This is a genomic window from Streptomyces sp. 71268, from assembly GCF_029392895.1.
GTDB lineage: Bacteria > Actinomycetota > Actinomycetes > Streptomycetales > Streptomycetaceae > Streptomyces.
Genome location: NZ_CP114200.1, coordinates 5632510 through 5689194, shown reverse-complemented (window position 1 = coordinate 5689194; position 56685 = coordinate 5632510). Strand labels below are relative to the sequence as shown.

Below are 56685 nucleotides of genomic sequence, written 5' to 3'. Positions count from 1 at the left end.
CTGGTGGACCGCGAGGCGGCCGCCCTGACGCCGGCGTCGATACCGCCGGAGGTGTACGGGGCGGCGGCGCTGCTGCGGCAGGCGGCCCTGGAGCCGGCGGCGGAGCCGGGCGCGTGGACCGACCCGTTCTCGGTGCCCACCGGCTGGCGGCTGGGCGGGCGCGAGGCGCCGACGGCGCACCCGCTGCGCGTGCCGGGCCACGACCCGGTGACCGTGCGGGTGCGCGGCCGGGCGCACGACGCCGAGGTCACGGTGGGCGACGCGGAGCCGGTCGCGGCCCGGCTGCTCCCGACGGGCGCGACCACCGGTGAGCTGCCCGGCGCGTCCCGGGTGCTCGTGGAGTGGGCGGGCGTGACGTACGCGTTCACGCACGCCGCCGAGGCCGGCGCGGCCGGCTCCTGGCTGGCCCGCGAGGGTGACGCCTGGCGGGTCGCCGACCACGACCCGGTGGAGGCCGCGCTGCGCGGCGGCGTCGCGGGCGCCGGGGCCGGCGCCCTGACCGCGCCGATGCCGGGCACCGTCACCGTGGTCAAGGCCGCCGTCGGCGACCAGGTGAGCGCCGGGCAGGGGCTGCTGGTGGTGGAGGCGATGAAGATGGAGCACGTCATCGCCGCCGCCCACGACGGCACGGTCACCGAGTTGGACGTGACGCCGGGCAGCACGGTCGCCATGGACCAGGTGCTGGCCGTGGTCACCCCGCACGAGGCGGCCGAGGCCGAGTCGACCGGGCCGGGCGCCGCCGCCCCCGCGAAGAGCTGAGGAGGGCACGCGATGATCGACGGACTGCCGATGGGCGTCCCCGCCGCGGGGCTGCCGCGGCGGGTGCGCATCCACGAGGTGGGCGCGCGCGACGGGCTGCAGAACGAGAAGGCGATCGTGCCGGTCGAGGTCAAGGCGGAGTTCGTCCGCCGCCTGGCCGCCGCCGGCCTGACCACCGTCGAGGCCACCAGCTTCGTGCACCCCAAGTGGGTGCCCCAACTGGCCGACGCCGAGCGGTTGATGCCGCTGCTGGCCGGGCTCGGCGACCCGCCCGAGACCGGCGGCGCGGGCCTGCGGCTGCCGGTGCTGGTGCCCAACGAGCGCGGCCTCGACCGCGCGCTGGCGCTCGGCGTGCGGGAGGTCGCCGTCTTCGGCAGCGCCACCGAGTCGTTCGCCAGAGCCAACCTGAACCGCACCGTGGACGAGGCGCTGGCCATGTTCGCGCCGGTGGTCGCCAAGGCGGCGGACGCCGGGGTGCACGTGCGCGGCTACCTGTCCATGTGCTTCGGCGACCCCTGGGAGGGCCCGGTGCCCATCGCGCGGGTCGCGGACGTCAGCCGCCGCCTGCTCGACCTGGGCTGCGACGAACTGAGCCTCGGCGACACCATCGGGGTGGCCACGCCCGGGCACGTCACGGCGCTGCTGACGGCGCTGAACGAGGCCGGCGTGCCGACCGAGCGGATCGGCGTGCACTTCCACGACACGTACGGCCAGGCCCTGGCCAACACCCTCGCCGCGCTCCAGCACGGCGTCACCACCGTCGACGCCTCCGCGGGCGGGCTCGGCGGCTGCCCCTACGCCAAGAGCGCCACCGGCAACCTCGCCACCGAAGACCTCGTGTGGATGTTGCACGGCCTCGGCATCGAGACCGGGGTCGACCTCGGCCAACTCACCGACACCAGCGTGTGGATGGCCGACCAGTTGGGCCGCCCGAGCCCCTCCCGCACCGTTCGTGCCCTCTCCCACAAGGAGTCGTAGCCATGTCCCTCGACCACCGCCTGTCCGCCGAGCACGAGGAGCTGCGCAAGACCGTCGAGGCGTTCGCGCACGACGTCGTCGCACCCAAGATCGGCGAGTACTGGGAGAACCACCAGTTCCCGTACGAGATCATCCGCGAGATGGGCCGCATGGGCCTGTTCGGGCTGCCCTACCCCGAGGAGTACGGCGGCATGGGCGGCGACTTCCTCGCCCTGTGCCTGGCCATCGAGGAGCTGGCCCGGGTCGACTCCTCCGTAGCGGTCACGCTGGAGGCCGGCGTCTCGCTCGGCTCCATGCCGATCTTCCGCTTCGGCACCGAGGAGCAGAAGCGCGCCTGGCTGCCCGACCTGTGCTCGGGCGCCGCGCTCGGCGCCTTCGGGCTGACCGAGCCGGGCGGCGGCTCGGACGCGGGCGGCACCCGCACCACGGCCCGCCTTGACGAGGAGAGCGGCGAGTGGGTGATCAACGGCACCAAGTGCTTCATCACCAACTCCGGCACCGACATCACCTCGCTGATCACCGTCACCGCCGTCACCGGCCACAAGCCCGACGGCCGCCCGCTGATCTCCTCGATCATCGTCCCGGCCGGCACCCCCGGCCTCACCGTTGCCGCCCCGTACTCCAAGGTCGGCTGGAACGCCTCGGACACCCGCGAGCTGTCCTTCGACGACTGCCGGGTGCCGGCCGCCAACCTGCTCGGCGAGCGGGGGCGCGGGTACGCGCAGTTCCTGCGCATCCTGGACGAGGGCCGCATCGCCATCTCCGCGCTGGCCACCGGCCTCGCGCAGGGCTGCGTGGACGAGTCGGTGTCGTACGCCAAGACCCGCGAGGCGTTCGGCAAGCCGATCGGCGCCAACCAGGCCATCCAGTTCAAGCTCGCCGACATGGAGATGCGCGCCCACACGGCCCGCGTCGCCTGGCGGGACGCGGCCTCGCGGATGGCGCAGGGCGAGCCGTTCAAGAAGGAGGCGTCGCTGGCCAAGCTGTACAGCTGCGACGTGGCGGTCACCAACGCGCGCGAGGCCACCCAGGTGCACGGCGGGTACGGCTTCATGAACGAGTACCCGGTGGCCCGCATGTGGCGCGACTCCAAGATCCTGGAGATCGGCGAGGGCACCAGCGAGGTCCAGCGCATGCTGATCGCCCGCGAACTCGGCCTGGAGGACTGACCGGCCTCCCACACCGAGACCACCACCCGGCGGCCCGCCGACCACCGGCGGGCCGCATGGAAGAATCCGGGCCATGGCGGAGATCACCCAAAAGGACGGCACCTGGACCTTCGACGGGGAGGCCGTACGGATCGTGCCGGGTCGGGACAAGAGCGTCGGCCTGGCCCGAGTGGCCCTCGGCGAACTGGTGGTGCCCCTGACGGCGCTGAGCGGGATCGCCTTCGAGGCGGGGCGCAGGTCCGGACGGCTGCGACTGCGGCTGCGCGAGGGCTCGGACCCGCTGCTGCAGGCCGTCGGCGGGCAACTGCCGGACGCCGCCGACCCGTACCAGCTCTCGGTGGAGGCGGACCGCTCGGGCGTCGCCGAGTACTTCGTGGACGAGGTGCGCAACGCCCTGCTGCTCGAACAGGTGCCCAGCACGCCGTGCGACCGCTACCTGCTGCCGGGCCCGGCGGTCCCGCTGTCGGCCTCGGCGGGCGACGCCACGGCCTCCTTCGACGGCGAGACCATCCGCCTGGAGTGGAACTGGAAGACGGAGGAGTCCAAGAAGTCCGCCGGCACCCAGGTGTTCTCCGTCGCCGACGTGGACGCCGTGGAGTGGCTGTGGCCGGGCGGCCTGGAGAACGGCTACCTGCGCTTCGTCATCGCCAGGGTCCCCACCAAGGCGCCGCCGAAGTACGACCCGCGCGCGGTGGAGATCTACGGCTTCAAGAAGGACCCGCTGATGGCGCTGGTCGCGGCGGCGGTGACCGCCCGCATGCCGCACCCGGCCGCGACCGCCCCGGCCGCCCTCGCGCCCCCGGCCCAGCCGGCGACCGCTATCCCGGCCCCCGACGCCGCCGCGCTGCCGGGCCCCGCCACGCCGGCCGCCGCCGGTGACGGCAGCGGCAACGGCGGCGGCGGCAACGGCGGCGGCAACGATCATGACGCGCTGCTGCGCCGGCTGCGCGAGCTGGGCGAGCTGCACCGGGACGGGATACTCACCGACGAGGAGTTCAGCACGGCGAAGCAGGCCCTCCTGCGCCACTTCTAGACCCTCCCGGGCCCGCTCCCGCACCAGTTCCGCGCACCCGTCGCACACTTTCGCCCCTCCCCTGCCCGATATCGGGCAGATTTCTTGCGAAACCGGCCGTTGCCGCGCAGTATCAACGGGTGCTCGATCGCCGTAACCGAAGTACCGACGCCAGCCCGACCACCCACGACGACCTCGTTGACCACCTCGTGCGCAGCTCACCGCTGGGCCGTGGCGAGGCGGCCCGGGTGGTGCTCGACGTGCTGGCGTACTTCGACGAGAGCGCGGAGGAGTTCGTCCGCCGCCGCCACCGCGAACTGCAGTCGGCCGGCCTGAGGAACCCGGACATCTTCGAGCGCATCGGGGCCGAACTGCCGCACCGCGCGGTGGCCCCGCCCGAGCTGTCCGCGCGCCAGCTCCGCCGCATCGTCTACGGCTGAGCGACCGACGCCGCGCCACGGCGCGACCCGAGCACCCCCCGCCCCGCGCACCGCGGGGCACCCGGCGCCCGCACACCGGCGGAGCGCCGACCCGAGCACCACAGCACCGCGAACGACACGGAGAGCGGGACCGCGACCCCACGCGACCCGCCTCACCCCGGTCGCCGGCGACGGACAACGGCCGGCGGGGCAGCGCCGACACCGGCGCCACTGCCACCCCGCCCGACCCACGGCCGGCGGCCACGTACGGCACCCTCACCAGACGGAAGGAACCGCCCATGTGCGGCATCGTCGGATATATCGGCAAGCGCGACGTGGCACCCCTGCTCCTTGAGGGGCTCCAGCGCCTTGAGTACCGCGGCTACGACTCCGCGGGCATCGCCATCCACGCCGGCGGCAAGGCCACCGGTCTGAAGATGGTCAAGGCCAAGGGCCGCGTCCGCGACCTGGAGGCGAGGGTCCCCGCCCGCTTCAAGGGCTCCACCGGCATCGCCCACACCCGCTGGGCCACGCACGGCGCCCCCTCCGACGAGAACGCCCACCCGCACATGTCGGGCGACGACAAGGTCGCCGTCGTCCACAACGGCATCATCGACAACGCTTCCGAGCTGCGCGCCAAACTGAGCGCCGACGGCGTCGAGTTCCTCTCCGAGACGGACACCGAGGTCCTCACCCACCTCGTCGCCCGGGCCCAGGCCGACACCCTGGAGGAGAAGGTCCGCGAGGCCCTGCGCCACGTCGAGGGCACGTACGGCATCGCCGTCCTGCACGCCGACTTCGACGACCGCATCGTCGTGGCCCGCAACGGCTCCCCCGTCGTCCTCGGCATCGGCGAGAAGGAGATGTTCGTCGCCTCGGACGTCGCCGCGCTCGTCTCGCACACCCGCCAGGTCGTCACCCTCGACGACGGCGAGATGGCCACCATCAAGGCCGACGACTACCGCACGTACACGACCGAGGGCTCGCGCACGACGGCCTCGCCGACCACCGTGGAGTGGGAGGCCGAGTCGTACGACATGGGCGGCCACGACACGTACATGCACAAGGAGATCTTCGAGCAGCCCGACGCGGTGGACCGCGTCCTGCGCGGCCGCATCGACGACCGCTTCTCCACCGTGCACCTCGGCGGCCTGAACCTCGACGCGCACGACGCCCGCAAGGTGCGCCGCGTCAAGATCCTCGGCTGCGGCACCTCGTACCACGCGGGCATGATCGGCGCCCAGATGATCGAGGAGCTGGCCCGCATCCCCGCCGACGCCGAGCCGGCGTCCGAGTTCCGCTACCGCAACCCCGTCGTGGACCCCGACACCCTCTACATCGCGGTCTCCCAGTCCGGCGAGACCTACGACGTGCTGGCCGCCGTCCAGGAGCTGAAGCGCAAGGGCGCCCGCGTCCTCGGCGTCGTGAACGTCGTCGGCTCCGCGATCGCCCGCGAGGCCGACGCGGGCGTGTACGTCCACGCGGGCCCGGAGGTCTGCGTCGTCTCCACCAAGTGCTTCACCAACACCACGGTCGCCTTCGGCCTGCTCGCCCTGCACCTGGGCCGCATCCGCGACCTGTCGGTCTCCGACGGCAAGCGGATCATCGAGGGGCTGCGCAGGCTCCCCGGCCAGATCTCGGAGATCCTCAAGCAGGAGGACGAGATCAAGAAGATCGCGAAGGAGTACGCACAGGCCCACTCGATGCTCTTCATCGGACGCGTACGCGGCTACCCCGTCGCCCGCGAGGCCTCCCTCAAGCTCAAGGAGGTCTCGTACATCCACGCCGAGGCGTACCCGGCCTCCGAGCTCAAGCACGGCCCGCTCGCGCTCGTCGAGCCCGCGCTCCCCACGGTCGCGATCGTCCCCGACGACGACCTCCTGGAGAAGAACCGCGCCGCCCTGGAGGAGATCAAGGCCCGCAGCGGCAAGATCCTCGCCGTCGCGCACCAGGAGCAGGAGAAGGCCGACCAGACGATCGTCGTCCCGAAGAACGAGGACGAGCTGGACCCGATCCTCATGGGCATCCCGCTCCAACTGCTCGCCTACCACACGGCGTTGGCGCTCGGCCGGGACATCGACAAGCCGCGCAACCTCGCCAAGTCCGTGACGGTGGAGTAGCCACTCCCGCGGCCGGCGCTGGAGGAGGGTGGCTTCCCGCGCGTGCCACCACGCGCGCGGGAAGCCACCCTCCGGTGCCGACGCCGCCCACGCGCCGGCAGGCAGCCGCCCCGGCCGGGACCGTCACTCCCGAACGGGCGGCACGCCGCTCCCCCGCGTGTGGGGGGTGTACCCGTCACCGACGCGCGATCCACCTCCGCGTCGCGGCCAACTCACGCGCCGTCAGGGGGTCTGCCGGGCAGGCCTGTTGAGGCCCGGAGGAATCACCCGAAGGAGTGGGCCGCCAAAGCGTCGAGCGCCGACCACACCCGTCCGCGCCGCCCGTCGTCGCGACCGCAACCGTTCACGCCCGCGCGAACCGCCCCGCCCCGCACCTCGCCCCCGCGCCCCGAACCGCCGCTGCCGCGCCCCCGCCGCCGGGCGCCGGGACCCCGGTCGCGGCCCCGCCCGACGGCCTGCGGGCGGACCGCCGGGCGGGCCGGAAAGACGGCGTGCGAGCACCTTGCGGCGGGGAACCACGCGAGGCCACGCCAGGAACCACGCGGCCCGCGCGGGTGTCCGGAATCCGGCCCACGACCCGCCCCGCGACACCGCCGCCGGGCGGCCCGGGCACTACGGGATCTACGGATCTACGGGATGACAACGCGCTACGGGATGACGACGACCGGGCGCTGCGCGCGGCGCGCGAGCCGCCCGGCGACGGAGCCGAAGATGCGCCCCACCAGGCCGTGCGTGGAGCCCACGACGATGGCGTCGGCCGCGTACTCCCGACCGACCTCCTCCAGCTCGTGGCAGATGTCGCCGCCGCGCTCGACGAGGATCCACGGCACCTCGGAGAGGTGGTCAGCGCAGGCCAGTTCGAGGCCGAGGACCTCGGTGCGGTGGTCGGGGACGTCCACGAAGACGGGGGGCTCACAGCCCGCCCAGACGGTCGTGGGCAGGCGGTTGGCGACGTGCACGATGATCAGCCCGGAGCCGGAGCGGCGGGCCATGCCGATCGCGTAGGCGAGCGCGCGCTCGCTGGAGGTGGAGCCGTCGAAGCCGACCACCACGCCGTGCTGGAACGCCGGGTCGCAGGGATGGCGCGTCTCTTCCGCCGCTTCGGGGTGCGCCGTCGAGTCGGCGACCCGCTTGCGGTCCGCGGGTTCGGGGATTTCGTAACCGGCCATCTGTTGTCTCGGCGAAGAAAGTCCTGTTGCGGAGGGGTTCTGCGGGGGGCTACTTGCGAGGAAAGGCGGATTGTGGGAACGGACCGGCGGGCCCGGAGGGAAATCGTCCGGGATTCACCTTTCCAAGCCCACACCCCCAAGGGTACGGCGCCGCTCGCCCCCTGCCCAGGGACCACCTCGGGAGGGGCCGGCCGAGGCGAGCTTCATCGGAGCATGCCGGAGGGCCGCGCAGAGCGCAATGCCCCAAGTGGCCCCCCGGCGTACGCCGTGCAGTGACCCGACGGCAAACAAGACGTTGTAGTACCCGCTAGCCGCCCCCGGAGGGACTTCCGCCCCAGGAGGGAAGATTTCGTGCCCCAACTCAGCGAGTACACCCCCACCGCCCCCTCCGCCGCACCCCTCGACGCGCTACGCCGCGCAACTGGGGCATCGCGTTCCGCCTCCGCCACCCCCGCGCTCCCGACCGCCCCCCGCGCACGCCACCACGCCAACCGGCCCACCCGCCACACCAGCCGCCCCCTCCCCCACGACGCACTCCACCCCCACCGCGCCCCGGGCCCCCGAAGCCCGCACGAACACCGCGCGACCCGCCCGCGCCGGGGCCGTCGCGGGGCCGGGGGCGACGCGCGCGCGGCTGTTCGTCGCGCCTCGGGTCGCCACCACGGGCCCGCGCTCCGCGCCGCGCGTCACCCCGCGCGCGCCGGGCCTCGCGCCGACCGGGCTCGCGTGCCGGGGAGCGCACCCCGCGCGGGGCGCCGCACGGCCGGCTTCCGCCGCCACGGGCGACCGGGGCGGCTGGGGCGTCTTCGGCTGGGCACTGGTGCCGGTCGCCCTCCTGCTGTGCGGGGCCTCGTTCGGCGGCGCGGCGGGCATCGCGCTCGGGCTCGCCGCGGTCACCGCGACCTGCCGTGCGCTGCTGCGACGGGGCGAGCGGCGGGCGGCCGCGGTTGACCGATGAGCGTCGGCGCGGGGGGTGCCGTGGAAGGGTCCGTACGGCACCCGCTGGGCCTGTTGTTGACGCCCCGTCCGAAGCGCATACGCCCGTCGACTGACGCGATCGTACGTTTGCGGCCAACTGTTTTCGGCCAACTTCGGAACAAGTTGTCCCTGTTGCCGAAGACCCCGCCAAACCCGCGTCTGACCAGCTAGGAAAGGGGTGTTGGGGGTCCGTACTCCCTACGGGGAGTGGGCATCGGCGAAAGGCGCACTTCCCTACAGGCGCTCCGAGTGCAACGCTTCGTGATCGAATGCTTTACGCCAAGTTGTCATGTCGACTTACGGGCGAGTGGTGAACTGGTCACGGTGACCACACGCGACACAGTAGATTCGATCTTGGCCATGACCGGCGGGGGAACCGTTCAGGACCGAGGGGAAACGTGCAGGACCGAGAGGACGCGACCACCCAGGGGGGCTTAGTTCCATGAGCCAGGACTCCACAACCGTACCGGAGGCCGCCCGAAAGCTCTCCGGACGCCGCCGCCGGGAGATCGTCGCAGTGCTGCTCTTCAGCGGCGGCCCCATCTTCGAGAGCTCCATACCGCTCTCCGTCTTCGGCATCGACCGGCAGGACGCCGGCGTCCCCCGCTACCGATTGCTGGTGTGCGCGGGCGAAGACGTACCGCTTCGCACCACGGGCGGGCTCGAACTGACCGCGCCGTACGGCTTGGAGGCCCTCTCGCGGGCGGGCACCGTCGTCGTACCGGCATGGCGGTCGATCACCCAGTCGCCACCCGCCGCCGCGCTCGACGCACTGCGCCGCGCGCACGAGGAGGGCGCTCGCATCGTCGGGCTGTGCACGGGTGCCTTCGTACTCGCGGCGGCCGGGCTGCTCGACGGGAGGCCGGCGACGACGCACTGGATGTACGCGCCGACGCTCGCCAAGCGCTATCCGTCGGTCCACGTGGACCCGCGGGAGCTGTTCGTCGACGACGGGGACGTACTGACGTCGGCGGGCACCGCCGCCGGCATCGACCTGTGCCTGCACGTCGTACGCACCGACCACGGCGCGGACGCGGCCGGGGCGCTGGCCCGCCGGCTCGTCGTACCGCCGCGCCGCTCGGGCGGCCAGGAGCGCTACCTGGACCGGTCGCTGCCGGAGGAGATCGGCGCCGACCCGCTGGCCGAGGTCGTGGCCTGGGCGCTGGAACACCTCCACGAGCAGTTCGATGTCGAAGCGCTCGCGGCCCGCGCCTACATGAGCCGACGGACCTTCGACCGGCGGTTCCGCTCGCTCACTGGGAGCGCTCCACTCCAGTGGCTGATCACCCAGCGGGTGCTCCAGGCCCAACGGCTCCTGGAGACCTCCGACTACTCCGTGGACGAGGTCGCCGGGCGCTGTGGGTTCCGCTCCCCGGTGGCGCTGCGCGGGCACTTCCGGCGGCAGCTCGGCTCGTCGCCGGCGGCGTACCGGGCGGCGTACCGGGCCCGCAGGCCACAGGGCGGACCCGGCGACCGACCGGAGCGGCACGAGCGGGCCGAGCGGCCGGACCTGATCGAACAGCGCTCCGGCGAGGCGGTGCCGGTCCGGCGCGCGTCCATGGCCACGGCGGGCGCGCACGGCGGCCCCACCGGCGCCACGGCGCTCGCGCACGGCGGCATGAACCACGGCGGCGTGAGCCACGGCGGGCCGGCGCACGGTGACCGGGACCCCGGCAAGCCCGACTCGGACGCCTACGCGCCGCGGCTACCCGAACAGTCGAGCCGCGCACCCGGCCGCGCCAGCCTGCCCGGCCAGCGGGAACGCCCCGTAGGGTGACGGCATGAACGATCGCATGGTGTGGATCGACTGCGAGATGACCGGCCTCTCGCTGTCCGACGACGCGCTCATTGAGGTGGCCGCGCTGGTCACCGATTCCGAACTGAACATCATCGGCGACGGTGTGGACATCGTGATCCGTCCACCCGCCGAGGCGCTGACCACCATGCCGGACGTGGTGCGCGAGATGCACACCGCGTCCGGGCTGCTCGACGAGCTGGACGGCGGCACCACGCTCGCCGACGCCGAGCAGCAGGTCCTGGCCTACGTGAAGGCCCACGTGGCGGAGCCCGGCAAGGCTCCGCTGTGTGGGAACTCGGTGAGCACGGACCGGGGCTTCCTGCTGCGCGACATGCCCACGCTGGAAGGCCACCTGCACTACCGGATCGTGGACGTGTCCTCGATCAAGGAGCTGGCCCGCCGCTGGTACCCGCGGGCGTACTTCAACAGCCCCGAGAAGAACGGCAACCACCGGGCCCTCGCCGACATCAGGGAGAGCATCGCGGAGTTGCGGTACTACCGCGAGGCGGTCTTCGTGCCCCAGCCGGGCCCGGACTCGGACACGGCGAAGGCGATCGCGAGCAAGCACGTCCTGCCCGCGCGGCAAGCGTGAGGCGGCTCGCTCCCGGCTCTCCACAGGCCGGGAGCGAGCACCCCTTCGGACCCTGTACACTTTTTCTCGGCCGGCAAGGAAAGCGCCGGTCATGGTGGGTATAGCTCAGATGGTAGAGCACCTGGTTGTGGTCCAGGATGTCGCGGGTTCGAGTCCCGTTACTCACCCTGAACGATCGGAAGCCCCCGGTCCGCGCAAGCGGCCGGGGGCTTCGTCGTGTCTCGCGTGCCTTGTTTGAATTCCTCGTTGGGTTCCTCGTTGGGCACCGCAGGTCTCGTCGGGCCTCGTACGATCCCGTCGGGTCGCCCCGGGTACGTGGTGCTCGCGCGGTACGGGTCGGGGTGCCGTGTCAGTCGGTGGGGGCGGGCCAGTGGTCCATGTCACCGCCCCGCCACTCGATCTGGTCGGGGTTGTCCAGCGTCAGGTCGTCCGGGTCCTCGATGCCGGCCCGGCGCAGGAACTCGGCGACGTCCCCCCGGCCGTGGGCCAGGCCGACGATGACGCCGCGGATCGTGACGCGGCGCCCACCCGACGCGGTGGGCGGGTGGACGATCACGGGCGGGTGCTCAGCCATGCCTCCAGCGTGCGCCCGGGGGCGCGCGGTCGCACATCGGGCCCCGGTTCGCGTTCCGCGTCCGGGCCGGGGGGGTTCGGCGGCGGGGCGGGTGGGCTGCTGGGGCGGGGGGACTTCCGCGGCGGGCGGGCTCGGTCAGGAGGAGTCGCGGGGGACGAGTTCGGCGGGCAGCACCAGGTGGGGGCGGGCGCCCGGGACCGTGGCCCGGGTCTCGCGGGTCGCCATCTGCTCCAGCAGGACCCGTACCATCGCGCGCCCCATCTCCTCCGTGGCCTGCCGGACACTGGTCAGCGGCGGGTCCATGTGGCGGGCCACGGGCGAGTCGTCGTAGCCGACCAGGGCGACGTCGTCGGGCACCTTGCGGCCGTGCTGGCGCAGCACGCGGCGGGCGCCGGCGGCCATGACGTCGGAGGCCGCGAAGACCGCGTCCAGGTCGGGGCGGCGGGCCAGCAGCGCGGCCATCGCCCGCCGGCCGCCCTCCTCGGTGAAGTCGGCCCGCTCGACGAGGTCGGGGTCCCGGGGCAGGTCGGCGGCGTCCAGCGCCTCACGGTAGCCGTCGAGGCGGCACTGGGCCGTGTACATGTCGAGCGATCCGGTGATGGTGGCGATCGTCCGCCGGCCCCGCTCGGCGAGGTGGATCACCGCCGACCGCGCGCCGCCGAGGTTGTCCGAGTCGACGTGGGCGACGGTCTCGCGGGCCGAGCGCCGGCCGCCGAGCACGGCCGGTATGTCGATCCGCTCCAGCACGTCGGGCAGCGGGTCGGCCGCGTGCGCCGAGATCATCAGGACGCCGTCCGCGCGGTGCGCGGCCAGGTAGTCGGCCAGCCGCTGGCGCTCCTTGGCGGTACGGACGAGGGTGAGCAGCAGTTGCAGGTCGGTGTCGGCGAGTTCGCAGGCCACTCCGCGGATGATGTCCGAGAAGTACGGCTCGGCGAACAGTCTGGTCTCCGGCTCGGGGATGACCAGCGCGACGGCGTCGGCCCGGTTGGCGGCCAGCGCGCGGGCCGCGCGGTTGGGCACGTACCCCAGGTCGGCGATGGCCTGCTCGACCGCGGCCCGGGTCCGGTCGCTGACCCGGGGCGAGCCGTTGATCACCCGGGAGGCCGTACCGCGACCCACGCCCGCGCGTGCGGCGACCTCCTCCAGGGTGGGCCTGCCCCGCCCGGCACCGCGCCGCCTGGCCGCCGCCATCCCCGTCTCCCCCCTCATGCGTCGGACCCCTCCGCCGTGCCGACGATCGCTGGACATTCAACAACAGCCAGATGTCGGCGGCCGCGCCCCACATCGCCCCACGCGGCCCTGATCTGCGCCAATGCTTCAACTCCTCACAGCAAGGGGCCGCTTGGACGCTGGAGTGTGTTCACAAGCCACCACCACGCCCCATTCGTCCGCTCCTGCTCAGCGGTCCCACCCGTACGCGAGTTCTCCCCTCTTCGCGGCCGGTCACGCGCGACGTAACCGGGCAGTAACGTGTCCGCTCCACTCGTCACCGGCCCGGGGCGCACGCGGGCGCACAACCGGGCGCCACCCGAGGGCCCCGGCGGGCTGACCGACGGCTGGCGGCCCGCCGGGCCAGCGGCCGGGCGGGGTGCGGGAGTTGAGCGAGCCTGGGGCGCGCGGGCTGGGCCGGGAGGAGGCCGGCGCGGCTGGCGGCGCGTCCCCGCGCGTGGGCGGGGCGTGGGGAGGGGAAACGTCCGCCCCGCGACCCGACCGGTGGAGCGGGCCTGGGGTGCGGGGCGGGGTAGCCAGAGTCGGTGCCGGCGGTCAGGGTTGGTGGGGGCCGGCGAAGGCGTCCAGGGACTCGGGGAGGGTCTGGCCGCCGTCGACGGTGAGCGTCTGGCCGGTGACGAAGGCGGCTTCGTCGGAGGCGAGGAAGAGGACGGCGTGGGCGATGTCGACGGTCTCGCCGAGCCGGCCGAGGGGGATGGACTCCGTCATCTGGCGCAGGTAGTCCGGCCCGAGCCCGGCCAGGCCGTCGGTGCGGACGTTGCCCGGCAGGACGGCGTTGACGGTGATGCGGTGCGGCGCGAGTTCGAGGGCGGCGGAGCGTACGAACCCCAGTTGGCCAGCCTTGCTGGCGCCGTAGTGGGACCACCCGGCGTACCCGGTCGTGGGGCCGGTGATGGAGGAGGTCACGACGATCCGGCCACGGCCGGCCCGCTCCATGGCGGGCAGGCAGGCGCGTACGGACAGGATGGAGCCGCGCAGGTTGACCTCCAGGACCTCGTCCACGTCGTCGGCCGTCATCTCGCGCAGCGGACGCTCGGGGAAGATCCCGGCGTTGGCGCACAGCACGTCCACGCCGCCGTGCCGCCGCTCGGCCTCGGCCGCCATGTGCTCGATCTGTTCCGGCTGCCGCATGTCCACCGCCACGCCCGCGACCCGCCCGCCGGTCCGTTGGGCGAGGTCGTCGGCCACGGTACGGGCGGTCTCCGCGTCCCGGCCCGTGAGGAGGACGGCGGCGCCCTGGCGGGCGAAGAGTTCGGCGATGCCGAGCCCGATGCCACGGGTGCCTCCGGTCACGATGACGGACCGGTCCTTCCACTGCGTGAACGTCATCGCCCCGCGCCTTTCGCCGTTCTCGATCCGCCTCCGGGCAACTCCCGGCCGCCGCCCCGGCCACGTTACGCACATCGCCCCGCACGTCGCGGCCGGAACGACGAGGACCAGCCACCTCGGGGAGCGCCAACGGTGGGGTGCCCGCGCGTGGCCGACCGTGCGTCAGGCCCCCGCGCGGTGCCGGGGCATCCTGACCCGGACCACGATCAGCGGGGCCGAGGCGAGCGGGACGAGGCCGGAGACCGTGAACACGGTGGTGACGCCGCCCATGCCGAACAGCACGCCACCGGCCGCGGCCCCGCCGGCGGCGGGCGGGCGTGCCTGTACGGAGGGCCGCTGGCTAGTCGAAGGCGGCGGGGGGCGGGGCCGGGGACGCCGTGGCGTCCGCGTCGGAGACCGGGCGCGCGCCGCCGGTGAAGTCGGCCAGGGCGCGGCCGTGTTCGACCCGCCCGGGGTGCGGGTCACCGGCCGCGCGGCGGGTCAGCTCCGCCACGGGCAACCCGCCGTCGCCGGCCAGCAGGACCGCGTTGCCGAAGCGCCGCCCGCGCAGCACGGCGGGGTCGGCGGTCAGACAGGCCTCGGCGAACACGGCGCGGGCGGTGGCCACCTGGGCCCGGAGGTGGGCGAGCGGCGCGCCGTCGGCGATGTTGGCCGCGTACCACCCGCCCGGGCGCAGCGCGCGGCGCGCCTCGGCGAGGAACTCGACGCTGGTCAGGTGCGCGGGGGTGCGGGCGCCGCTGAAGACGTCCGCGATGATCAGGTCGGCCCAGCCGTCGGGCACCCTGCCGAGCCCCGCGCGGGCGTCACCCCCGCGCACCCGGATGCGCCAGCCGCCCTCCAGCGGCAGTTCGCGGCGGACGAACTCCACCAGCGGGCCGTCCACCTCCACCACCTGCTGCGTGGAGCGAGGCCTGGACGCGGCGACGTAGCGGGCCAGGGTGAAGGCGCCGCCGCCGAGGTGGAGGGCGTGGATCGGCCGCCCCGGGGGCGCTACCAGGTCGGCCACGTGGCCCAGCCGGCGCTGGTAGGAGAAGTCGAGGTAGCCGGGGTCGTCGAGGTCGACGTGGGACTGCGGGGCGCCGTCGATCAACAGGGTGCGCCCGCGCGGCCGGTCCCGGTCCGGCACCAGTTCGGCCCGGCCGCCGTCCACCCGCGCACTGACCGGCTCTCCGGCGCGGGCGCGCCCGCGCGTGCGCCCACCGCGCACCCGGCCCGTGGCCACGTCCGCCGCACTCGCCGTGTCCGCTCCGTCCGCCGCACCCGCCGTGTCCGCTGTGTTCGCCGCGCCGTCGCCGCGCTTACCGACCCGCTCGTCCGTGGCCGGGCGGGCGCGGTCCGCGCGCCCGCCCCGTACCGCGTTGCCCTGCCGTCCGCGCTTGCCTCGTGCCATCCGACCAGTATCGATCACCTCTGACCGGGGCGGTCGGGCCGGCCGGCGGGGGCCCGCGCGGCGGGCCCACGCGTCAGTGGCTGCGGTCGATGACCTCGATCACCCGGGCGGCCTCGCCGAGCGCGGCGCGGAGCACGGCGGGGTCGGTGGCGTCGCGGTACGCCTCCGCGGGCGGCACCAGCCAGCCGGCGCCCGGCACCGGGGGCGCGGCGTCCCTGTCGCCCGCCTCCCGCGCGCCGTACGGGGCCGTGGCCCGGGCCGCGCGCGCGCCGGAGCGCGGGCCCCGGCCGTGCGCCCGCGTACACGCGCTGCCCGGTACGTCCCACCCCGCGGCCGTGCCGGGGGGGACGACGAAGCCGAGGGTGTGGCACGCGTCGTCGTGCAGGACCGGCCCGATGCCGCTCGACGCGCGCAGCCGTAGCAGGTCCACGACCTCGAAGCCCTGCCGCGCGGGCACCGTGACCACGTCGCAGGCGCCGCTCTCCGACTCGGCCGAGGCCCTCGGCGGCGCGACGTGCTCCGGGTGCCCGGGGTGGGGCGGGGGGACGGTGTCGGCGGCGCGGGGCGTGCGGTCGGCGCGCTCGCGCGTGTGCGTCGCGCCGGCGGGCTCGGTCGCCTCGACGGGGCGGCTGGCCTCGTGCGTGACGGGGCCGTCGGGCGCGGGGCTCAGGTCGCGGACCTCGCAGTCCTCGGACACGTCACCGACCGGTGCGGCGGCGTAGCGGTCGGCTCCCGGGTGTGACCGGGCGCCCGGCAGCGACGCGCTGCGCTCCTCGCTGGGGCGGTGGCGGAACTGTGCGGGCATCCGTGAGCCGTCAGCGTCTGCCCCGGTGGCTGGTGTGACGTCCGGCAAGGGGAACCCCTTCCTCCGCGTGACTGCCATGGTCTACAGGAACCAACGCAACAAAACGTCAACAGCTACGGCGCAACGCCGCCGCAAAGGATGGCACTTCATGGCAAATCATGGGTGAGATATCCGTTTTGTAGCTAAACCGCACGTGATCGCGCCAACACAGTCGGTACGGTCGTGCCGTCGATCACGGCACCGGTCCGCTCGTGGCGCCGCCCGCAGCGGAGATCGCCAGGAGGGCACCACCATGGCCTCGGCATCCGAACCCTCGCCGCCGCGGCTGAACGCGGCTTTCAGACGCCTGCGCGGGCATCTGTCGCCGGGCGAGTTCGCGGCGCTCGTGCGGCGCTCGGCCCGGGAGATCGGTGAGCAGGTCTCCTGCGACGCCCGCTACATCGGACGCGTCGAGTCCGGCGCGATCCGCTGTCCCAACTACGCCTACGAGCGGGTGTTCCGGCACATGTTCCCCGGCCGTTCCCTCACGGACCTCGGCTTCGCCCCGCGCGCGAGCGTACGCGGGCACGGTACGCGGGACGCCTCGGGGCGCGCGGGCGCCGGCGCGCGGGATGAGCCCACGGCGGAGGACGCGAGCACCGCCGGCCCACCCCCGCGCCCGGGCCCCTGCCCCCACCACCGCCCCAGCCGCCGGCCGCCCCCCAGGCCCCGCCCCGATTGCCGGCCCAGCCCCAGACCCAGCCACCGCCGCAGCCCCAGGCCCAGGCTCCGGAGCCGCGCGACGGGCAGCCGCCCGCGCGTCCGCCGGGGGCGCCCCCTCCCTCGCCTCCCTCCCCCTCCCCGCGTACGCCCGCCCGCGTACGCCGGAGGCGCCCGACTCCCCCGCCGGCCCGACGGCGGTCGGCCCGGCCCACCGCCACGAGGAGAGCGATGTGCACCGTCGCGCCTTCATGACCATCGGCTCCGCCACGGTGGCCGCCGTCTCGCTGGAACTCGGCTCCGCCTGGGCCGTCGCACCCGGCGACGGCGCGGGGCCACGGGGCGCGGGCGCCCCGGGCGTCGCGCGGGGTGGTGCGCCGGGAGGTGCGCGAGCGGCCCGGGTGCCGCGCCGCGCGCCGATCCCACCGCTGCCGCGCGTACCCCGGCCGCAGGGACGCGTCGGTACGGCGGAGGCGGCGGCCCTGGAGGAGGCCGTACGCCACATCCGGCTCCTTGACGACCGGCACGGCGGCGACGGCATCTACCGCGAGGCGACCCAGCCGCTGATCGCCGCCTACGAACTCCTCGACGCCGGGGCCGAACGGCGGTCCGTCAGCGACCGGCTGCACCAGGCCGCTGGCGAGCTGGCCATCTCGGTCGGCTGGCTGGCCCACGACTCGGGCCGGATCGCGCTGGCGCGCTCGCACTACGCGGAGGCCCTGGCCACCGCGCGGCTGGCGGGCGACCGGGCGCTTGAGGCGCACGCCTTCTGCAACATGGCCTTCCTCGCCCGCGATGCCCGCCGGCCCCGCGAGGCCGTGCGGGCGGCGCAGGCCGCCGAGCGCGCGGCGCGCTCGCTGGCCTCGCCCCGGCTGCTGTCGCTGCTGGCCCTGCGCGAGGCGGGTGGCCGGGCCGGCCTCGCGGACCAGGCCGGTTGCGTACGGGCGCTGCTGCGCGCCCAGCGGCTGTTCGACCGGGGGCCGTCGGACGACGATCCGGAGTGGATGTCGTTCTTCGGCGAGGCCGAGGCGGCGGGCCTGGAAGCGCAGTGCTGGTCGGCGCTGCGGGAGTGGGACCGGGCAGTGGAGCACGCGCGGCGCTCGGTGGCCCTCCAGGGGCCGCACTTCGTACGCAACCGAGCCCTGTTTACCGCGGAGCTGGCCACCGACCTGCTCGGCGGGCGGGTGCCCGACGAGGCCGCCGCGGCGGGCGAGCGGGTGCTCGCGCTGTCGGACCAGGTACGGTCCGCCCGCGTCCGGGCGATGGTCGACGAGCTGGCCCAGGGGCTGCGGCCGTGGCGCCGGGAGCCCGGGGTCGCGCGCTTCCTGAGCCGCCACCGCGCGATCCCGCCCGCGTGAGCGAGTGCCGCCCGGCGCCCGCGCGGCGCGCCGTCAGGCCAGGTGGCCCGTGTCGTTCCAGCGCTCGATGGCGGGCTCGCCGTACGCCCAGCCCAGGACGGACAGCGAGGTCGGGTCGAGACGGATCCGGGCCCCGAAGGAGAGGTCGAAGCCCAGCCAGCGGGCGGCCAGCGAGCGCAGGATGTGGCCGTGGGCGAAGACGAGCACGTCGCGGTCGGCGGAGCGGGCCCAGGCCACGACGGAGTCGGCGCGCTCCGTGACGTCGGCCACCGACTCACCGCGGCTGGGGGCGCCGGGCACGTCGGTGGGCACGCCGTCGCGCCAGATCAGCCAGTCGGGGCGAGTCGCCTTGATCGCCTCGGGGGTCATGCCCTCGTACGGGCCGTAGTCCCACTCAAGGAGCGCGTCCCAGGGCGTCGCGCGGTCGCCGAAGCCCGCCAGCTCACAGGTCTCGCTGGCACGCACCAAGGGGCTGGTGCGCACCTCGACCCCCGGCAGCCCGCCCCACGGCCCACGGCGCAGCCGCTCGCCCAGCAGCTTGGCGCCGCCGCGCCCCTCGTCCAGGAGCGGGATGTCCGTGCGGCCCGTGTGCTTCCCGGACAGCGACCACGCGGTCTGTCCGTGGCGGGCCAGCAGGATGCGTGCTGCCATGGAGGTGAGCCTTTCGCTCGTTCGGGGGGTTAGTGGGGCAGGTCCGGCATGCCGGAGACCCGTCGCCCATCATCGCCTACGAGTTCGATGAGCAACCCGCTGGGCCGCCGTGGCGTCTAGTTCCCTGCGCACCGCGACCGAGGGAAACCCCAACAACGGGTAAACGTGGCGTTTCACCGCACTCGCCGGGGGTGGTGCACGGGTTGTCGCACGGAGACCGTACGGTTGACTGCGCGCCTTTGGCCGCCTGATCACACTTGGGAGACCGACCGGATGCACCACACCGCGCCCCGTACCGGGACACCACAGCGCACTCAGCCCCGCTGGTGGGCCGAGCTGCCGCTGATCGCCGTGGTGTACGCCGCGTACTCGGCCGGCCGACTGCTGGCGCGGGGCTCCGTGTCCAGCGCGGTCGACCACGGCCTCGGCATCCTGGAGTTCGAGCAGGCGCTGCGCATCGACTTCGAGACGCCGCTGAACGACCTGTTCACCAAGCACGCGTCGCTCGGCATACCGGCCGACTTCGCGTACGCGTCGCTGCACTACATCGTCACGCCCGCGATCCTGGTCTGGCTGTGGAAGCGCCGTCCCACCCAGTACCGGGTGATGCGCACATGGCTGATGCTCTCCACGCTCATCGGTCTCGTCGGCTTCATCACCCTGCCGACCTGCCCGCCCCGGCTGCTCGACGCAAGCCACGGCTTCGTGGACACGATGGCGCAGTACGGGTCGTACGGCTGGTGGGGCGGCGAGGCGAGCGCGCCGCGCGGGCTCGGCGGGTTGACCAACCAGTACGCGGCGATGCCGAGCCTGCACGTGGGCTGGGCCCTGTGGTGTGGCATCGCGCTGTACCGGCACGGGAAGTCGGGCTGGGCCAAGGCCGCCGGCATCGCGTACCCGCTGCTCACCACGATCATCGTGATGGGCACCGCGAACCACTACTTCCTCGACGCGGCGGCCGGCGCGGCCGTGATGGGCCTCGGCTTCGTGCTCGCCCGGCCCGCGCTGCGGCTGACCGACCGGGTCTGGGCGCGGTTCACGGCGCGCCGTACGGGCGGCGCGCCGGCCGACGCGGGCCCGGGGGCGGCCGGGACCGAGCCGGCGGCGGCCGACCTGGTGGCCTCCGACGCGGCCGGGGCCGAGTTGGTCGGCTCCGACGCGGCCGTCGATCCCGATCTCGGGGTGAGCGCGTCGAATGTCAGTGGTGGGTGCGAGACTTCGGCGGGTGAGCACATCCCTCAACAGCCGACGCGAGATGCCGACCGAAACGCCACCGCCCCAGCGGACGGCGCTCCGGCAGCGGCTCGCTGAGCTGCGGGGTCCACGGGTCGCCCCGCGCCCCCTGGACGCCCGCGCGCTCGCGGCGCTCGCGGCCAACCCCGGCTGCCGCCGCCGCGCGCTGCTCGACGGCGCGGGCGTGGACAAGACGGCCCTGGCCAGGGCGCTGGGCTCGCCCGCGCCCTTCGGCCAGTCGCAGTTCGCCCACCAGCGTGGCCACGTCTTCGAGGCCCGCGTCACCGCGGACGGCGGCGAGCAGCTCGTCACCCTGCTGCGGGAGCGACTGAGCGACCCCGGGCCCCCTCCCCCGCCAGGTGGCATCGACGCGCCCGAGCTGGTGGCCGACGGCCCCGCGGGGCGCACGGCGCGCACCCGGCTCGCGCTCGCGCGGGCCACGACCGCCGGCCGGTGGGCCGTACTGCGGCACCCCATGGTGAGCGTGGAGGTGGCCGGTTCGCCCGCGTACCTGGAGCCGGACGCGCTGGTGGTGCACCCGGACGGGAGCTGGACCGTCGTGGAGATCAAGTCGTTCCCGATGCTGGACGGCTCGGCCGACCCGACGAAGGTGGGCGCGGCGGCGCGACAGGCGGCGGTGTACGTGCTGGCGCTGCGCGAGCTGGCCGACGCGGTGGCCGCCGACGGCGGCCCGACACGGGGTGCGGCCGGCGCGCCGGCGGGGGCCGACGCGGGGCTGAGCGGGTCGGTGGACGGCACCGTGGGGGCGGCCGGTCTGGTGCGGCAGCGGGCGCTGCTCGTGTGTCCCAAGGACTTCTCCAACCTCCCGACGGCCGAGCTGATCGACGTGCGCAAGCAGCTCTCGGTGACCAGCCGGCAGCTCGCGCGGCTGACCCGGGTCGAGGAGATCGCCGCCGAGCTGCCGGGCGACGCGACGTTCGACCTCCGGCTCGCGGACGACGGCAAGACGCCGACGCGGCCGGTGGCGGAGCTGACCGCCACGGTGGACGCGGTGCCGGCGGCGTACGTACCGGACTGCCTGGCCTCGTGCGAGCTGGCCTTCCACTGTCGGCAGGCGGCGCGGGCCGCGGGCGCGGTGGAGGTGCTCGGGCGCGGGGTGCGGGGCGAGCTGGGTGGCCTGACCACGGTGGAGGCCGTGCTCGGGGCGGCGCTCGGCGAGGGGCCCGCGTGCGACGCGGCCCGGCCCTCGGACCCGGCCCGGGCGACCGACTCGGACCAGGGGGTCGATACGGACCAGGCTGCCGACCCGGCCGTGCGCGCCCTGCGCCGGGCGGCGGCGCTGCGGGCCCAGGCGCTCGCGGAGGCGGGCATGGCCCCCGGGCCGGCCGGCCGGGCCACGGAGTCCGGGGAGGCCGGGGAGGCCGCATGGCGCTGATGACGACGCTGGCGCGGATGGAGGCCATGCGGAGCGGGCGGGCGCTGCCGACCGCGACGGTGCGACACCGGCACCTGGCCGACCGGCCGCTGGCCCTGGTGCCGCTGACCACCGCGGGCGAGGCGGGCGCGCCGCTCGGCGCGCTGGTGGGCACGGACCGGGACGCGCCGCGGCTGCTGGTGGTGCCCCAGCCGCGCGACCGCGACCTGCGCTTCGCCTTCCTCGCCGCGCTGGCCGAGGAGATGCTGCCGCACTTCGCCGCGGGCGCGGACGAGGTGGAGTGGGAGGAGCGCAAGGAGACCGACCCCGAGACCGGCAAGCGGGTCACGGTCCAGGTCGAGCTGTGCGCCGACGCCCCGCAACTGCTCGTGCCCAGCGGCCCCGGCATCGACTTCGTACGGCTGCTCGGCCGCTCGATGCGGTTCCGCCGGGCGGCCGAGCACGAGCCGGAGGAGCGAGCGGGCGCGCGCGAGGGCGCGGCGCTGGCGCCTGGTCCGGGCGCCGCCGAGCCGGGCGAGGGGCCACGGGACGGTGACGCGCCGCGAGACGGTGACGTGCCGCGCGCCGCGCCGGCCCGGGTGCCGCTGCTCGGACGCTGGCTGACGCACTACGGGGAGCGGGCGCGGGTGCCCGGCTCCTCGCTGCTGCTCGCCCTGACCGACCTGCTGGGCCAGCACTGGGCGACCGGCCAGAGCCGGCTTGAGGACCAGCACCTGGGCGCGCTCCTGGCCTGGATTGACCCGCCGGCCGGGCTCGCGGGCCCGGAGGCGGCGCTGCGCGCCGAGACGGCCCGCGACGAGCGCGGGCAGTTGCTGTGCCCGCCGGCCGGGCCGGCCACGGACCCGGCGTTCGACAACCGGTTGCTGGCGCCGGCCATGGCCCGGTACGACGCGGCGCGGAGCCGGGGCGTGGCCGCGGATGTCGCCGCGGCCGAGCGCGAGGTGCGGGAGCTGGTCGCCAGCCAGCTCCGGCCCACCTGGGAGGCGCTGTGGCGCGGCGTCGACCTGCTGCGGGCGCTGCCGCCCGGGAGCAGGGTCGCCGACCGGTGGAAGCGCGACCGCTGGTCGTACACGGGCCACCGGGACCGGGTACGGGCCGGCGAGCCGCCGCAGCCGAAGTGGGACGACGCGGTGACCGCCGCCCGGAAGCTGGCCGCCCGCGAGACCGCGCAGGCCCAGCTCGACGCCCAGGAAGCGCTGGACGACCCGCTGGTCATGGCGGCCCGGCGGCTATCGGGCGAGGCGTTCGCGGGCGAGGTGGCCGAGGTCGTCATGGCGTACTCGCAGGCCAAGGTCCCGCGCCCGCGCCCGCTGGTCACCGTGCGCACCGACGACCGCCCGCTGCTCGACGAGGGCGTCAAGGTCTACCGCGCGCTGCCCGACGGCAGGACGCAGACGGCCGAGTTCGTGGCGTACGAGACGGGCGCGGCGTACGAGGCGAGCGAGGCGGGCGGAACGGGCGAGGCGCGCGGCGCGACGGGCGGGGCCGACGGGACGGGGCGCGACGTGGCGCCGCTGGTGGTGCTGCGGCTGACCGGGGGCATGGGCCGGGGCAAGGAGCCGGAGCCCGGCTCGGTGCCCGAGGAGGGCGACCGGGTGTGCTGGACGCTGTTCGAGCACGCCCCGCGCGGCGGCCCAGAGCTGCCCGACCCCGAACAGACCCCGTGGACGCACGGCGGCCCGCCCCCGCTCGCCGAGCCCGCCGCCGCGCCGGCCGGGGCCGACGCCGGCGCCGTGGCCCCGGATGACGCCGCCGGCACCGTTCCCGCCGCCCGTTCCGCGCGCGCTGCCGGCGCGGTGGGTGACGCGGCGGGTGACGCGGGTCCGGGCGCCGCCCCGGTCCGGGTCGGCGCCCCCGGCGCGCCGCCACTCGACCCCGCCTACCAACCCGACCCCGTGACTGACGAGGACTTCCTGTGAGCGACGCCGACGCCGCCGCCCCCGCACGCCTCGCCGACCCCACTGACCCCGCTGGCTCCACTGGCTCCACTGGCTCCGCTGGGTCCACTCGCTCCACTGGCTCCGCTGGCCCCTTCGCCGGCGCCGACTCCGGCGACCGCGCGGACCCGGCCGGGCGGGGCGGGTTCGACCCCGGGGCCGCGGCCGCCGCCGCCACGGCGGCCATCCTGCGGGACACGATGGCCGGTGCCGAGCGCGGCGTGGTGGTCGATTCGCCGCCCGGCGCGGGCAAGTCCACCCTGGTGGTCCGCGCGGCCCGTGAGCTGGCCGCCGCCGGCCGCCCGTTGATGGTCGTCGCGCAGACCAACGCGCAGGTGGACGACCTGGTGATCCGGCTGGCCGAGGCGGAGCCCGAGCTGCCCATCGGCCGGTTGCACAGCAGCGACGCCACGGCGTACGACCCGGCGCTGAACGCGCTGCCCGCGGTGCGCACCTCCGCGAAGGTGGGCGACCTCGCCGGGCTCGACGTGGTGATCTCGACGGCCGCGAAGTGGGCGCACACCAAGAACGTCGAGCCGTGGCAGCACGCCATCGTGGACGAGGCGTACCAGATGCGCTCGGACGCGCTGCTCGCCGTGGCCGGGCTCTTCGAGCGGGCGCTGTTCGTCGGCGACCCGGGGCAGCTCGACCCGTTCAGCGTGGTGGGCGCCGAGCAGTGGTCCGGGCTCTCCTACGACCCGTCGGCCAGCGCCGTCACCACGCTCCTGGCGCACAACCCCGGCCTCCCGCAGCACCGGCTGCCGGTCTCATGGCGGCTGCCCGCGTCGGCCGCGCCACTGGTCTCGGCCGCCTTCTACCCGTACACGCCCTTTCGCAGCGGCACCGAGCACGGTGACCGGCGGTTGTCGTTCGGGGTGGCGTCGGACGGTTCGGGCGTGGACCGGGTGCTGGACGCGGCGGCCGAGGCGGGCTGGGGCCTGCTGGAGCTGCCCGCCCGGCACACCCCGCGCACGGACCCGGAGGCGGTGCGCGCGGTGGCCCTGGTGGTGCGCCGGCTGCTGGACCGGGGCGGGGCCGCGACCAGCGAGCGCTCCCCCGACCCGGTGCCGCTGACGGCGGCCCGGATAGCGGTCGGCACGGCCCACCGCGACCAGGCCGCGGCCGTCCGCGCGGCCCTGGCCGACCTGGGCGTCTCCGGCGTGGTGGTGGACACCGCGAACCGGCTCCAGGGGCGGGAGTTCGACGTCACGGTGGTGCTGCACCCGTTGTCGGGCCGGCCCGACGCCACCGCCTTCCACCTGGAGACGGGCCGGCTGTGCGTGCTCGCGTCCCGGCACCGGCACGCGTGCGTGGTCGTGTGCCGGGCCGGGGTGCCCGAGCTGCTGGACGACCACCCGTCGACGGAGCCCGTCCAGCTTGGTGTGAGCATGAAGTTCCCGGACGGCTGGGAGGCCAACCACGCCGTCCTGGCCCACCTCAACGAGCACCGGGTGCGCTGGCGTCCCTGAGCCCGGGTCGTCGCGCCCCGGGCCCAGGCGCCCGCCGGAGGTCGCCGGGGTCGCTCACCCCGTGTGGTGGTGGGCGCCCGGCGGGGTGGCCATCACGGCGACCCCCGTCCGGCCGCCGTCGACGTCGAGGACGGTTCCGTGCACGAACCCGGCCTCGTCGCCGGCCAGGTAGAGCGCGGCGGCGGCGACGGCGTCGGGGTGGCCGGTCCGGCCGGCCGGGGTGCCGATCATCAGGTCCTCGCCGGGGTGCGCCGCGTCCGGCGCGAGGTCCGGGGGACGGATCACGCCCGGCGACACCGCGTTGACCCGGATGCCGAGCGGGCCGAACTCGGCGGCCCAGGCCCGCGTCAGCGTCTCCACGGCGCCCTTGGTCGAGCTGTACAGGCCGCCCATCGGCAGCCCGAGGCGGGCCACCCAGCTCCCGAGGTTGACGATCACCCCGCCGCCGTTGTCGATCATCTCCGGCAGCACGGCCTGGGTGAGGAAGAAGGGCGCCTTGACGTTGACCCCGTACACCTGGTCGAAGGTCGCCTCGTCCGTCTCCAGGGTCGTGGCGGGCGGGAAGACGCCGGCGTTGTTGACCAGGATGTCGAGCGGGCGGCCGAGCGCGGCGCGGGTGGCGGCGGCGAGCGCCCGGCTCGCCCCGGGGCCGCCGTCGAGGTCGGCCGGTACGAAGTCGGCGCGCCCGCCGTCGGCGCGGATCGCGGCCACGACCGCGTCCCCCCGCGCGGCGTCGCGCCCGGAGACGATCACGTGCGCGCCCTCGGACGCGAAGAGGCGGGCCACTGAGCGGCCGATGTTGCTGGTCGAACCGGTGATGAGGGCCGTCTTGCCGGCCAGTCGCTGTGTCATGGCGGCGAACGTACGGAGCCGTTTTTGGACTCTCAAGTCCAAACTCGCCCCCTCCCGGGGCGGGTCGCGACCCGGCGCCGTCTCGGCATCCGGTCGCGAGCCGTCCCGTCATGGACCGCTTGATCCACCGCGTCGTAGGCTGCGCGGCATGGCGTTCACGGCCAAGGGGCGGGCGACCCGGCAGCGCATCATCGAGGGCGCCGCCGGCTACCTGCGCGGCGACGATCCGGGCAACGTCACGCTCGACGACATCCGCGCGGCCACCAGCACCAGCAAGAGCCAGCTCTTCCACTACTTCCCGAACGGGAAGGAAGAGTTGCTGCTCGCGGTGGCCCGGTACGAGTCCGACCGGGTACTGGCCGACCAGCAGCCCTTCCTGGGCTCGCTCGACTCGTGGGACGCGTGGGAGCAGTGGCGGCGGGTGGTCATCGGGCGGTACCGCGCCCAGGGCCCGCGCTGTCCGCTCGCCGCGCTGATCGGCCAGGTCAGCACCGTGCCGGGGGCCGCCGAGGTGACCGCGTCGCTGCTGCGGCGGTGGCAGGAACACCTGCGGCGGGGCATCCTCGCCATGCAGGAGAGCGGCGAGGTGGGCCCGCACGTGGACGCGGACCGTACGGCCGCGGCCTTCGTGGCCGGCACCCAGGGCGGGGTGATCGTGCTCCGCTCAACCGGGGACACCTTCCACCTGGAGGCGGTCCTCGACGCGCTCATCTCCCACCTGCGCGGCGGCGGCCCGGCCCGCCCCGCCACCGACTGAGCACCCCGCTCCCCCGGCCCGGCTTACGCCGTGCCCGCACGCCGGGCCGGAGCGCTCTTGCGCGGGGCAGGACAATGGGACGCGGCACTCAACGCTGGAGGTAGACACATGTCCGAGCCGCATTCGGCCAACCCCCGCACCAGCCCGGGGCGGCGCCTCAAACCGGCACCGCTGCTCTTCGAGCCGTCCGAGGCCACCGCGGACCCGGAGCACTTCTTCGACCTGGAGTCGATAGAGGACCCGCGCGAGCTGCTGGCCCGCTCGACCGAGCTGACCCTCGCGTTCCGGGCCGCGGCGGACCGGGCCACCGAGTTCCAGGCGGTGGCGGCGGCTCAACTGGCCGACCCCCAGCGGTTCGACCGGCTCTCCCTGGCCGCGATCGCCGAGCGCGCGGACTGGACCGAGGACTACGCGCGGAAGATGGTCGAGTACGGCCGCGAGCTGATGCGCGCCGGCACCATCACGGAGGCGTGACCGGTTCCGGCGGACCGCGCCTCGCCGCGGCGGCCCGGGTCCGGCGCGGTCCGACCCAGGCCCCGCCGGGTCGGACACCGTTTCGAATGCTCCAGTGGCACATGCCCGCCAGGTAGTCGGGGGCGCAAGATACTCCGTGCTGCCCCGCCCTGTCCTGGTTTCCGGAATTCACCCAAAACGGAAACTGAACGCCCGGTAAGTATGTCCGCCATGACCAGTACCAGCGACAGCGCGCATGGCGGCGGCAGGCACGGCAGCGAGACGCGACGGGCCCGGAGGTGCGAGGCCGGCCGGGCGGCGCGCGGCGGGGCGGGGAACGGGCCCTGGAACGGCGCCGGGAGCGGCGCCGGCGGCGAGGACGTACCGCCCGGTGACGCGCCCCGAGCGGACCGCACCGGCCACCCGGACCGGCCCGACACCGACCCGCACACTGGTCAGCCCCACCCCACCGCCCCGACCCCCGCACCACCCACCGCCACCGCCACCGGCGACAGCGCGCCGCACCCCACCGACGCGGCCACCACCACCGCCACCCAGCCCACCGCGCGGGCCGCCACCCGAACCACCCCGAAACCCACTCCGAGACCCACCCCGAAGATCGCCCCGAGGCCCCCCGCGCAGCCCGCCGCACGCCCCGCCCCGAAGCCCCAACCGGCGCCGCGCCCCGCGGCGGCACGGTCCGGCGCACAGCCGCCCGAGGCACGGCCGTCTGACGCATGGCAACCCGAGGCGCGACAACCCGACGCGCGGCAGTACCCGGCAGAGCAGCCCGGCGCCCGCCTCCCCGTGCGGTCCCGCGTGGCCGCCGCCGGCGGCCCACGGCGCGTGGCGCCGGCAGAGGCCGCGCGCGCCGGCCGGCCGGACGCCCCCGTCCGGCCCGACGCGCAGCGGCCCGCGCCCCGGGAGCGGCGCGGGTCGGTGGGCGGCACGCGGTACGGGGCGGCCTCGGTGACGCCCGCCGGGGCGGACTGGCTCGCGTCGGCGAGCCCGTTCCCGCGCAGCGTGCGCGCGCTGTGGGCGGCCCGGCCGACGGCGCCCAGCGTGCTGCCGTGCGGCACCGCGTTCGACGTGGTCAGCGCGCCCGCCCTGTTCGGACGGCGGATGGTCGACCGGCTCTGGGGCGAGGGGCCGGGGTCGGGGCCGGTGGCGGTGCAGCGCGGGCGGGTGCTGCTGTTCACCAGGCCCGGCGTGGCCCAGCGGCTGCCGTCCCTGCTGAGCTGGGAGGAGTGGGGCGCGGGGGTGGTGCCGCCGCTGTTGTGTCACGGCGCCGGGGACGCGGTGACCATCCCGCCGCTGCGCGCGCCCGAGCCGGCCGGGTTCGAGGGCGCGGCGGGGGCGACCGACCCGTTCGCGGGCCCGTTCCTCGCCCGTCGCCCGGAGGCCGGCGAGCCGCGCGTGCCGGGGCCCGGCCCGCTGGACGTGCCGGCCGGTGCCTCGCACCCGGACGCGCCGCTGCCCCACCCCGCGCACGCGGCCCCGCCGCACCCGGGGGCCGAGGCCGGGCCGTACCGGGAGGGGGCGTACGAGGAGTCGGCGTACGCGGCCGGCGCGTACGGGGCGCGGGGGGTGGGCTCGTCCGCCGGGGCGGCCGATCCGGTCGCGGGCGCCCTGGCCTCCGTGGCGTCGGCGGCGGCGGGCGGGGCGGACGCCGGGCGGCGGGCCGCCGGCGCGGGCGCCGGGTCGCGCTGGCTGGTGGCGCCCGACGTGCGCCACCCCTGGCTGCCGGGGCCGGACGTGCTGCTGTGGGCGTGTGTGCGCGCGGCCCGTGGGCAGGCGCGCGGCGCGAGCGCCGACACGCCCGTGACCAGGGCGAGCCCGTCCCGACGCGGCTGATCACGGTGGGCGTAACCGATTTTCATTCCGCCGGACCCTGGTGTTAAGGTTTTCCACGTCAGCGAGCGCCGCTAGCTCAGTTGGTTAGAGCAGCTGACTCTTAATCAGCGGGTCCGGGGTTCGAGTCCCTGGCGGCGCACCTGAAGAAGGGCCCTCGTGCTTTGGTACGGGGCCCTTCGCCATGCCTGCCGTTCGCCGCCGTGCCTGCCGTTCTCCCCACGCCTGCCGGGCGCGGTTCGCCGCGCGGCGCCGGCCCGGGTCAGCCCACGGGGTCGTGGGTGACCTTCACGGTCCAGGTGGCGCCCCGCCCTTCGGGGCCGCCCTCGGAGTACGCGTCGGCGACGGTGGCGTCCTCGACGCTGACCCGGACGCCGTCCTCGGGTGCGGCGTAGCTCTCGCCGACGTCGAGCGGCGCGTCCGCGAGGTCCGGGTAGACCGAGGCGCTCTCGCAGGCGCCGGCGTCCGGGTGCCCGTCGACGACCTTGACCGGGCCCTCGGCGGAGGCGGTACCGCTGCGCACCCGGTAGATCAACACGCCCTCGGAGCAGGTGCCCGCGTCGTTGCCGTACGCCCCGCGCGCCTCGATGACCAGCGCGCTCTCCGGGCCGGTGCGCACCACGACCACGCGCGGGTGGCCCGGCGCGCCGGGGGCGCGCGGGGCACCGAGCGGGTCGAGGGTGTGCAGGGTGGTGCCGGGGCGGTGGACGCACACGACCTCGCGCCCGCCGAGCCAGCCCAGCTTCCACTTGTGCCAGCCGAACGGTTCGGGCGCCATGCCGAACTGGCTGCCCATCAGGTCCCAGTCGCCGACGTGGGTGTCCCAGTCGCCCTTGCCGTCGCTGGGGCGGTGGTAGAGGTCGGGCAGATCGAAGACGTGGCCGGTCTCGTGGGCCAGGACGTTGTGGTCGGGCGGGTGCTGCTCGAAGACGGTGACCAGGCGGCGCAGCTTGGCGCCGTCCACGGTCAGCGGCCGGTCGAGGTTGACGACCTTGGTGGCGTCCGCGTCCACGCCCGGCGCGCCCGGGTCGGCGACCAGGTAGACCAGGTCGTACCGGCTGAAGTCGACGGCGGGGTCGGCGGTGGCGAGCGCGTCGCGCAGGTAGGCGGCGCGCCGGTCGCTCTCCCAGTCGCGCTGGATGGCGTACGTGGTGGAGGGGGCCGGCATGGCCAGCCAGCGCCGCATGGGGTGCACCCGCAGGTCGAACTTCCCGTACGAGGCGCGCTCGAAGAACCGCGCGGTGCCCGGGAAGTGGTCGGCGGCCAGCGCGGTTGGAGTGAGGGTGGGGCGTGCGTCGGGGAAGGACAGGAAGATCATCGCGGCGTCGAGGGTGCCGATCGGGCGGGGATACTCCGGGTTCCAGGTGTCCAGGCCCTCGGAGTGGTGCGCGCCGGTGCGTTCCAGCGCGCACGGCCCGCCGGGGCCGACCGCTTCCGCGGGGCCGGCGACCACGGTGGTGGCGATGACCGCGCTCAACGAGGTCAGCACCGCCGCCGCGCGGCGCAGGGGCCCGGCCCTGGCGGGTGCACGCGAACGCGCCACAACGACCTCCCCGGGTGGACGAGGGGACACCTCATCCACCTTGTGCGGGTTTGTCGGGGTACGCCCTGTTCCACTCAACCAGTCGAGTGACAAGCCGACCTGGCGGGTATGTAACAGAAAGTCACAGCCGGTCAATTGAAAGCTGGGATCGTGCACGGTCCGCCAAAAGCAATCATTCTCTTACCCGGGCCCCAAGGTGACGCCGATGATCGCGGCGGCGTCGCTGGAACGGCCGAAGAGCAAACCTCTATGATCGCCACATTTCCAGCGCGAATTCCCTCCCCGGGCCGCCTGCCCCGGCTGCCCGCCGCCCGGTATGCGACTGACCCACACCCTGTACGAGACGAGCGCTTTGCGGGAGCGAGCGGTGAGCGGATCTCTCGACGGCCACAGCGGCGCGCCTAGCGCGACCCTGCCGACGATGACGGAACGTAACGCACCACTGAGTGAGTACCGCGCCGCCTTTCATGCCGCGCATGTGGCGATGGCTGTCGTCGACCACGAGGGGGTGGTGCACGCCGCGAACGCGGCTCTCGGAGCGCTGCTCGGCGCCGACCCCGAGCGGTTGCGCGGCGCCAGCGCCGCCGACCTCGCCGATCTGCGCGAGGACCCTCGGCTGTGGTCCGCCTACGGCGAGGTGCTGCGCGGACGGCACGATCGGCTGCGCTGTACGCGACGGCTGCGGGAGCACGACGGGCGCGCCCGCTGGGTGGAGGTCACCGTGGTCCCGCTGGCCGCGGACACCGACCTGGCCGCCGACCTGACGGCCGCGCTGCCCGCGGACCGGCGCCGCCGGCGGCGCGCCGACCGGCGGGCCGCCGCCCGGGCCGACCGGTGCGACCAGCACCCGGAGGGGCCGGCCGAGCGGCGGGCGGTGCTGCTGACCATCGAGGACGTGAGCGAGCAGCACGATCTCCAGGCCCGGCTGCGCCACCTCCAGATGCACGACCCGGTGACTCGGCTGCCCAACCGGAGCCTGTTCTTCGAGCGGCTGGCCAGCGCGCTGGAGTCGGCCACGGTGGCGCCCGGGGCGGCCCAGGTGCCGCATCCGTCGGGCGGGGAGAGCGCGCCGCACGGCGACGGCGACGCGGCGCGCCCGGCAGCCGGGGCCGCGACAGGTGGCGGCCCCGGCGGCGCCGCCGGGACCGGTGGCGAACCGGGCCCGCAGCGCGGTGGCGACGCCCAGCGCGGTGGCGGGGCGGCGGCGGTGGGTGGGCGGCGCAGTGGCCGGGTCGGGCTGTGCTACCTCGACCTCGACGGGTTCAAGGCGATCAACGACACGCTCGGGCACCGGGTCGGGGACGAGCTGCTCGGCGCGGTCGGGCAGCGGCTGGCCGAGTGCGCCGCGCCCGACGGACACCTGGTGGCCCGGCTCGGCGGCGACGAGTTCGCCCTGCTGGTGACCGACTCGACCGGCACCGACCAGCTCACCGAGTTGGCCCACGCGCTGTTGGTCGCCCTCCAGCGGCCGTTCGACGTGGCCGGGCACCGGTTGACGGTCTCGGCGAGCATCGGGGTCGTGGAGCGGCTGGCCGCCGGGACGCACACCACCGCCCTGATGCAGGCCGCCGACACCACGCTGTACTGGGCGAAGGCGGACGGCAAGGCCCGGTGGGCGCTCTTCGACCCGGAGCGCAACGCGCACCGGATGACCCGTCAGGCGCTGTCCAGCACGCTGCGGCAGGCCGTCGAGCGGGGCGAGTTCATGCTGGAGTACCAGCCGCTCGTCGGTCTGGAGGACGGCTTGGTGCGCGGCGCGGAGGCGCTCGTACGGTGGCGGCACCCGCAGTTCGGGCTGCTGGCGCCGAATCGGTTCATCGGATTGGCGGAGGAAAACGGCGCCATCGTGCCGCTGGGCCGCTGGGTGTTGCGCACCGCGTGCTGGCAGGCCAGGCACTGGCAGTTGGCCCACCCCACCCGGCCGGTGCGGGTGAGCGTCAACGTGGCGGTGCGGCAGGTGTGGGACTCGGACCTGGTCGCGGACGTGGCGGCCACCCTCGCGGAGACCGGGCTGCCGGCCGAGCTGCTGCAACTGGAGCTGACCGAGTCGGCCGTGATGGGCTCGGCCGGCCGCCCGTTGCAGGCGTTGCAGCAGCTCAGCGACATGGGCGTGACCATCGCCATCGACGACTTCGGCACCGGCTACTCCAACCTGGCCTATCTGAGCCGGCTGCCGGTCTCCTCGCTGAAGCTGGACGGCTCGTTCGTGCGCGGCTTCCGCGCCGAGGAGCACCCCAACCCGGCCGACGAGACGATCGTCGAGGCGCTGGTGCAGCTCGCGCACCGGCTCGGGCTCACGGTGACCGCCGAGTGCGTGGAGAGCGCGGAGCAGGCCGAGCGACTGGGCCGCATCGGTTGCGACACCGGGCAGGGCTGGTTCTTCTCCCGCCCGGTCTCACCCGAGCAGGTCTCGGCCCTGCTCCGCGAGGAGGGCACGGACAAGGGCCGAGCGGAGGGCTGAGCCGCGCCGACCGGCCGGGCGCGGCCCCGGCCGCGCGGCCCCGCCCCTCCCCGGGCCCCGCGCCGGCCAGCGGCGGGGCGCAGCCCGTACGACGTGGGCCGCGACCGTGGCCCGCGGTCAGGGCGCGGTCGGCGCCGGCAGGCCGTACGCGTCGGCGATCAGCTCGTACGAGCGCAGCCGGGCCCGCGGGCTGTGCACGTTCGCCGTGATCACCAGCTCGTCCGCGCCGGTCCGCTTGACCAACTGGTCGAGGCCGTCGCGCACGGCGTCCGGCGTCCCGTGCACCACGTTGGCGACGTGGCTGTCCACGAACTCGCGCTCGGCCGGGGCGAACGCGTACTCCTCGGCCTCCTCCGGCGTCGGGATCAGGCCCGGCCGGCCGAGCCGCAGCCGGATCATCGACAGGGCCCCGGTCATGACCTGGCGGCGGGCCTCCCGCTCGTCGTCGGCGGCCAGCGCGCCGACCCCGATGGAGGCGTACGGGGCGTCCAGCACGGCCGACGGGCGGAACGAGGAGCGGTAGAGGTCGAGCGCGGGGATGGTGTTGGCCGCCGAGAAGTGGTGCGCGAAGGAGAACGGCAGCCCGAGCGCGCCGGCGAGCTGAGCGCTGAAGCCGCTGGAGCCGAGCAGCCAGATCGCGGGCCGGTCGGCGGACTGCACGCCGCCGGGGACGCTGCCCTGGATGGGCCCGGGGATGGCGTGGATGCGCGCGTACCGGTGGCCGTCGGGGAAGTCCGCGTCGAGGAACCTGGTCAGCTCGGCGAGCTGGCGGGGGAACTCGTCGGCGCCCTCGTTCAGCCGGTCCGAGCGGCGCAGCGCGGCGGCGGTCGCCCCGTCCGTGCCGGGCGCGCGGCCGAGCCCGAGGTCGACCCGGCCCGGCGCCATCGCCTCCAGGGTGCCGAACTGCTCGGCGATGACCAGCGGCGCGTGGTTGGGCAGCATGACGCCGCCCGAGCCGAGCCGGATGCGGTCGGTGTGGGCGGCGAGGTGGGCGAGGATGACCGCGGGCGAGGAGCTGGCGACGCCCGGCATCGAGTGGTGCTCGGCCACCCAGTACCGGTGGAAGCCGCGCCGCTCGGCGAGCTGGACCAGCTCCACGGAGGTGCGCAGCGCGTCGCTCGCGGTCAGCCCGCTGCCGACGGTCGCCAGGTCCAGCACGGAGAGCGGTACGGGTGCGGTGCCGCTCGCCGTTCCTCGAATCGTGTCCACCGGCGTCGTGCCTCCTGAGATCGCGTACGTAGCAGAGGACGCTAACCGGAGATCGCATCCGGTTATTCCCGGGGTCCGCCACGCGATCTCGCGCGCCTCCTCGTACGGGCCACGGTACGGACCCGGCGCGGACCCCGCGCCCGCCGTCGATCGCGCCCAACTACCCTACTGCGGCTGCCTGTTGCGCTTTCACACGGCCGGGCACCCGGCGCCCGTCACGAACAGTCGGCCGAGCCCGGGCCGGGTCACCGCGCGGTCGAGCAGCCGCAGGCCCTCCCAGACGGTGACCTGGTTGGCGGTCAGCACGGGCTTGCCGACGGCGGCCTCCAGGGCGGGCAGGTGGGCCGCGGTGTGCAGGGCGGTGTCCGGCAGCAGCACGGCCCGCGCGTCCGGGTGGTCGCCGGCGCGGACCAGGCGCAACACCTCCGCCTCGCCCCAGGTGCCGACCTCGGCCGCGGTGATCACGCCGCTGGCGCGCGCCTGGACCACCTCGATGCCGGCCGACTTGAGGAAGGCCGTGAAACGGTCGGCGACGTCCCGGGGGTACGTCGCGGCCACGGCCACCCGTTCGGCGCCGATGGCGCGCGCCGCGCGGGCGAAGGCGAAGGACGTGCTGGACGCCGGGGCGCCGGCGGTGGCCGCCAGCTCGCGCACCTGCTCGCCGGCGCCCTCCCAGCCGAAGACGAAGCTGGCGCTGGTGCAGGCCCAGACGACGGCGTCGGCGCCGCGCCGGCGCAGTTCCCCCACCCCGGCCGCGAGCCTGGCCGCCGATCCCATTTCCAGCAGGGCGTCCACCCGGTGCGCGTCCTCGCCGATATCGGTATGAACCAACGGCAGTCGAATATCGCCGCCGAGCAGCTTCTCCAGACGTGGATAGTCGTCTTCCGCCGAGTAACCGGGGTAAAGAAATCCGACCGTCGTCACGCGCCACCTCCTGATCACCGATCTCCCACCGTTCCGGATGACGCCGTACCGCCCCGTTTCCGCTATTCGACGCCCCGCGCCCGGGAGCCGGCCATTACGTCGTTCGGCCCTTTCCGGCAGCACGGGGCGCTGTTTCCTTCCCGCCATTCCGCCGCCGCCCCCGCGGTCCACGGCGGACCGGCGGGGCCCGGAAGCGGAACGTGTCCGCGCTGTCGGTGGCGGTCCGGCCCGCCCCCGCCCGGACAGCACGGCTAGCCGGTCGGGCCGCCGTACTCGTCCGGGGACGGCGGCGGATCAAGGCCGTCCGGCAGGTCCGACTCCGGAGCGCCCGACGAGCCGGCGTACGCCTCCTCGGGTGGCGGGACGGGCGGCAGCGCGACCGGGCCCGAGCGCGCGGCGGGGTCGACCAGCGCCTGGTAGGGGCCGACGGCCCGGGCGCCCATCGTCCGCAGCGCGGACCACATCGTCACCTGGTTCGCGGACAGCACCGGCATCCGCAACTCCGCCTCCAACTGCGGAATCACGTCATAGGTGGGGAGGTTGGTGCAGCTGATGAACAGGGCGTCGGCGGAGCCGACCACCGCCAGCCGCGCCATGTCCACCACGTCCCGGTAGGGCACCCGCCAGATCGCCCCGGTCAGCCCCAGGTAGGCGCGGCCTACGACGGCGATGTCGGCCGCCGCCAGGTACTCCTCCAGGGCGTCGGTGACCGACTTCGTGTACGGCGTGACCAGGGCGATCCGCCGCACGCCCAGCTCGTCGAGGGCCGCGAGCAGCGCGCCCGACGTGGTCAGCGACGGCACCTCACCCGCCTGGGTCATCGCCGCGCACATCGCCCGCTCGCCCGGCACGCCGCCGACGAAGCTGCCCGACGCGCAGGCGTACGCCACCACCTCGGGCGCGACGGCGCTCAGCGCCTGCACCGCCGCGCGCAACGTCTCGTGCTCGCTGACGATCCGCGCCAGGTCGAGGCTCACCTCGACCGGGACGAACGGCGTGCGGGTCAGGTGCAGCGAGACCTCATCCGGAACCCAGCGCCACAGTTCACGGTCCAGCGCGAAGTCGAACGGGGCGACGACGCCCACGCCGCGTTGCCGCTGTGGGCCACCCAGAAAAGAGACGTCCATTTTCGAGCCCCCATGTGAAACGCCGGGCTGTGGCCGTTGGCCAGGGGAAAGAGAGCCGGTGAATGCCGGGACGTCGGGATAGGAACCGCTGTTGACGACGGTAGTTTCCGCTGCCTAGCGTGGTCAATCCGCATATCCACGGTGACTTGCCGCCCGCCAGGAACCTCCTACCCGCTCGACGTTTCGGAACGGTTTCCCGCCCATGTCTGAACTCACCGTCGTGGTCCTCGGCGACACTCCCCCCGTACGGCTCGACCGGCTCGCCGGCCGGGCGCGTGTCCAGGTCAGCGACGCCGCGTCGCTGCCCGCGCTGCTGCCGGGCGCCGACGTGCTGCTCGTGTGGGACTTCCAGTCCGACGCGCTGCGCGACGCCTGGCCGGGGTCGGGGCCCAGGCCCGGGTGGGTGCACACGGCCAGCGCCGGCGTCGACCGGCTGCTCTTCCCCGATCTGGTCGAGTCCCAGACGCTGCTGACCAACGCGCGCGGCGTCTTCGACCAGCCGATCGCGGAGTACGTCGGCGCGCTCGTGCTGGCCTTCGCCAAGGACCTGGCCGGTACCTGGGAACTCCAGCGCCAACGCCGCTGGCGGCACCGCGAGACCCGGCGGCTGGCCGGCACCCGCGCGGTGGTCGTCGGGGTCGGGCCGATCGGCCGGGCGATCGGCGAGACGCTGCGGGCGCTCGGCGTGCGCGTGGAGTGGGTGGGGCGCACCGCGCGCGCGGGCGTGCGGGGCGCGGACGAGTTGGACGACCTGTTGCCGGACGCCGACTGGGTGGTGTGCGCCGCGCCGCTGACCTCCGCGACCCGCGGCATGTTCGACCGCGCGGCGTTCGCCCGGATGGCGCCCTCGGCGTACTTCGTCAACGTGGGCCGGGGCCCGCTGGTGGTCACCGAGGAACTGCGCGCGGCGCTGCTGGAGCGGCGACTCGCGGGGGCCGCCCTGGACGTGTTCGAGCGGGAGCCGCTGGCGTCGGACAGCCCGCTGTGGGACACGCCAGGGCTGCTGGTCTCGCCGCACATGAGCGGCGACACGGTGGGCTGGCGCGATGACCTGGCCCGACAGTTCGAGGACAACTTCGACCGGTGGGCGGCGGGCGAGCCGCTGTTCAACGTGGTCGACAAGCGGCTCGGCTACGTGCCCGGATGAGGTGCCGCGCACGAGGTCACCGCACCACCGCCCGGTGGGCCGGCCGGCGCCACCGACCGCACGAGTGAACCCGGAGGGGCCGGATGACCGATCTGTGCGACCTGAAAGCCGTTCAACTCGTCGAGAGCTACGCGGCGCGCACCGTCTCGCCGGTCGAGGCCACCCGGGCCGCGCTGGCCCGGGCCGAACAGATCCAGCCCCTGGTGCACGCCTTCACCCGGCTGGACGCCGATACGGCACTGCGCGAGGCCGCCGAGTCCGCCGCGCGGTGGGCGCGCGGCGAGCCGCTGGGCCTCCTTGACGGGGTGCCGGTGTCGATCAAGGACATGCTGCTGCTGCGCGGCGGGCCCACGCTGCGCGGCTCGCTCACCCTCTCCGAACGGGGCCCGTGGACGGAGGACGCGCCGGCGGTGGCCCGGCTGCGCGAGCACGGCGCGGTCTTCCTCGGCAAGACCACCACGCCCGAGTTCGGCTGGAAGGGGGTGACCGACTCGCCGCGCGAGGGCGTCACCGGCAACCCGTACGACCCCGCGCGCACCTCCGGCGGCTCCAGCGGGGGCAGCGCGGCGGCGGTGGCCTGGGGGGCCGGGCCGCTGAGCCTGGGCACCGACGGCGGCGGCTCGGTGCGCATCCCGGCCGCGTTCTGCGGCACCTTCGCGCTGAAGCCGACGTACGGGCGGGTGCCGCTGTACCCGGCGAGCCCGTTCGGGACGCTCTCGCACGTGGGCCCGATCACCCGGGACGCGGCCGACGCGGCGCTGCTGATGGACGTGGTCAGCGGGGCCGACTGGCGGGACTGGTCGCAGCTCGGGCAGGTCGGCGACGGGTTCAGGGCCGGGCTCGACGAGCCGCTGACCGGGCTGCGGGTCGCCTACAGCCCCACCCTCGGCGGGGTCTCGGTGGACCCGGAGGTGGCCTTGGCGGTGCGGCGGGCGGTGGAGTCGCTGGCCGAGCTGGGCGCCGTGGTGGAGGAGGCCGAGCCGGGGTTCACCGATCCGGTGGAGGCGTTCCACGTGCTGTGGTTCAGCGGGGCGGCGCGGGTGGTGCAGCCGCTGGACGAGGAGCGGCGGGCGCTGCTCGACCCGGGGCTGCGCGAGGTGTGCGAGCGGGGCGCGGCCTACAGCGCGCTGGACTACCTGGCGGCGGTGGACGCGCGGATGGCGCTCGGCCACGCGATGGGCCGCTTCCACACCCGCTACGACCTGCTGGTCACCCCGACGCTGCCGATCACGGCCTTCGCCGCCGGTGTCGAGGTGCCGCCGGGTTCGGGGCTTGAGCGGTGGACGGGCTGGACGCCGTTCACCTATCCGTTCAACCTCACCCAGCAGCCGGCGGCCTCCGTGCCGTGCGGACTCTCCTCGCGGGGGTTGCCGATCGGGGTGCAGCTGGTGGCGGCGCGGCACGCGGACGCGCTGGTGCTGCGCGTCGCGCACGCGCTGTACGGGGCGGGCGTCGCCGACGCGGTACGGGCGCCCGCGCCCGGGGCCGGGGCGTGAGCCGCGCCGGGCCGTCACGCCCGGCCGGGAGCTGAGGGTCACGCCCGGCGGAAGCTGAGGGTCTCCCCCAGCGCGCCGGCGCGCCACAGGTCCTGACAGGCGTCGGCCATGCGGTCGAGCCCGTCGACCACGGCGCCCCAGACAATGCCGGGCACCCAGCCGGCGTCGCCGTTGATCAGCAGGTTGTTGCGCTCGTAGAACAGCGCGAGGTCGACCACCCGCGACCGGGTGGGCCGCGCGGGGGCGGTGCCCGCGCCGCGCGCGGTGGCCGCCCGCGCCGCCTCGTAGCCGTAGGAGGCGGTCCCCAACTGGGTCTCGGTGAACGTGAAGTAGCACAGGTCGCCGGGGATGGGGGTGATGGTGGGGTTCTCCAGGGGTGGTTCCCGTGGGGCGAACGGCGGCAGAAGCGCGTAGATCTCGTTGCGCGCGTACTTCGCGTGGTAGACGTCGCCGCCGAGGGGGAGCGCGTTCCACACGGCGTCGCAGGTGCGCGGGGCGCGGTCGTCGAGCAGCTTCGCCGTGCAGCGCACGCCGCGCCTGTCGAGGGAGACCTCCAAGAACCGGTCGGTCACCGACTGCTCCTCTCGCCGCTTTCCGGAATCCATCGTGCCGCGCTCCTCCAGGTCACGGCCTGTCGACGGGCTACGTCAAGGGCTGGAAACGATCCGCATAACTTCACTCAACTCGGGTAGCCGCGCGGCCATGGCTCGACCACGAGGGAACGACAAGGGAAAAGGGCTGGCACGGCGCTCGCTGCTCGCGGGCGGCGCGGCTCTGGGGCTGCTGGGGGCGGCCGGCTGTAGCCGAGTCTCCAGCGCGGACGCCAAGGACGGGGGAAATCTGCTGGACCGGCTCAGGTCTCAGGGCACGGTCCGGCTGGGGATCGCGGGGGAGATCCCCTTCGGGTACATCGACAAGGACGGGGAGTTCACGGGAGAGGCGCCGGAGATCGCCAAGGTGATCTTCAAGCGGCTCGGGGTCGGCAGCGTGCAGCCGGTGCCGACGGAGTTCTCCTCACTCATTCCGGGTCTGCGCTCTCAGCAGTTCGACGTGGTATCGGCCGGCATGTACATCGACCCGGTCCGCTGCGAGCAGGTGATCTTCTCCGATCCCGACTACAAGATGCTCGACGCGTTCATCGTGGCCAAGGGCAATCCGAAGAACCTGCGCGACTACAAGGACATCGTGCGCACCGGCGCGCGGATGGCCAGCGGCACCGCGTACGCCCAGATCGGTTACGCCGAGACGGCGGGCGTCAAGCGCTCGGAGATCACCGTGCTGCCCGACCAGCTCGCGGGCCTGCTCGCGGTGGAACAGGGCCGCGTGGACGTGTTCGCCGGGACCACCGTGACCGTGCACAACGTGGTCAAGCAGCGCGGCAGCCGCAAGGCCGAGGCGACCGAGCCGTTCCAGGCGCTGGACGCCGACGGCAAGCCGGCGATCGGCGCGGGCGGGTTCGCCTTCCGCCCGGAGGAGACCAAGCTCCGGGACGCCTTCAACGTGGAGCTGCACAAGATGAAGAAGAGCGGCGAACTCCTGCGCGTCATGCGGCCGTTCGGCTTCACCGAGACGGAGATGACCGATCTCACGGCCGAGGAGTTGTGTTCATGACCGCGGGACTGTGGGAGCACTGGCTCCTGCCCGGCATCTGGATCACCGTGCAGCTCACGCTCTACAGCGCGGTGTTCGCCACCCTGGTGGCCTTCGGCGTCGGCATCGCGCGCACCTCACGGCTGTGGATCGTCCGCTTCCTGACCGGCTTCTACGTGGAGGTCTTCCGCGGCACCTCGGCTCTGGTGTTGATGTTCTGGTTGTTCTTCGTGATGCCGCTGGGCTTTGAGTTCCAGCTCGTACCCATGTGGGCCGCGGTACTGGCCCTGGGGCTGACGTACGGGGCGTACGGCTCCGAGATCGTGCGCGGCGCGCTGGCGGCGGTGGCCCCGGCGCAGCGCGAGGCGGCCATCGCGCTCAGCTTCTCGCCGGCGCAGCGGATGCGGCGGGTGGTGCTGCCGCAGGCCATCCCCGAGATGATCCCGCCGTTCAACAACCTGCTGATCGAGCTGCTGAAGGCGACCGCGCTGGTGTCGGCCGTGAGCGTCGCGGACATCACCTTCGCCGCCCAGCTCTCGCGCCTGGCGACCGGCGAGAGCCTGGAGATCTACTCCATCATCCTGGTCCTGTACTTCGTGCTCGCCTTCCTCCTCACCCGGGCGATGCGCCTGCTCGAGCGCAAGGCCAAGGCGAGCATCGGGCAGGCCCCGCCGCCGGGCGACGGTCTGCTGGCCAGGCTGACGAAGGGGTCGACCAGGGCCCAGGCGAAGCGTCCCGCCGCGCCGAAGTCGGCTGACGCGCTGGCCTCGGGAGGTGCCAAGTGACCTGGAACTGGGACGTCGCCAGGGACTTCCTGCCCGAGCTGCTCGACGGGCTGCTCATCACGTTGCAGGCCACCGCGCTCGGCTCGGTGCTCGCCTTCGCGCTCGGGCTGGTGTGGGCGCTGGCCCTGCGCTCGTCGACGCGCTTCGTGCGCTGGCCGGTGGGCGTCTTCGTGGAGTTCATCCGCAACACGCCGCTGCTGGTGCAACTCTTCTTCTTCTACTGGGTGCTGCCGAGCTGGGACATCAAGTTCTCCGCGCTCACCACCGGCGTGATCGCGCTCGGCCTGCACTACTCGACGTACGTCGCCGAGGTCTACCGCGCCGGCATCGACGGCGTACCGGTCGGCCAGTGGGAGGCGGCCACCGCGCTGAACATGGCGCGCGGGCGGACCTGGTTCGTGGTGATCCTGCCGCAGGCCATCCGCCGGGTGGTGCCGGCCCTGGGCAACTACGTCATCGCGATGCTGAAGGACTCCCCGATGATCGCGCTGATCGGCGTCACCGACATGCTGCAAAAGGCCCGGTCAGAGGGCGCGACCTCGTTCCAGTACATCGAGCCTTACACGATGGTCGGCATCGCCTTCATCCTCATTTCGTACCCGGCATCCCTGTTGATGCGAGCTCTGGAGCGTCGTCTTGGCCACTGAACCCATCACCCAGAACCCCGCCGTGGACGGCTCCGAGCTGATCCGCTTCGACCACGTCACCAAGCGGTTCGGCGACAACACCGTCCTGGACAACCTCGACTTCACGGTCGCCTCCGGCAAGCACGTGACCCTCATCGGCCCGTCCGGCTCCGGCAAGACGACGATCCTGCGGCTGCTGATGACGCTGCTCAAGCCCGAAGAGGGCACGATCATGGTGGACGGCGACTACCTCACCCACGAGGAGAAGAACGGCAAGCTGGTCCCGGCCGGCGAGAAGCACACCCGTGAGGTGCGCAAGAAGATCGGCATGGTCTTCCAGCAGTTCAACCTGTTCCCGAACATGCGCGTGCTACGCAACATCACCGAGGCCCCGGTGCACGTGCTCGGCATGGGCAAGGACGAGGCCGAGGAGCGCGCCCGGGGCCTGCTCGACCTGGTCGGCCTCGGCGACAAGTGCGACGCGTACCCGACCCAGCTCTCTGGCGGCCAGCAGCAGCGCGTCGCCATCGCCAGAGCGCTGGCGATGCGCCCGCAGGTGCTGCTGCTCGACGAGGTGACCTCGGCGCTCGACCCGGAGCTGGTCGCGGGCGTGCTGGACGTGCTGCGGGACCTGGCGCACACGACGGACATCACCATGCTGTGCGTGACGCACGAGATGAACTTCGCCCGGGACATCTCGGACGACGTGCTGATGTTCGACGCGGGGCGCGTCATCGAGTCGGGCCCGCCGGAGAAGATATTCAGCGAGCCGGAGCACGAGCGCACCCGCGAGTTCCTGAGCGCCGTGCTCTGAGCGCGACGCTTCCGGGCCGGGTCGGGCGCCGGGCCCGGAGCGCCGTCGGTGCCACCCGGGCGGTGGGGGCCGCCGCGCGCCGCGAGCGCGGTGGTCCCCCGAGCTGATGATCCGATCCATGACGCTGGCATATGCCACCGTGGCGCGTCGCTGTTGAGCCGGGTGTCCGGCGACAGCAATTCACCCAACACCCCCGTCATGGCCACCGCTTGGCGGCTATCGTGGTACGAAGCTCCGCTGCCCGAGGTCGCGCCGCGCTCCACCCGTCGGCCGTGACCAGCAGCGACAGCGACACCGCAAGCGGTCACAACCTGGTAGGGGGAAACCGTGGCGCCGAAGCCCGAGCCGACCGCCCCACAGCACTCGGTACGGCATGCCCTCCGGGTGCTGGAGATGGTCTCCAAGCACACAGGTGGCGTCACCGACGTCGAGATCGCCCGTCGCATCGACGCCTCCAGCGCCCAGCTCGCCGAACTCCTGGCGATGCTGCGTCGCGAGGGGTACGTGGAACAGACGAGCGACGGGGCCTACGTCAGTGGGGAGGCGCTGCTCGTACTCGGCGGCAGCGGCGCCAACCGCCAGCAGGCGCTGCACGCCAAGCTCCAGCGCACGCTCACCGCGCTGCGCGACACGGTCGGCGCGGCGGTCTACATCAGCCGGTACATCGACGGCGAGGTGAAGATCACGCAGTACGCGGACGGCCCGAACGTGCCCAGAGTCAACGAGTGGGTGGACTTCAGAGTCGCGGCCCACGCGAGCGCGGTCGGCAAGTGCCTGCTCACCCAGCTCGACTACAACGAGCGCCGCGAGCACCTGTCGCGACACAAGATCGTGCGACTCACCTCGCGCACGACCACCAGCGAGCGGGTGCTCTTCAGCCGCCTGGACAGCCAGCCCGCGACGGTGCCCGTGCTCGACCTCCAGGAGTACGCGGTGGGCACCGTGTGTGCCGCCGTGCCGATCACGGCCGGCCGCGCGGTCGGCTGCCTGGCCCTGTCGCTGCCGGTGGAGCACGCGCACCGACTCCGGCAGGCGGCGTACGCACTGAACCGCGAGGCCGCGCCGGTGCTGCTGTCGCTCACGCTCTAGCCGTACTGATCACGAGCGCTCCAGCGGGTCTCGCCGGCGCGGCGAGCGGGGGCCTCGCCGGCCTGACGGCTTCCGGCGACGCCGCCGGGCGGCGGCGAGCGGGGCAGGTCACGGCGGTGGAGGCGGGTCGGACGGTGGTTCTGAGCACCCCCGATGGGCGGGTAAGATGTACTTCGTCAACGCGCGCCGCTAGCTCAGTTGGTTAGAGCAGCTGACTCTTAATCAGCGGGTCCGGGGTTCGAGTCCCTGGCGGCGCACTTCGTATGACGCATCAGACGGTGGGCCCCCCGGAGTTTTCCGGGGGGCCCACCGTCGTCTGTGCGCCCGGGCGGTTCAGGCTGGGAGCGCGCCGGAAAAGTGCGAGCGCGACAGCGCGCCGGACGGGTGCGGGCGGCACGGGGCAGCGTGGGGCTGCTCCGTGCCGCCCGGGTGAGCGGTGGCGCGGGCGGAGACCGCCGTCGCGGCGGCGGGTCCGCCGTCGCGGCCGGTCAGCGTCGCCGCCCCGGACGGGCAGGGGCCACCGGGGGCGGGCGGCGCTGGCGCGGGCCTGGAAGCGGGCCTAGAACTCGACGTCCGAGCAGGCGTAGAACGCGTTGCCCGTGTCGTTGATCGTCCAGACGGACACGAGCACGTGCTTGCCACTGCGCTGCGGCAGGGTGGCCGGGTGGCTCACGCTGGACGAGGGCTGCCGGCCGTTGTACGGGACGGTGTGGAACGGCGTCAGGTCCAGGCTGGCCCGGGTGACCGGCTTGGTCGGGTCGAAGCCGTCCTTGGTGAGGTAGTAGCGGAAGTCGGTGGTGGAGTGCGGCACCGGAATCCGCCAGGTGAGGTTGACGCTCTGCCCGGAGGAGAGCTTGGTGGCGGGCCACTTGCCGCCGCGGGGGTCGTCGAGCGGGGCCCATCGGGCATCGCCGCCGGCGCAGATCTTGCCGTCGGCGGGGCCGCGCGTCGGGAAGCCCTTGGGGCCCTCGACGCTCTGCGGTTCCCACACGATCTGGCCGCAGTTCTTGACCTTGCCCTGGGCGCACAGGATTTGCCGGCTCGGGGGGTTGTCGCTGTAGCCGTGGCTGGTGGCGGTGCCACCGGTCATCAAGACGGACGATCCCGCGAGGCCGAGCCCGAGGAGGGCCGCACTGATCTTCTTACGCATGCTTGGCTCCTGACAAGCGTGTGGGGAGTGCGTGTGGAGGCGTTTCTGGCGTGCGTGAAGTGGTGCGCGGGGGGTTGGTGGTGGGTGCTGAGGCTGGTACGCGTGGGGGGTTGAGGCGGTCTAGACCAAGTTCGAGACTAGTCCCGCCAACTGAACATGTCCATATCAAGTGGGACCAGAACGCGGTCGCAGCGCCGCCTCGATTCCTTGACCTGTTCACCGTTCGGTTGATCGTTGCCCGCCACCCAGGCGCGGGCCTGTTTGGCGTCCCGGCCACCCGCCAACTGCCGCTCGACCAGACGGTGTTCGCGTACCGCGTCCGCCGTCTCCAGGTACCAGACCTCGGCCAGCGAAGCGCGCGCGGCGCGCCACCCCGGAGCGTCGCACGCCAGGTAGTTCCCCTCGGTGATCACCAGTCGGGCCGACGGGGGCACCAGGTGCCGGGCCGCCACCGGCTCGTGCAGCGTCCGGTCGTAGTCGGGTACGTAGACCTCGCGCCGCTCCTCCCGGCGCACCCGTTCCAGGAGTGCGGCGTACCCCCAGACGTCGAAGCTGGGCTCCGAACCCTTGCGGTCGGTCAGGCCGAGCCGGCGCAACTGCGCGTTGGAGAGGTGGAACCCGTCCATCGGCAGGTACGCGGCGCTCCCCGCGCCGTGCCGCTCCCGCACGGCGGCGACCAGGGCCCGGGCCAACGTCGACTTCCCGGCCCCGGGCGCGCCGGCGATCCCCAACAGCCGCCGCGCCCCGGCACCGGCGGCGAGCGACCAGGCTTCGGCCGCGAGCGCGACGAGGTCCAGCGGCGGCGCCCCGACGCGGCCCGAGCGGGCGGAGTCCGTTGACGGTACGGAGGTCTCCGGGGGCGCGGCGTCCTCTGGGGGCATGGAGTCCTCCGGGGGTACGAGGTGGTCCGGGTTCGGGGGAACGGGACGGTCCGGGTTCGGGAGTACGGGGTGGTCAGCCATGCCACGGCACGCTAGGCCCTCGGCGCCACCGCGCCCCACCCAGCTCACCCGCGCGCCGTGCCCCGACCCGGCCAGGCCTGACCCGTTGCCGTGCCCCGACCCGGCCCGGCCCGGTCGCCGTGCCCCGACCCGGCCGGGCCCGGCCGCCGTGCCCCGTACCCCGTGGCGTCCCTCGCCTCCTCCGTACGCCCCGCGCCGCGCCAGGCGCCCCGCGACGCGCCGTACGCCCCACGTCGGGCGCGTCGCTGGCTCAGGCGACCTGACGTACCCCGGTCTCCGGGGACGGGACCGGGGACTGGGCCGTGTGCAGCAGGTGGGCGTAGCTGTGGCGGAGGGCGATGAGGGAGGTGCGGGCCTCGTGGTACGCCGCCGAGACCGGGCCGCCGCGCGGGGCCAAGCCACGGACGGGGGCGCACTGCCGCTCCAGCGCGGTCAGCCAGGCGCGTTGGGTGGCGGGCAGGTGCCGGCGCACCGCCTGCCGGCTCGCCTCACCCGTGCGCGCCCCCGTACCGAGCGCGGCCTCGGCCGCCTGGAGCACGGGCGGTTCGAGGGTGGCCGGCAGGTGTGCGCTGCCCCGGCCCACCGCCCCTCCCCCCGTCGCGCGCGGCCCGCGGGCCCACCGGGCGCGGGCCGGCCGAGCGCGGGGCCACCAGACGCGGAGGGTTGGGGCGCGCGCGACCGGGGTGCTCGCCGGGCGAGGCCGCCGCGCGGGCGAGCGCGGCGATGACCGTACGCTGCTGCTCGCTCGCCGGCGCGTCCGCCACCGCCCGTTGCTCGGCCAGCAGTTGGGCCCGCAGCGCGTGCAGCACCCGGGCCAGCCGGCGCAGGGCCGTGGCCGTCGCGGGCGCGTCCGGGCCCTGCGTGGCGAGCGTGTGGGCCAGCGCGTCGGCGAGTCGGAACAGCCATACGCCGTGCGCCTCAAGCCGGGTGGTGGCCAGCAGGAACCGGTCCAGCCGGCCCAGCGGCTCCCCGGCCGGCGTCCAGCGGACCACCGGCACCAGGGCCTCCGCGCGCACCAGTTGGTCGATCGGCATGTGGCGGCGCGGCTTGCGGGCAGTGGTCCAGTTGTGCAGGGCGAGCGCCGGCAGCGCCACGAAGTGCGGCTGGTCGAGCCGGTGCCCGAGCGCGGCCCACAGGTCGGTCAGGCCCGCGCCCGCCCGCTCGTCCGGCTCCGGGTCGGTCGGGGTCAGGTGCGCCCAGCCGCAGGCCGCGGCCAGTACGGCGACGCGCATCGCCGCTGCCTCCGCGTGCCGGTGGGTCAACCGGGTCACGCGGGCGCGCAGGGCGGCCAGTTCGCCGGCCCGCTCCGCGCGTTCGACCAGGTCACGGGCGGCGTCCCGCGAGGGCGCGAGGGCGACCGACGAGGCCAGCTCGTCCAACCGGACCCAGGTGCCGATCATGGCCCGGACCGGCGGCCGTTCCGGCAGGAAGCCGTGCGCGAGCCGCTCCCCGAGCCCGGCCGACGAGACCGGCCCCGCGCCGCCGCCCGGCCGCGCCGGGGAGCCGGGCGACTCCTCGTACGGCCGCGACGCCTCGTACGACCGCGCCGGCGCGCCCGGCTCCGTCACCCACCGCTCGCCCGAGGGGCCCCCGGTCGTGGGCGTGCCCGCCGGTGGGGGCGTCGGGGTGTCCGTACCCGTGGCCGTACCCGTCGTCGTGGTCGCCGTCGTCGGCTTCGTACCTGCTCCGGTCACACCCGTCACCACCGTCTCCCCTTCCCTGCCGGGCATCCCTGTCACCTGCTCTCCGGCGCCGCGCCGCGCGCCGTGTAGAAGGCCACCGTCAGGTCCTTGACCAGGGCCTTGCGTTCGTAGTCGTCGAGTTCCACCAGGCCACGGGCGGTGAGCCGGTGCACGGTGTCGTCCACCGCGTCCACCACCGTCGTCAGCACGCTGTCGCGGTGCCGCGCGTCGATCGCGGCGAGCTGGCTGCGCTGCATGGCCGCGGCCACCTCGGGCGCGTACGCGAGGCTGATCGGCTGCGCGGAGTACACCGTCAGGCCCACCGGTTCGCAGCGCGCCGCCAGCACCCGGGTCAGGGCGTCCCCGACCGCCTGTCCGTCGCGCAGGGTGGCCGGCGCCGCGCCGTCGGCCGGGCCCGAAGCGGGGTGCGCGTGCCCGGCGGCACCGGCGCCCGGCACTTCGCCGTAGGCGTCGGCGGGCAGCCGCGAGAGCACCCGCGCCACCGTGGCCTCGACCTGTTCCCGCAGGTAGCCGACGTGGTCGTCCACCGCGAGCACGGCCCGGGCGGTGTCCCGTACCCGCCAGACGACGAGCACCACCACCCGCAGCTCCACGCCACGCGCGTCCACCACCGGCATCGGCTCGCCGCGCCAGTGCCGTAGCCGTACGTCCACGCGCCGGCGCAGCACCAGCGGGCTGATCCACACCAGGCCGGTTCTTCGCACGCTCCCCCGGTAGCGGCCGAACGCGCTGAGCACCCACGCGCTGCCCACCCGCCCCCGGCCGAGCCCGCCGAAGGCGAGCAGGGCGACGGCGCCCGTCGCGGCCACCGCCGCCCACAGCCACGGCGGGGTGCCGGACCGCCGGCGCACGGGCAGCCCCAGCGCCTCGACCCCGCGCGCCGGCAGCGCGCCGGCCCACCACAGCAGCGCGCCGCCGGCGGCCAGCGCGGCGAGGCCGGCCAGCACCGCGCACCAGCCGGGCAGCGCGGGCCCCGGCCGCTCCCGGGGCTCGTCCGCGTACGCGTCGGGGGCCGACGCCCGTACGGCGCTCTCCCACTCCGCGTCGTCGGCCACCATCCGCCGCGCCGCGCCGGCGGCGCCCGGCGTCGGGTGGGCGCCACGCGCCGTACGGGCTCCCGCGCCGCCCACCGTGACGGTCGGCTCGGGCGCGCGCCGCACCTCGCGCAACACGCCGGTCGCGGTACCCAGCTCCACCACCTGCCGCCCCCACGGTTCGCCGACGGCACCGGCTCGCCCGGTCCCGAGCGACCCACCCGCGACCACCGACTCGCCGGCGTCCTGCCGCTGGGCCGCGCCTGCCGTCAGGGCCACGTCGAACTGCCTTGTTGGGCGCGGCTCCTGGACGGTTTCGCGTCGCTGGGCCGGATCGGGTCGGGAGGCCGGATCGGGGCGCTGGGCCGGGTCAGGCCGGGGCGCCTCGTCGGGTTTCCGGGTCGCGTCGGGCTGCCGGGTCGAGGCGAGCTCGCGTGCGGGGGCGGGCTCGCGCACGGAGGTGGCCTCGTGGAGCGCGTCGGAGGGTGGGGCCGCGTCCGGCCCGTGGAGCGCGCTGGGGCCGTCGAGCGGGTCGAGCGGGTCGAGTCCGTCGAGTGGGTCGGGCCCGTGGAGCCGGTCAGGCCCGTCGGGCGGGCCGAACGGGTCGGGGTGCCGGGTGGTGCCGGCCGGGTGGGTGTGCGGTGGCGCGTCGCGCGCCCCGGGTGTCCGCGTCGTTGCTTCCATAGACCTCTCCGTCAGACCTCTCCGTTAGCCCCCGTACCGGCCCCCGCGCGCGGGACGCCCGCCCGCACGGCCGCCAGCTCCCGTACGGTGCGGACGCCCGCCCGCATCGCCTCCCCCGCCCCTCACGCCCCAGCCGCTCGCTCCGTTCGCTGCTCCCGCTCGAACCCCTCGCCTGCCCGTGAGTACCCGCGCCCATGTCGCGACGTTGCCCACGCCGGCGCGGTCGGGCCCGCCGCCGTGCGGGGCGTACGCCGCCACCCACGCCCCCGACTACCCGCCCGGCGAGCACTCGCGCACCCGCCGGGGCCGGGGCGCGCCGGCCGAACCGGGCCGGGCCGTGACGCCGCGCGGCTACCGCGCGGCCCGGCGCGAGGCGGCACCCGGCACCGGCCCCCGCGGGGCACTCACGCGAACAGCCGGCGCCAGGTCTCCAGGCCCGGGTAGCCGTTGGCGTCGGCGCCGCGCCACCCCTGGGCGCGCTGGAACGCCTCGACGTTCCGGCGGTCGCTCTCCGTCCAACGGCGGCTCGGGCCCTGCGCGTAGTGCCGGCCGAACCCCTTGCGCACCAGCCGCTGGCCCAGCTTCTCGACGTGCGCGTTGGACTGGCCCGGCCGGAAGGCCCCCACGCCCGGGAACGCCGGCACCCGGTGACCGCCCGTACTGCCGGAGCCACTACCGGAGGTGCTGCCGGGGCCGGCGCCGACGTCCCGGCCCTGGCCGGTGACCAGGTAGCGCCAGGTGCTCGGCCCCGGAATGCCGTCGGCCTCGGCGCCGCGCCAGCCCTGGGCGAGTTGGAAGGCCCGCGTCGCGCGCCGGTCCGCCTCGCTCCAACGCGGCCCCGGCCCCGACGCGTAGAACTTTCCCGCGCCGCGCCGCACCAACATCCGGCCGAGTTCCGTCACATGGGCGTTGTGCGCGCCCGGTCCAAAGGCGCGCGTACCGGGAAAGGCGGTGCCGTGGTCGCCGCCGCCTGGATTCCCCGGCATTCCGCCGTCCCGCACCCCGCGATAGCGGTAGGCCACGTATTTGCTGGAGTTATTCCAATAGGCATAGGGCGTCGAGCGTTTGACGGTGTGCGGGCGCGTCTGCTCGTACGCGATGTAGCGGGTCCTCGCCGTGTCGACCCAGCCGCCGAAGAGCGTCACGTGCGAACCGGCCGTGGGATTGGCGGCGTTGTGGAAGAGCAGCATGTCCCCCGGTTCGAGCTGGCTCTTGGAAATCCGTACGGCAAAGGCGGGAAGGCTGCCGGTCCACTGGTTGCTGCCCAGGTTCCAGGCCATGGATATGAAGCCCGAACAGTCGCGCCGATAGCCGTCGGCGGCGTAACCGCCCATGCTGTACGGCACCCGCTGGTCCACCCAGCGCTGGGCCCGAGCGAGGATCGCGGCGCGGGTGATGGTCCGGCTCGACGCGGCCGTGACGGCGTGCCCGCCGCCGGGCGCGGACTCCCCGCCGCCGTACAGCGGGCCCGGCGCGCCCTGCGGCGCGTCCCCCGCCACCAGGGCCAGCGCCCCGGCGGCGGCAGCCGCTACGTCGGCCGCCACCGGGCCCTCGGCCACCTCGGACGGCTCCACCGCGCCCGGCGTGCGGGCGCCCGGCGCGCCCGGGCCGGCGGGTCTGTCGGCCGCCCCGGCCCCGTGGCTCGCGGTGCCGAGCACCGTGCCGGCCGCCGCCACCAGAACCATCGCCCGCCGCGCTCCGTGGGCCGCCGGGTGACCGCCCGCGCGCGGGGACGCCGCGTTCGGCAACAGCCTGCGGCGCTCGACGCATCCCGCGCACGGGCAGTCGATGGGGGGCTCGTATTCGTGGAAAACCGGCGCTGGCATACCCATCCCCTCCGAGGTCCTGCGAACACTTCACGGCGCTGCGCGCGCAACTCAGCTTCTCAACTACTCGGACAAACCGCATGTTGACGGAGCAACTGGTGACATGAGCAACGGAATGATCTTCACAGAGCGAAACCCGACACCCGGCAGTCCAAAGTCCCGAAAGGCCGGGACTTTCGGCCCGAGAGTTCGACCATGGCCATGCGATATGGGAGCGCTGGGCCGAGCGACGAGAAAGCCCGAAAGAAGTGCGGGCGATCTCCGGACGCGTACGTGTCTCACATCACAAAACCCGGTGGAGCGTCCCCGAAAGCGCCGCCGAAAGGGAAATGCGACGGGCGCTGCCTGGCCCCCGTACTGCCCGGCGGCAAGCGGCCTTTCGGGATAATTGCGGGATACCGCCGGGAGGCTCACGGGATGTCCGGGCGGCCCGCCGTAACCGCTGGTCGGCGGCGCCGGGAGCCCGGTCCGGCGCGGGGCGGCGCGACGGCGGTCGAAAGCACGCTCCGGCGTCGGGTAAGGTTTCCGTTGTCAGCGCGCGCCGCTAGCTCAGTTGGTTAGAGCAGCTGACTCTTAATCAGCGGGTCCGGGGTTCGAGTCCCTGGCGGCGCACGTCACACTGTGGGCCTCCTCGTCATCGACGAGGAGGCCCACAGTCGTTCCGTCAGCCACCTTGGCCGTCCGCGCCGGGCCGCTGGCCGTGCGTCCGGGGGATGGCCAAATCGGAGGTGGCGGTGCACAGTCGCAAAGTGGCGAGCGACATCCAGGAACGCATCAAACGGCTGATCATCGACGGTCGCCTGCCCTCCGGGGCCCCACTGCCCACCGAGGCGGAGCTGATGGAGCTGATGGGCGTCAGCCGGAACTCGGTGCGCGAGGCGCTGAAGGCGCTCCAGGCCATGGGCATCGTCGAGATCCGGCACGGCTTCGGCACCTACGTCGGCGCCATGTCGATGGCCCCGATGATCGAGGGCCTCACCTTCCGCACCGTCGCCGGGCACTACCGGGGCGAGGACAGCCTGCTGCAACTCCTCGAACTGCGCGAAGCGCTGGAGACCGGGCTGCTGACCCGGCTGGTCGGCCGGGTCCCGGACGCCGACCTCGCCACCCTGGACGCGCTGGTGGAGCGGATGGCGGCGGAGGCGGCGCACGGCCCGGTGCGCACCGAGACGGACCGCGCCTTCCACGCCGCGCTCTACCGGGGCCTGGACAACCAGTTGCTCAGCGAGGTTCTCGAGGCGTTCTGGGACGCCTTCCACCGGGTGCGCACCGACCTGGTGGACGGCTCCCCCGACCCCCAGGTCACCTGCGAGCAGCACCGCGAGATCCTGGCGGCGGTCCGCTCCGGCGACACGCTGCGCGCCGAGGCGGCGATCCGCGACCACTTCGGCAACATCAGGACCCGACTGCGCTCGGCCGCCCGCCCCGAACCCGGCTGAGCCCGGCCCCTCCCCCGCTTGGCATCGTTGCCGGGCGGGCGCCGACCGCCGGCCGCCAGCCGTCGGCGGTCGCGCGGGAGGGTGGGAGCCGGGAGGCGGGCGGCGGCGCGTACGGGCCCGGCGGGCGAGCCCGCACCCGGCGACCGGGCCGGGACCGCCCGGGGCTACGGGCAGCCTGGCGGGCAGGCCGGGAACGCGTTCGGCGCCACGGCCCCCGGCGGGCGCTACGGGCCCCGGCGCGCGTTGCGGGCCAGTTCCAGGGCGTACTCCGGCCACCACGCGCCGGCCCGTGGGCCGCCCTTGCAGGTGCCGTCCGACTCGCCGGGGCGCTTGACCCACAGGTAGGCGTCCACGCGCTCGTCGCCGGTGTGGGTGGTGGGCGGCTCGCCCAGGGCGCGCTGGTCCGGGTTGCACCACGCCTGCGGATCGTCCGCGCCGGGGGCCGGCCCGCGACCGTTGCGGCTGGTGTCGATCACGAAGTGCTTGCCGCCGACCAGGTCCGACAACCTCTTCCCGTACTCCGTGTTCTCCCGCGTGGTCTGGTAGTTGGCGATGTTCAGCGCGAAGCCGTCGGCCGCGTCGATGCCGGCCCGCCTGAGCGGCTCGGCCATCCGTCGCGGGTCGGTGATCCAGTGCGGGTTGCCGGCGTCCAGGTACACCTTGGTGTGCGGCAGCCCGCGCAGCCGGTGGACCGCCTCGGCGAGCAGCGCGAACCGCTCCTCGTGGAACTTCCTCGGCGTGCAGCCGTCCTCCACGTGCGGCAGCGCGTCCGGCTCCAGGATCACCGTCGCGGGGCGGTCCCCGATGCCGGCGATCACCTGGGTAAGCCAGCGCCGGTACGCGTCGCCGTCGGGCGCGCCGCCCTTGGAGTACTGGCCGCAGTCGCGGTGCGGGATGTTGTAGAGCACGAGCAGCGCCTCCCGGCCGGCCGCCACCGCCGCCTCGGTGAAGCCCCTGGCCCGGCCCCTCGGGTCCTCGACCCCGATCCACTCGGCGACCGGCTGCCGGGCGATCCGCTCGATCAGCTCGGCCTCCTCGGGCCGCTCGTCCGCACGGTAGGCGGCGAGCTGCCGGGCCGCGTTGCCGCGCGGGTTGACCCAGTACGGCACGACTGATGCCGGCCGCTGCGCGATCGGCTTGGCGACGTCGACCGCGCGCCGCTGGCCGCCGTCGGTGTCGGAGTCGGAGTCGGCCGGCGCCGAGCACGCCGACATCAGCAGCAGCGCCACCCCGACGGCCGGCACCAGGCGAACCGCCCCGCGCCGGCGCCCACCGCGACGCCCCGAGCGCGCCCACCGGCGCGCGCCGCGCCACGCCCCCGCCACGCCCTCCGCCGCTCCCCGCGCCGGGCCGCGCCGGGCCGCGCCGATCTCCTCGCGGGACACGTTTGGTCGCTTCAATCCCTGCACACCGTCCCTGCCCGAGCCGTGTCCGTAGGCACTCTGTTGTACCGCGACGGTGCCCCGCGAGCGCGCGGCGACATGGCCCCCTCGCCCGTCCTCCTCGCCGACCGCCACGACCGGCCCACCCGCGACCCCACACCCGCCCCCGAACGGCCCCGTCCGGCCGCCCCACCAACCGGCCTCACCGACCAACCCGCGAGCCACCCCGGCGGAACCCGCCGCACACGCACGGCCCACGCACCTCACCCGTCACCCCCGACACGCCGTCACGGGCGGGTCAGCCGTCAGCCGTCAGCCGGGGTGGCGTACCGCCGTCAGGTACGCCGAGACCACGACGTTGGCGCTGTACGTACGGGTGGCGCGGTCGAAGGTGCCGCCGCAGGTGATCAGGCGCAGCTCGGCCCGGCCCACCCGGCGTGGCCCGTACACCCGGTGGGCGTCGAACCGGTCACGGGTGACGACCGCGACGTCCTCCACGGTGAACTCGGCCACCGCCCCGTCCGCCCGCGCCACCCGCACCCGGTCCCTGGGCTCCAGCGCGCTCAGGCGGTGGAAGACCGCCGGCCTGTACGCGGTGTCCACGTGCCCCACCAACACGGCGGCCCCCGCCTCGCCCGGACGCGGGCCAGCGCGGTACCAGCCGACGTCGCCCGGCCTGTCGTACGGCGGCGGCTCCACCGCGCCCGCCGCGTCGAGGCCCCGGCCGACGACGCGGGCCCGGCGCACCTCGGCGGCCGGCGCGTCGAGCGCGCGGGGCGCGGCGGCGGGCAACGGCGGGTGCGGCGGCGGCAGGACGCGCCCGCCGGGGCGGCCCGCCGCCGCCACGTCGCCGGTGGTCGGCGCCGCGCCGATGCCCGCGCCACCGCCCTTGCCCCACAGCCACAGCGCCACCACCACCGCCGCCCAAGCCAGCCCGACCAGCAGTCGGCCGCGCCCGGCGCCCGGCGTGGGTGCCTCGACCATCCGCGCCGCGCCGCTCAGCCGGTGGGGCGGCCGGCCCGGCCGCGCCGGCGCAACGCCATGCCGCCGAGGGTCAGCGCGGTACCGCCCGCGAGGACCAGCCCGTACGCCTCCGCGACCCCGACACCGCCGTCCCGTGGCGGCTCCTCGTCGGCCGCCACCGCGCGCGGCTCGCCCGCGGTGCCGCCGCCCCCGGCGCGCACCGGCGCGACGGGCGAACGGGCCGGCCTCGGCAGCGCGTCGTCGCCGGCCCGGTCGGGGCGCGTCACGTCGGGTACGTCGGCGGGCCGCTGGCCCGCGGCACCGACGTGCACCCGGCCGACGACCACACCCGCGCGCCCGTCGCAGCGCACGGTGACGTCGTACGTGCCGCCGTCGGCCGCGCCGCGGATCATCACCTCCGCGAAGAGCCCGTCCCCGCCCTTCGGCTCCGGCGCGAGCCGCGCGTCCACGACGAACGCGCGCGACGCGACGGCCCCGGTACGCCCCTCGCACCCGAAGGCCCGCACCTCCACCTCGTCGCCCGGCCGGGCGTGCGCCGGGCTGACGACGAGCGTGGGGCGCGGTGACTCGTTGGCCGCCGAGCCGATGGCGAGCACGGCGACGACCGCCCCGACGGCGATCACCGCCGCGCCCAGCGTGCGGGGGACGAAGCGCATGGTGGACCTCCTGGTCCTCCCAGCGTTCGCGCCCCCACACCCACCCGCATCCGCTCCGCCCCCGCGTTGGCCCGTTCGCGTGGGCGAACGGACCGACCGGGGGCCGGCCGGAAGGGGGTGGGTGAGGGGGACGCCGGGGTCGGCGTACGGACCCTGGCGTCGCCGGCACTGCTCCTCGCTCAGCGATGCCCAGGCTCACGTTCGAGGTGTCACCCCCGTGTGCCATCAACTCGTGCGACTCCGTGGAGCGCTGGCCCTGTGCGCCGCTACGTTCGTTACCCCAACCCCGTGACGCCGCCGGCCCGCCGGGGGCTTCCCCTGACGAAGGGAGACACAGCCATGGCTGGACAGCACGGAAAGCCGGAGCCACAGGAGCCGCCGCAGGGGCCGCCCGGTGACACCGACGGTCAGAGCCCCACCATCGGTGGCGGCGACTCCGGGACGCATCGCAAGGACGACGGCGACTCGTGACCGCTGACGACCACGGCCCCCTCCGCCAGCGGCTCGCCGAGTCGCTGGCGGCCAGGGGACTCTTCACCGAGCCGTGGCTGCGCGCCGTGTTCGACCGCGTTCCCCGCCACCTCTTCGTCCCCGAGACCGTCTGGACGTTCAGTGCCGGGCGATGGCGCCCACTACGCCGCGCGGACGCCCCACGGCAGTGGGCGGAGCTCGTCTACCACCGGGACGACGCGCTCGTGACACAGGTCGACGACGGCGCGGTGGCAGCCGATGGTTCCGGGTTGGTCCCGACGAGTTCCATCAGCTCGCCGGCGGCCGTACTCAACATGCTCGCCTCACTCGCCCCCCAGCCGGGCGACCGGGTACTTGAGATCGGTACCGGCACCGGGTACAACGCCGCGCTGCTCTGCCACCGGGTCGGCGCCGACAGTGTCACCACCGTCGAGGTCGACCGCTCGCTCGCCGAACGCGCCCGGACCGTTCTCCGGCAGGCCGGCTACACCCCCGAGGTGATCTGTGCGGACGGGGAGCGGGGACATCCGGAGCGCGCTCCGTACGACCGGGTGATCTCTACGGCTTCCGTCCGACGCGTGCCCACGGCCTGGCTGCAGCAGACG

The 56685-nt window shown here is 74.9% G+C and carries 49 protein-coding genes, 4 tRNA genes and 1 pseudogene (2 of these 54 cut by a window edge); 32 read left to right on the top strand and 22 right to left on the bottom strand.

Features of this window, described 5'->3' with window-relative positions; translation table 11 throughout:
- The 6 genes from OYE22_RS22575 to glmS all read left to right on the top strand — a co-directional run.
- Positions 1-759 carry the 3' portion of a biotin carboxylase N-terminal domain-containing protein gene (locus tag OYE22_RS22575; protein WP_277324275.1) on the top strand. 1371 nt of this gene lie to the left of the window's left edge, so the window shows 759 of its 2130 coding nt (coding positions 1372-2130); its start codon lies beyond the left edge, outside the window; it ends in the stop codon at positions 757-759.
- Positions 760-771: 12 nt separating this feature from the next.
- Positions 772-1737, top strand: coding sequence for a hydroxymethylglutaryl-CoA lyase (locus OYE22_RS22570; protein ID WP_277322089.1), 966 nt, complete (start codon positions 772-774; stop codon positions 1735-1737).
- A 2-nt stretch (positions 1738-1739) separates the two neighbouring features.
- A complete protein-coding gene (locus tag OYE22_RS22565) occupies positions 1740-2906 on the top strand; it encodes an acyl-CoA dehydrogenase family protein (protein ID WP_277322088.1) in 1167 nt (388 codons plus the stop codon).
- A gap of 73 nt (positions 2907-2979) precedes the next feature.
- Positions 2980-3939 carry a DUF4429 domain-containing protein gene (locus OYE22_RS22560; RefSeq protein ID WP_277322087.1) on the top strand — a complete coding sequence of 320 codons (960 nt, stop codon included), beginning with the start codon at positions 2980-2982 and terminating at the stop codon, positions 3937-3939.
- 119 nt (positions 3940-4058) lie between these two features.
- Positions 4059-4358, top strand: a complete 300-nt coding sequence (locus OYE22_RS22555; protein WP_277322086.1) for a hypothetical protein — start codon at positions 4059-4061, stop codon at positions 4356-4358.
- Between the two features lie 278 nt (positions 4359-4636).
- The gene (glmS, locus tag OYE22_RS22550) at positions 4637-6457 is read left to right on the top strand and encodes a glutamine--fructose-6-phosphate transaminase (isomerizing) (protein WP_277322085.1); all 1821 of its coding nucleotides are present in this window, start codon (positions 4637-4639) and stop codon (positions 6455-6457) included.
- 647 nt (positions 6458-7104) lie between these two features.
- On the opposite strand, the gene OYE22_RS22545 is transcribed toward glmS, so the two are convergent.
- Complete coding sequence (locus tag OYE22_RS22545) at positions 7105-7626, bottom strand: universal stress protein (protein WP_277322084.1); 522 nt, start codon at positions 7624-7626, stop codon at positions 7105-7107.
- A gap of 820 nt (positions 7627-8446) precedes the next feature.
- Between OYE22_RS22545 and OYE22_RS22540 the strand changes: the two genes are divergently transcribed.
- The 4 genes from OYE22_RS22540 to OYE22_RS22525 all read left to right on the top strand — a co-directional run bounded on the left by OYE22_RS22540 (position 8447) and on the right by OYE22_RS22525 (position 11161).
- A complete protein-coding gene (locus OYE22_RS22540) occupies positions 8447-8584 on the top strand; it encodes a hypothetical protein (protein WP_277322083.1) in 138 nt (45 codons plus the stop codon).
- A 462-nt stretch (positions 8585-9046) separates the two neighbouring features.
- Positions 9047-10381: a helix-turn-helix domain-containing protein gene (locus OYE22_RS22535; RefSeq protein ID WP_277322082.1), complete on the top strand. Its 1335-nt coding sequence runs from the start codon at positions 9047-9049 to the stop codon at positions 10379-10381.
- 4 nt (positions 10382-10385) lie between these two features.
- Positions 10386-10994, top strand: coding sequence for an oligoribonuclease (gene orn, locus OYE22_RS22530; RefSeq protein ID WP_277322081.1), 609 nt, complete (start codon positions 10386-10388; stop codon positions 10992-10994).
- Positions 10995-11088: 94 nt separating this feature from the next.
- Positions 11089-11161: transfer RNA gene (locus OYE22_RS22525), tRNA-His, on the top strand.
- 182 nt (positions 11162-11343) lie between these two features.
- On the opposite strand, the gene OYE22_RS22520 is transcribed toward OYE22_RS22525, so the two are convergent.
- From OYE22_RS22520 to OYE22_RS22500, 5 genes are all read right to left on the bottom strand, one after another.
- Entirely contained in the window at positions 11344-11568 is a 225-nt protein-coding gene (locus tag OYE22_RS22520) for a hypothetical protein (RefSeq protein ID WP_187059959.1), read from the bottom strand.
- A gap of 135 nt (positions 11569-11703) precedes the next feature.
- Complete coding sequence (locus OYE22_RS22515) at positions 11704-12759, bottom strand: LacI family DNA-binding transcriptional regulator (protein ID WP_277324274.1); 1056 nt, start codon at positions 12757-12759, stop codon at positions 11704-11706.
- A 573-nt stretch (positions 12760-13332) separates the two neighbouring features.
- Positions 13333-14127 (bottom strand): 3-oxoacyl-ACP reductase FabG, encoded by a 795-nt coding sequence (gene fabG / locus OYE22_RS22510; protein WP_277322080.1) that lies wholly within the window; start codon positions 14125-14127, stop codon positions 13333-13335.
- A gap of 340 nt (positions 14128-14467) precedes the next feature.
- Entirely contained in the window at positions 14468-15517 is a 1050-nt protein-coding gene (locus tag OYE22_RS22505) for a fused MFS/spermidine synthase (RefSeq protein WP_277322079.1), read from the bottom strand.
- Positions 15518-15590: 73 nt separating this feature from the next.
- Complete coding sequence (locus tag OYE22_RS22500) at positions 15591-15983, bottom strand: hypothetical protein (protein ID WP_277324273.1); 393 nt, start codon at positions 15981-15983, stop codon at positions 15591-15593.
- 695 nt (positions 15984-16678) lie between these two features.
- Here OYE22_RS22500 and OYE22_RS22495 point away from each other — a divergent pair.
- Positions 16679-18379 carry a hypothetical protein gene (locus OYE22_RS22495; RefSeq protein ID WP_277324272.1) on the top strand — a complete coding sequence of 567 codons (1701 nt, stop codon included), beginning with the start codon at positions 16679-16681 and terminating at the stop codon, positions 18377-18379.
- 33 nt (positions 18380-18412) lie between these two features.
- Here OYE22_RS22495 and OYE22_RS22490 read toward each other — a convergent pair whose 3' ends face one another.
- Complete coding sequence (locus OYE22_RS22490; RefSeq protein WP_277322078.1) at positions 18413-19030, bottom strand: histidine phosphatase family protein; 618 nt, start codon at positions 19028-19030, stop codon at positions 18413-18415.
- A gap of 273 nt (positions 19031-19303) precedes the next feature.
- On the opposite strand from OYE22_RS22490, the gene OYE22_RS22485 reads away from it, so the two are divergent.
- The 4 genes and pseudogenes from OYE22_RS22485 (at position 19304) to OYE22_RS22470 (ending at position 25065) form a co-directional block, all read left to right on the top strand.
- On the top strand, positions 19304-20341 hold the full coding sequence (locus tag OYE22_RS22485; RefSeq protein WP_277322077.1) for a phosphatase PAP2 family protein: 1038 nt from the start codon (positions 19304-19306) through the stop codon (positions 20339-20341).
- Positions 20286-21659 carry a hypothetical protein gene (locus OYE22_RS22480; protein WP_277324271.1) on the top strand — a complete coding sequence of 458 codons (1374 nt, stop codon included), beginning with the start codon at positions 20286-20288 and terminating at the stop codon, positions 21657-21659. Before OYE22_RS22485 ends, OYE22_RS22480 begins: the two co-directional genes overlap by 56 nt.
- Positions 21650-23344, top strand: a pseudogene (locus OYE22_RS22475) (hypothetical protein); the annotation flags it as partial. The gene OYE22_RS22480 and the pseudogene OYE22_RS22475, both read left to right, overlap by 10 nt.
- Before the next feature lie 437 nt (positions 23345-23781).
- Positions 23782-25065, top strand: a complete 1284-nt coding sequence (locus OYE22_RS22470; protein WP_277324270.1) for an AAA domain-containing protein — start codon at positions 23782-23784, stop codon at positions 25063-25065.
- Positions 25066-25119: 54 nt separating this feature from the next.
- Here the strand turns inward: OYE22_RS22470 and OYE22_RS22465 are convergent, their stop codons facing one another.
- Positions 25120-25917: an SDR family oxidoreductase gene (locus OYE22_RS22465; RefSeq protein ID WP_277322075.1), complete on the bottom strand. Its 798-nt coding sequence runs from the start codon at positions 25915-25917 to the stop codon at positions 25120-25122.
- 148 nt (positions 25918-26065) lie between these two features.
- Between OYE22_RS22465 and OYE22_RS22460 the strand changes: the two genes are divergently transcribed.
- The 4 genes from OYE22_RS22460 to OYE22_RS22445 all read left to right on the top strand — a co-directional run bounded on the left by OYE22_RS22460 (position 26066) and on the right by OYE22_RS22445 (position 29120).
- Positions 26066-26674: a TetR/AcrR family transcriptional regulator gene (locus tag OYE22_RS22460; protein ID WP_277322074.1), complete on the top strand. Its 609-nt coding sequence runs from the start codon at positions 26066-26068 to the stop codon at positions 26672-26674.
- A gap of 108 nt (positions 26675-26782) precedes the next feature.
- Positions 26783-27148 carry a hypothetical protein gene (locus OYE22_RS22455; protein WP_277322073.1) on the top strand — a complete coding sequence of 122 codons (366 nt, stop codon included), beginning with the start codon at positions 26783-26785 and terminating at the stop codon, positions 27146-27148.
- Positions 27149-28249: 1101 nt separating this feature from the next.
- Positions 28250-28981, top strand: coding sequence for a hypothetical protein (locus OYE22_RS22450; RefSeq protein ID WP_277324269.1), 732 nt, complete (start codon positions 28250-28252; stop codon positions 28979-28981).
- Positions 28982-29046: 65 nt separating this feature from the next.
- A tRNA-Lys gene (locus tag OYE22_RS22445) sits at positions 29047-29120 on the top strand.
- Between the two features lie 120 nt (positions 29121-29240).
- On the opposite strand, the gene OYE22_RS22440 is transcribed toward OYE22_RS22445, so the two are convergent.
- Positions 29241-30521, bottom strand: coding sequence for a M6 family metalloprotease domain-containing protein (locus OYE22_RS22440; RefSeq protein ID WP_277322072.1), 1281 nt, complete (start codon positions 30519-30521; stop codon positions 29241-29243).
- A gap of 421 nt (positions 30522-30942) precedes the next feature.
- Here OYE22_RS22440 and OYE22_RS22435 point away from each other — a divergent pair, with 421 nt between their 5' ends.
- A complete protein-coding gene (locus tag OYE22_RS22435) occupies positions 30943-32982 on the top strand; it encodes a bifunctional diguanylate cyclase/phosphodiesterase (protein WP_277322071.1) in 2040 nt (679 codons plus the stop codon).
- 117 nt (positions 32983-33099) lie between these two features.
- Here the strand turns inward: OYE22_RS22435 and OYE22_RS22430 are convergent, their stop codons facing one another.
- The 3 genes from OYE22_RS22430 to OYE22_RS22420 form a co-directional block, all read right to left on the bottom strand.
- Positions 33100-34191, bottom strand: a complete 1092-nt coding sequence (locus OYE22_RS22430; RefSeq protein WP_277322070.1) for an LLM class flavin-dependent oxidoreductase — start codon at positions 34189-34191, stop codon at positions 33100-33102.
- Between the two features lie 189 nt (positions 34192-34380).
- The gene (locus OYE22_RS22425; protein WP_277322069.1) at positions 34381-35115 is read right to left on the bottom strand and encodes a decarboxylase; all 735 of its coding nucleotides are present in this window, start codon (positions 35113-35115) and stop codon (positions 34381-34383) included.
- Positions 35116-35366: 251 nt separating this feature from the next.
- On the bottom strand, positions 35367-36242 hold the full coding sequence (locus OYE22_RS22420; RefSeq protein WP_277322068.1) for a decarboxylase: 876 nt from the start codon (positions 36240-36242) through the stop codon (positions 35367-35369).
- Between the two features lie 202 nt (positions 36243-36444).
- Between OYE22_RS22420 and OYE22_RS22415 the strand changes: the two genes are divergently transcribed.
- Positions 36445-37389 carry a D-2-hydroxyacid dehydrogenase gene (locus OYE22_RS22415; RefSeq protein WP_277322067.1) on the top strand — a complete coding sequence of 315 codons (945 nt, stop codon included), beginning with the start codon at positions 36445-36447 and terminating at the stop codon, positions 37387-37389.
- 83 nt (positions 37390-37472) lie between these two features.
- On the top strand, positions 37473-38885 hold the full coding sequence (locus OYE22_RS22410; protein WP_277322066.1) for an amidase: 1413 nt from the start codon (positions 37473-37475) through the stop codon (positions 38883-38885).
- Positions 38886-38923: 38 nt separating this feature from the next.
- Here the strand turns inward: OYE22_RS22410 and OYE22_RS22405 are convergent, their stop codons facing one another.
- Positions 38924-39457, bottom strand: a complete 534-nt coding sequence (locus OYE22_RS22405) for a DUF3830 family protein (protein ID WP_277324268.1) — start codon at positions 39455-39457, stop codon at positions 38924-38926.
- A 130-nt stretch (positions 39458-39587) separates the two neighbouring features.
- Between OYE22_RS22405 and ehuB the strand changes: the two genes are divergently transcribed.
- From ehuB to OYE22_RS22375, 6 genes are all read left to right on the top strand, one after another.
- The gene (gene ehuB, locus OYE22_RS22400) at positions 39588-40496 is read left to right on the top strand and encodes an ectoine/hydroxyectoine ABC transporter substrate-binding protein EhuB (protein ID WP_277322065.1); all 909 of its coding nucleotides are present in this window, start codon (positions 39588-39590) and stop codon (positions 40494-40496) included.
- Positions 40493-41260, top strand: a complete 768-nt coding sequence (ehuC, locus tag OYE22_RS22395; RefSeq protein WP_277322064.1) for an ectoine/hydroxyectoine ABC transporter permease subunit EhuC — start codon at positions 40493-40495, stop codon at positions 41258-41260. Before ehuB ends, ehuC begins: the two co-directional genes overlap by 4 nt.
- Complete coding sequence (gene ehuD / locus OYE22_RS22390; protein WP_277322063.1) at positions 41257-41907, top strand: ectoine/hydroxyectoine ABC transporter permease subunit EhuD; 651 nt, start codon at positions 41257-41259, stop codon at positions 41905-41907. Before ehuC ends, ehuD begins: the two co-directional genes overlap by 4 nt.
- Before the next feature lie 22 nt (positions 41908-41929).
- The gene (gene ehuA, locus OYE22_RS22385; RefSeq protein WP_277324267.1) at positions 41930-42700 is read left to right on the top strand and encodes an ectoine/hydroxyectoine ABC transporter ATP-binding protein EhuA; all 771 of its coding nucleotides are present in this window, start codon (positions 41930-41932) and stop codon (positions 42698-42700) included.
- Positions 42701-43027: 327 nt separating this feature from the next.
- Entirely contained in the window at positions 43028-43789 is a 762-nt protein-coding gene (locus OYE22_RS22380) for an IclR family transcriptional regulator C-terminal domain-containing protein (RefSeq protein ID WP_277322062.1), read from the top strand.
- Between the two features lie 183 nt (positions 43790-43972).
- Positions 43973-44046, top strand: a tRNA-Lys gene (locus tag OYE22_RS22375).
- A gap of 302 nt (positions 44047-44348) precedes the next feature.
- On the opposite strand, the gene OYE22_RS22370 is transcribed toward OYE22_RS22375, so the two are convergent.
- The 6 genes from OYE22_RS22370 to OYE22_RS22345 form a co-directional block, all read right to left on the bottom strand.
- A complete protein-coding gene (locus tag OYE22_RS22370; RefSeq protein ID WP_277322061.1) occupies positions 44349-44939 on the bottom strand; it encodes a lytic polysaccharide monooxygenase auxiliary activity family 9 protein in 591 nt (196 codons plus the stop codon).
- A 137-nt stretch (positions 44940-45076) separates the two neighbouring features.
- Positions 45077-45901, bottom strand: coding sequence for a nucleoside/nucleotide kinase family protein (locus OYE22_RS22365; protein ID WP_348652238.1), 825 nt, complete (start codon positions 45899-45901; stop codon positions 45077-45079).
- A 250-nt stretch (positions 45902-46151) separates the two neighbouring features.
- Complete coding sequence (locus tag OYE22_RS22360) at positions 46152-46439, bottom strand: hypothetical protein (protein WP_277322060.1); 288 nt, start codon at positions 46437-46439, stop codon at positions 46152-46154.
- Positions 46390-47631, bottom strand: coding sequence for a hypothetical protein (locus tag OYE22_RS22355; protein ID WP_277322059.1), 1242 nt, complete (start codon positions 47629-47631; stop codon positions 46390-46392). Before OYE22_RS22355 ends, OYE22_RS22360 begins: the two co-directional genes overlap by 50 nt.
- Before the next feature lie 5 nt (positions 47632-47636).
- Positions 47637-49322, bottom strand: a complete 1686-nt coding sequence (locus tag OYE22_RS22350) for an SPFH domain-containing protein (RefSeq protein ID WP_277322058.1) — start codon at positions 49320-49322, stop codon at positions 47637-47639.
- A 404-nt stretch (positions 49323-49726) separates the two neighbouring features.
- Positions 49727-51148, bottom strand: coding sequence for a peptidoglycan-binding protein (locus tag OYE22_RS22345; protein ID WP_277322057.1), 1422 nt, complete (start codon positions 51146-51148; stop codon positions 49727-49729).
- A 538-nt stretch (positions 51149-51686) separates the two neighbouring features.
- Between OYE22_RS22345 and OYE22_RS22340 the strand changes: the two genes are divergently transcribed.
- Positions 51687-51760: transfer RNA gene (locus OYE22_RS22340), tRNA-Lys, on the top strand.
- A 101-nt stretch (positions 51761-51861) separates the two neighbouring features.
- A complete protein-coding gene (locus OYE22_RS22335) occupies positions 51862-52587 on the top strand; it encodes a FadR/GntR family transcriptional regulator (protein WP_277322056.1) in 726 nt (241 codons plus the stop codon).
- Between the two features lie 224 nt (positions 52588-52811).
- On the opposite strand, the gene OYE22_RS22330 is transcribed toward OYE22_RS22335, so the two are convergent.
- The 3 genes from OYE22_RS22330 to OYE22_RS22320 all read right to left on the bottom strand — a co-directional run bounded on the left by OYE22_RS22330 (position 52812) and on the right by OYE22_RS22320 (position 55609).
- Positions 52812-53801, bottom strand: a complete 990-nt coding sequence (locus OYE22_RS22330; protein WP_277324265.1) for a glycoside hydrolase family 6 protein — start codon at positions 53799-53801, stop codon at positions 52812-52814.
- Between the two features lie 480 nt (positions 53802-54281).
- On the bottom strand, positions 54282-54953 hold the full coding sequence (locus tag OYE22_RS22325; RefSeq protein WP_277322055.1) for a class F sortase: 672 nt from the start codon (positions 54951-54953) through the stop codon (positions 54282-54284).
- A gap of 14 nt (positions 54954-54967) precedes the next feature.
- Positions 54968-55609 carry a hypothetical protein gene (locus OYE22_RS22320; protein WP_277322054.1) on the bottom strand — a complete coding sequence of 214 codons (642 nt, stop codon included), beginning with the start codon at positions 55607-55609 and terminating at the stop codon, positions 54968-54970.
- A gap of 339 nt (positions 55610-55948) precedes the next feature.
- Here OYE22_RS22320 and OYE22_RS22315 point away from each other — a divergent pair, with 339 nt between their 5' ends.
- A complete protein-coding gene (locus OYE22_RS22315) occupies positions 55949-56080 on the top strand; it encodes a hypothetical protein (protein WP_277322053.1) in 132 nt (43 codons plus the stop codon).
- Positions 56077-56685 carry the 5' portion of a methyltransferase domain-containing protein gene (locus tag OYE22_RS22310; protein ID WP_277322052.1) on the top strand. It continues 540 nt past the right edge of the window, so 609 of the gene's 1149 nt are visible here — the first part of the coding sequence; it begins with the start codon at positions 56077-56079; its stop codon lies beyond the right edge, outside the window. Before OYE22_RS22315 ends, OYE22_RS22310 begins: the two co-directional genes overlap by 4 nt.

Bases quoted from the DNA above. Each gene is read 5' to 3' on its own strand.
- OYE22_RS22570 (WP_277322089.1), top strand. From the start codon at position 772: ATGATCGACGGACTGCCGATGGGCGTCCCCGCCGCGGGGCTGCCGCGG.
- OYE22_RS22565 (WP_277322088.1), top strand. From the start codon at position 1,740: ATGTCCCTCGACCACCGCCTGTCCGCCGAGCACGAGGAGCTGCGCAAG.
- OYE22_RS22560 (WP_277322087.1), top strand. From the start codon at position 2,980: ATGGCGGAGATCACCCAAAAGGACGGCACCTGGACCTTCGACGGGGAG.
- glmS (WP_277322085.1), top strand. From the start codon at position 4,637: ATGTGCGGCATCGTCGGATATATCGGCAAGCGCGACGTGGCACCCCTG.
- OYE22_RS22545 (WP_277322084.1), bottom strand. From the start codon at position 7,626: ATGGCCGGTTACGAAATCCCCGAACCCGCGGACCGCAAGCGGGTCGCC.
- OYE22_RS22535 (WP_277322082.1), top strand. From the start codon at position 9,047: ATGAGCCAGGACTCCACAACCGTACCGGAGGCCGCCCGAAAGCTCTCC.
- orn (WP_277322081.1), top strand. From the start codon at position 10,386: ATGAACGATCGCATGGTGTGGATCGACTGCGAGATGACCGGCCTCTCG.
- OYE22_RS22520 (WP_187059959.1), bottom strand. From the start codon at position 11,568: ATGGCTGAGCACCCGCCCGTGATCGTCCACCCGCCCACCGCGTCGGGT.
- OYE22_RS22515 (WP_277324274.1), bottom strand. From the start codon at position 12,759: ATGGCGGCGGCCAGGCGGCGCGGTGCCGGGCGGGGCAGGCCCACCCTG.
- fabG (WP_277322080.1), bottom strand. From the start codon at position 14,127: ATGACGTTCACGCAGTGGAAGGACCGGTCCGTCATCGTGACCGGAGGC.
- OYE22_RS22505 (WP_277322079.1), bottom strand. From the start codon at position 15,517: ATGGCACGAGGCAAGCGCGGACGGCAGGGCAACGCGGTACGGGGCGGG.
- OYE22_RS22490 (WP_277322078.1), bottom strand. From the start codon at position 19,030: ATGGCAGCACGCATCCTGCTGGCCCGCCACGGACAGACCGCGTGGTCG.
- OYE22_RS22485 (WP_277322077.1), top strand. From the start codon at position 19,304: ATGCACCACACCGCGCCCCGTACCGGGACACCACAGCGCACTCAGCCC.
- OYE22_RS22480 (WP_277324271.1), top strand. From the start codon at position 20,286: ATGCCGACCGAAACGCCACCGCCCCAGCGGACGGCGCTCCGGCAGCGG.
- OYE22_RS22465 (WP_277322075.1), bottom strand. From the start codon at position 25,917: ATGACACAGCGACTGGCCGGCAAGACGGCCCTCATCACCGGTTCGACC.
- OYE22_RS22460 (WP_277322074.1), top strand. From the start codon at position 26,066: ATGGCGTTCACGGCCAAGGGGCGGGCGACCCGGCAGCGCATCATCGAG.
- OYE22_RS22455 (WP_277322073.1), top strand. From the start codon at position 26,783: ATGTCCGAGCCGCATTCGGCCAACCCCCGCACCAGCCCGGGGCGGCGC.
- OYE22_RS22450 (WP_277324269.1), top strand. From the start codon at position 28,250: ATGGTCGACCGGCTCTGGGGCGAGGGGCCGGGGTCGGGGCCGGTGGCG.
- OYE22_RS22435 (WP_277322071.1), top strand. From the start codon at position 30,943: ATGACGGAACGTAACGCACCACTGAGTGAGTACCGCGCCGCCTTTCAT.
- OYE22_RS22420 (WP_277322068.1), bottom strand. From the start codon at position 36,242: ATGGACGTCTCTTTTCTGGGTGGCCCACAGCGGCAACGCGGCGTGGGC.
- OYE22_RS22415 (WP_277322067.1), top strand. From the start codon at position 36,445: ATGTCTGAACTCACCGTCGTGGTCCTCGGCGACACTCCCCCCGTACGG.
- OYE22_RS22410 (WP_277322066.1), top strand. From the start codon at position 37,473: ATGACCGATCTGTGCGACCTGAAAGCCGTTCAACTCGTCGAGAGCTAC.
- ehuB (WP_277322065.1), top strand. From the start codon at position 39,588: ATGGCTCGACCACGAGGGAACGACAAGGGAAAAGGGCTGGCACGGCGC.
- ehuC (WP_277322064.1), top strand. From the start codon at position 40,493: ATGACCGCGGGACTGTGGGAGCACTGGCTCCTGCCCGGCATCTGGATC.
- OYE22_RS22370 (WP_277322061.1), bottom strand. From the start codon at position 44,939: ATGCGTAAGAAGATCAGTGCGGCCCTCCTCGGGCTCGGCCTCGCGGGA.
- OYE22_RS22365 (WP_348652238.1), bottom strand. From the start codon at position 45,901: ATGGCTGACCACCCCGTACTCCCGAACCCGGACCGTCCCGTTCCCCCG.
- OYE22_RS22355 (WP_277322059.1), bottom strand. From the start codon at position 47,631: ATGCCCGGCAGGGAAGGGGAGACGGTGGTGACGGGTGTGACCGGAGCA.
- OYE22_RS22350 (WP_277322058.1), bottom strand. From the start codon at position 49,322: ATGGAAGCAACGACGCGGACACCCGGGGCGCGCGACGCGCCACCGCAC.
- OYE22_RS22345 (WP_277322057.1), bottom strand. From the start codon at position 51,148: ATGCCAGCGCCGGTTTTCCACGAATACGAGCCCCCCATCGACTGCCCG.
- OYE22_RS22335 (WP_277322056.1), top strand. From the start codon at position 51,862: ATGGCCAAATCGGAGGTGGCGGTGCACAGTCGCAAAGTGGCGAGCGAC.
- OYE22_RS22330 (WP_277324265.1), bottom strand. From the start codon at position 53,801: ATGTCGGCGTGCTCGGCGCCGGCCGACTCCGACTCCGACACCGACGGC.
- OYE22_RS22325 (WP_277322055.1), bottom strand. From the start codon at position 54,953: ATGGTCGAGGCACCCACGCCGGGCGCCGGGCGCGGCCGACTGCTGGTC.
- OYE22_RS22320 (WP_277322054.1), bottom strand. From the start codon at position 55,609: ATGCGCTTCGTCCCCCGCACGCTGGGCGCGGCGGTGATCGCCGTCGGG.
- OYE22_RS22315 (WP_277322053.1), top strand. From the start codon at position 55,949: ATGGCTGGACAGCACGGAAAGCCGGAGCCACAGGAGCCGCCGCAGGGG.